This is a genomic window from Mesorhizobium sp. M0136 (assembly GCF_040322515.1).
In the GTDB taxonomy this organism is placed as follows: domain Bacteria; phylum Pseudomonadota; class Alphaproteobacteria; order Rhizobiales; family Rhizobiaceae; genus Mesorhizobium.
The window spans coordinates 1-57671 of sequence record NZ_JAMYTP010000018.1; the positions used below are offsets into that span (position 1 = coordinate 1).

Below are 57671 nucleotides of genomic sequence, written 5' to 3' on the forward strand. Positions count from 1 at the left end.
TACTCCGCGTCGCATCCACGACGACAACCAAGAATCGCTGTTTTCCGCCATTTGAAAAGGAGGTGCATAATGAATCGGTCTTCGCTCTCGGAAGAAAGTCCTGGCTGTTCTGCGGTTCTGATCGCGGCGGTCAGCGCGCTGCCGTCCTCTACAGCCTGATCGCCAGCGCCAAGTTGAATGACATTGACCCTCAGGCCTGGCTCGCCGATATCCTGGCGCGCATCGCGGCTCACCCAGCACAGCGGATCGATGATTTGCTGCCGTGGAATTGGAGATCCGCAAAATTGCGGACCCAACCAGCGGCGGCCTGATCATGCAGCGCAATAAGGTGCATCACGTCTACACCGTCGATCGTGTCGCCAGGGACCTCGGCGTCAGCGAAGCGCTCATCCAGGACCTGACCCTCGGTCTCGAGCCCGAGGACGGCGTCATCTGGGTCTACGGCGCCAACGATGACGACGGGATCTTGGCCTTCACCGATGAAGGGATCGAGGAGGTCAAACTCCTCCTCGAAGAATATCATCGCGTCTCCCCAAAGAAAGCTTGCCCCAGCACTCCGGTGCTCAGGTTCTCCTGGCCGCCGGATGCGCACGTCTGCGGTCTTCACCGGATGCGTACCTTCGAAAACGGTTTTGTCCGCGTACGGCGGGAGCATCGCTTTGGGATTCGCGCTGTCGCTGCCGCATTCGATGCTTTTAGCGATGGCCTTACGTATCCCGCAGGTGAGGGCAAGCACACAAGACGGAAGCTAACACAGGGAGTATCTTTTGCCGGAGAGAACGAGCTGCCATCGTGCGGTGCCCGGTTAGTAGTGAAGCGCCGTAAAATCTCGACATAGGCGTTGGTGAACTGGACCGAACGACGAGGACAGCCTATCCAGTGTGTTGTCGGCAGTTAGTTCGAAAGTCCTGCTACACCCGATCCGATGCCTCTCAACGCCGAGGCCGCACCTCCGTGCCGAAGCCGGCCTTCCCAATGGTGGGTCGAGCCGTCGCTTACCCCGTGCTTGCCTCACCGATCCGCGACCGAGAACCCAGCCTCATGCTCCCGCCCTGCCGGGCCTAGGTCCATCTAGCATGAAAGGAACACGTCGGAACCTGGGATATCGCTTGCCCGGCCGGGCGGCGATAGCCTTGTCGGGGCAGCGAGGAGCCGTAGCCGATGATGAACGCACAGGAGAAGTCTGGCGTGAATGGGGCGATGATTGTCAAGCTTTGCTCTCGAGTCATTTCGTCAACCATCTTGCGTGACCGATTGGCGACCATCTCCTCGTCCCGACCTTATATTACCCGTCGCCTATCGCCGCCAGCGCGCAGTGACTTGTCAAGGATGGAGGCCCGCAGACCCCATCGCGGGGCGACTTGTCCTTGATGGTAACGAGCACGGCGGCAGGTTTGCCGTGGTCAGGGAGCCCTTCCTTGGGCGGAAGCCGACGACAGTGTTCGAGGGGAACTCGCCATGAGCCGGGTGCGCAGAGATCGTCCGACGCTCTTGTATTTGCTGGATCCCAGCCGGCTCCGCCTCCGACTGCCTAGGTAGCTCGGTATCCTGAGCGCGTCGGCGGCATCATGCCATTATCATCCTACGAATTGCATGCTCCATCGTCCTGGACGAGACCGGTTTGGCTAGCCAAAGGACGAAGGTCTGATTACCAGATGTGATCGGCATGGGGTCGCTTCCACCAACGACGATGATGGGCACCGTCATCAGGGTGGTACGTACGGCTTCGGGCTGTCCTGGCCCGAGGAAAGTCGCTTTATCGAAAATTAGGAGGTCGGCTGCCTTCCCGCTCTCGATCCAGTCGCAAAGACTCTCGAAGGTCGCGAAGCCGACCGGCTTATAACCCAGCGCGGCGATCTTATCCTTGTAGATCTCCAACGCTGCTGGATCGGGGTCAACGACTGCAATGATTTCTCCGTTGCCAAGTGATCCATCGCATGGGCCGAAAGCGCTATCAGCTCTGACCTGCTCCTCAGCGCAGGCCGGTAAGTAGAGATCGAAGCGTGTACCTCGGCCAACAGCCGAGGTGACGTCAAGGCATCCTGCGAGCGCGCTCACATGGCGGTCCACTGCAGCAAGACCCAGTCCGGTCCCGCCGACGCGAGAGCGCGTGGTAAAAAAGGGCTCAAAGATATGCGGAAGCACCGAACTTGCGATTCCTTGGCCATCGTCGCTGATGGAGAGGAGAACGTAATCTCCCGGTTTCAAGGTGCCCTTAGCCACGGGCTTCGTTTGACAGACGTGAGCGCGAGAAACGCTAATCTCGACACGGCCCTCATTCAAGAGAGCCTCCGACGCGTTCTTGCATAGATTCATAAGGATCTGCTGTATCTCGGTCGGGCTGCCCTCGATCACCGTTTGCCACTCGTTGATCTTGAAGTTCAACTGAACATCCACACGAAGTGCAACCCGCAGCAATGGCGCGAGATCCATTACACTCTCCGAGACGTCGAAAGGCATCGCCACGCGCTTCCGATTTCGGCTTAGTGACAAAATTTGGTCAATAATCAGTTTGGCTCGGTTGCTGGCCAAGATAATTTGGCCGATGTGGCCCCGAATTCTCGAGGGGCGACGCACAAGACCTTTAGCCATCTCTGCGTAGCCGACTATTGCTCCTAGAACATTATTGAATTCATGTGTAACGCCGCTTGCGATTGTGCCGACAGCCGTCAGCCTTTCCGCATGCTCCCATCGACTCTCAAAAAGGTTACGTTCCGTGTGTACACGTTGCATTTCAAGATGGTTGCCTAAACGCACAGTAGCGCTCGCCAGAACCAGGAGGTCGTCTGTGGAGGGTGGTGAGCGATCTCCTTCAAAAACAAGGATACAAACCGCAGCCTGCTGATCGGAGGCCCTGCAACCAACAATTTGACAAACACCGGTAGTGCCTACGGCAGTCCGAACCACTTCCGACGCGGGAACGACGCGAAACACTGGCTGTTCCGGGTGTACAAGTGAGACGACTTCATTGATTAGCGTGGCGTTCCAGACGCGCATGCGCTTGTTCGCGACAAAGTACTCGGTATTCCTGCTGATACTCGGATCCACCAGAGCAAGCGCGCATTGATCCGCATTGAAAACGCATTGAATGAGTCTAAGCGCTGCTTCGGTGGAGAAGCGCCGCGAAGCCTTCGTTGCTTGACTGTCGATGAAACAAGCTTCGATCTCACTCATCGCCGCTTCAAGCTCTAACCGCCTTTCCAACCGGTTCGTCCGCACATGCAGCGTGGAGGCTCGAATGGTCGCAAACAAGCAGAGGCATATGGACACCAAGCCAAAGAAAAGTCGTGTACGCTGCGCTTGCGCGCTGGCGAAGCTGTAGGCTTTCAGATGTTCTCGCTCCAATTCGGCAGCCTTGGCGAACGTGTCGAAGGATGGGATCCGATTGACAGCGCGGTCCAACCTCAACATTGAGGACAGGATAGCGCGGCCCTCGCGGGCAACATCCTCCGTGACTTGGTCCTGGCTAGGAGGAAGTCGGCGGAGAGACTGATCGATTTGTAATGCGAGGCTGAATCCCGGTCTGGCCGAAAATTGAAGGATCAGATTGGAAAATTCAGGCCTGTTCGACACTCCCCCCCGAAGGCGATTAGCCGAGCGAGCAAAGCGTACGAGAGAGCTTTGCAGAAGCTCATTTTGCGCGGCCGAGGCCGAGATGGCAGCTTCTGTGTTTTCGAGGGACTTTTTGAGCTGTGCAACCAACCTGGAGTGCACCCCGGAGCTCTCATTGGGCGAAATCTCAACAAGGCGTTGGTAGTTTTGAAGGTTCCTTTTTAATGCTTGCCCGGTAAAAGCAACGGAACGGAAGTCCAATACCATGTCGGCGCGGGCGACGTCTCGCTGGAGCAATGCGTAGTTGATCTGAATCGTCCGCAGTTCGCTTAGGACCGCCTCGTTGATCTGGGGGTCTTGCCACTGTATCGCGACCAAGAGCGCAACCGAGGCCACTAGGGCCATTACAGAAGCTTTGTCGGTACTGAGCCATTTTTCCCAAACGAACGGCGTTTGATCCGCGGTGCGTGCCTTGCGAAGGTCCGATTTGAATTCTAGCTCCCCATCGCGTCGGTGTGCGGCCGGATGCTGCTGGAACAGGAAAGCCAAGTGTACCTCTCCCCTCAAATAGGCGGTGTAGACACCGTTGCACTCTGCCCCCATGGCCCGCTGACCTTCCATTGATTCGCGGGCGTTTCGACCTCGACGGCGAGGCGGCAGCACAAGGCGGGCAACTGATCGCAGTTTTCGGAACTGGTCTTCCGAGAGATCATCGAAGGGGCATACAAGCGCACGCCTGCAGCAGCCGAGGATGATACCGGCCGGTCAAACGCAACTGGCGAGGGCCGGATCTGCTGTTGGCTGGCAGCTAACACTGGCGGGGCGGCGGCCTCAACTCCGGCGTGCCTAGAGCCGGCTGCTGCGAAAGCGTCCGACACGCTTCCCTTGGGGGCATCCCGTCCAGCGGGCATCCTTGGATCGCTGAAAAAAGACGAGGCGGCTTGATGATCCTGCCCTCGCTGAAGCACCTCGCGAAACCCCTGTTCCAGTCGCAGAAGCTCCTCTGGACCGGTAGGCGGCTCGTCAGCTCGACCATCGAACAGCGGCCGGAGCGCCTCGGACACGTGCTGCTCAAAGCCCACTCGCCGGGCCTGGACCGCTTGCCCGTCTTCCAAGCCGGCGTCCTGCACCTGCGACAAAGCTGTTACACGGGATGGATTACTATTTCGCGGGTTCATACTAGCCTCACATCAAACTGTATCGTCAAAGTCCTGCGCCAATCCACGCAGCGGCTCATCGAGTTTTTCTGTGGAGAGCCCCCCGTCTGCTTTCGTCAAGGGCGTCGGCTCCGGGAGGGCGCCTGTCTGGCTTTCAAAGATGCGTTTCAGAATGCGATCCGAAAAATATCGCACCTTCCTCAATTTTAATGGTGGCAGACCTTGATGAGAACGATTTCGTACTCGTCATTGAGCAGCCGCACCTGTTCGGGACGCAACAGCGGTGCACCTTGATGTGAATTCTGAACGTTCCTTCGCGCTTGGCTGTAGGAAATCGATTGGGCTTGAAATGTGAATCCACCGATAGCTTTGGAAATGTAGTTCGGAGTCTCGTCATCTACCTCGATGTTCCTAGAAGCGCGCCGGCAGCCCGGGCGGGGGGCTTGGGGTTAGACTGCCGGCCCACGCCACTCAGAAAGAGCGGCCTCTTTTCGCGGTTCGGACACCCATAGTCAACCCGGCAACGTCTGGATGCCCGCTGTGCTTTTTGCAGAGCGGCGATGCCGGGCATATCGGCCGATCCTGTCTAGGATGGTGTGGCCACTCTCGTCGGCCGAGTTGATGCTCCAGCCAGTATCGCCTTGCCGACCAGCATGAGTTCGCCGTTAGCAATCCATCGTTGCGAGCCGAGACCGAGGTAAAAAGCGCGTGTTATCGACTATGTAGCTGACGCTCCCGCTGACGCCTTCGAGTGCGCACGCTATGCCCCGTTCGCACCCTCTTGTGAATAGTACTGCGCCATGCACCTGAAACCGCCTCCTGGGGCCAGGCTTGCTGATTCAACACGATTGATCCGACGCCAAGGGAAGCGGTTTCGAGGTGCCGCAACGCGTACATGATGATGGCCGCCGCGGGGGCCTCGCGGACTTCGAGAACCTTTTCACCGGTTGAGATGTGTTCGAGCCCGGTTGCTGACATACTGGCTCTTGCGGCTGCTGATCGACTTCAGTGCTCGTCGCGATGCCGCAAGCGATTTTTTGCGGCAAATGACCTTTCCGAAAAGTTTGCGACAGAACCCGCCGACGCCGCTCTCATCGAAGCGGATGAGGCTCAGCGGCCTCCCCTGTCCGACAATTTGCGTCGGTTTGGCGATTTGACCCCAGCCATGGAGCTCAACGCCCCGCGTCGGAGCGCTCCCTGCTTCTGAAGGAAGCCATTAGGTCCGCTCGGGCTTCATCGGAGGCTTGGCTGATGGACGTCGTGGTTGCTTCGCTCAGTTGCCGCCCCATGGCGCGGCTTTGCGGATTATCAGTCCTCTGCCTCTTCGCCGGTCTCAACAGCGCTGTGTAATGTTCATTGTTTATGATGACGCCCCCGCTGTTCACGAGGTTGCTCCTGTCAAGTGTACTCGTCAGTCCGTCCTGGGCCTCGCGCTTCTTGCCCAAGTGCCGTTCAAACGGCGCTGGCGCGACTTGTTGAGCTCGAGAGATGGGTCCCTGCTCTCCTGCGTGGCCATGAGCTTGTGCCGCGGTCTGCGCAGCGGCGTCCCCAATGGCACGAGCCTCCATGCCGACTGCGTCTTCCCGACGAGCAGCAAGGGCAATTTTGCGCCCGGGTGCGAACTTCCGGAGATGAGCTAGTGCACTGATCCCAGCGGAGTTCATATAGCGCTTGGCATCTTCATCCAGCGACCCCTCGTGAAGCCGATCCGCAATCCGCGGCTTTTTGTTTTCAACCAGGCATTGACTGAAACGTCTAAGAGCAGACCCATAGACCTGAATGGTACCGGGATTCGGCCCGGTCGCAGGCGCTCCCTTGTACTCTTTGATGTGAGCCGCTGTGTACTCTCTGATGAGCGCGGCGTCGGCAGGGTCGGGATTCAGGACAGCGCGGCCCAGCACTGGCGCTCCGCCCGCCCACGTCTTGAGACGACCTAGTGACCCAGCCACGTCCGAGGAGCCACTCTTGCGCTGGTACTCCTTGAGATCCGGATCCAGCGACGAATCGTTAAGCCGAGCGGCAAATCCCGGCTTGTTGTTTTTAAAGAGCCAATGACCAAAGCCGAGAAGAGAATCTACATGGCGCTTGACCGTGCTCTCCTGGACCTTACCGGCATAGAGTGCTGACCTCAGCCCTTCGACAACGGTCGCATCGTTGGAATAAAGAGGACGCTGGTCGTGACCGGAGACCACTATTGGAGGATCTGGCTGCACCGCCGCCGGCACAGAACGAGCATGGTCATGCAACTCGAACGGTGCGGGGGGATTCAGATCAACCACTGACGAATCCGGCGCATGATGATGGCGCGCCGTTGAGTGACCCGGCTGCAGCACCGAGGCACCCAGCATCGACCCACTGCCTCCGGTATGCGGTGCCAGGTGCTCGCCACTGCCTCCGGCGTACGGCGCCGCGGCGTGTTCTTGTCCGCTCCCTTGCATCATGGGCCGCGCCTCCCATGGCAATGCACCCACTTGATGGGTGGGGGCCTGCATCAGCACGCGAGCGCCTGAATTGCCGATCTCGCTCAGCTGCGGCTCAGTGGCAACGTCCTGCAGACGACTGTTCGGGGTCCTTTGCCTCTTCGCTGGTCTCAACTCCGCTGTATCATGCTCACGGTTGATGAGGACCTCCTCGCTTGGTAGCTGGTTGCTCCTGTCCTGTGCAGCGATCCGCTCGTCCGGCGCGCCCTGGTCGCCGTAGATCAGGGGACGAAAGGACTCTGCGGGATCCGAGGCTTGGTGATGGTGCCCAGTTGGCACGAAAGACGATGTCACAACAGCGTCGTCTTTCCCAGGGAGGAGATTCTCTGGCCAACTGAATGCCTCCTGCGGCCCGCTGCGCTGCGCAGCGGCGTCCCCCTTGCTCTCAAGACTTTGAAATTTAAATGGGTCCCCGGGAGCAACGTCTGGCGCTGACTGGCCGAGCCGCTTGATCTGCTGGGGAAACGTCCCAACGGGGCTTTCCTTAACCGCGTCTCGGGCCTGTCGGTCCATGAGTTCAAAGTTCGTGAGATTATTTGCCGTTCCGAATGTATCGTCACCCCTGAGGCGGGTTTGTAGTGCCTGCCGATTGACGACGAGGTTGTTGAGGTTCACGTCTGGCAGGTCTGGCTGCGATCTTTGCAATCGCCCAACCAGCGCCCGCGTGCCGTCCACCACGTAGACTCCGCAATCCACCTCGTTTCTCTGCTGGGCGATGCGGGGTGAGTCCACGCGGGTCTCCAGGCTGACGCCCAGATTTTTTGCGAGCTTTTTTGCAAGCGGGTCATGCCATCCGCTGACGGAGTCATAATGATAGGCAACCGGCCGTTCCCGGTCGCTGCGATCAACGAACAGCAGCGACCAATGGGTGCCGCGCTCCGCAAGAGTCTTACCGCCATCGCTCACTGGCACGAACAGGAAGTCGGCTGTGTCGTTACCGTTCTGATTATGGACGATGCGCTGGAATGCGCTTAGCCTGTCGCTCTTGGAGCCCAAGCGCAGATGATAATTGGCTACGAGGGGATCCACGAACCGCGTCCGGGCGGCGAGATCTGGATTGTTCCCCTGCAACTCCTGCTCCAGGAGCTGGTAATCCCTCTGGATATGTTCGTCGCCTAGCAATTCCAATGCGCCGAGCACCCGCCCGTCTTTAGCTTTCCCAGGGGGCTTCTCTGGCCGACCCAATGCCTCCTGCGGCCCGCTATGCTGCGCAGCGGCGTCCCCAATGGCACGAGCCTCCATGCCGACTGCGTCTTCCGGACGAGCAGCAAGGGCAATTTCGCGCCCGAGTTCGGGCTTCCGGAGATGAGCTAGTGCACTGATCCCACCGGAGTTCACATAGCGCTTGGCATCTTCATCCAGCGACCCCTCGTGAAGCCGATCCGCAATCCCCGGCTTGTTGTTTTCATGCAGGTATTCACTGAAACGTCTAGGAGCAGATCCATAGGTCTGAATGGTACCGGGATTCGGCCCGGTCGGCGCTGCCTTGTACTCTCTGATGGGAGCCGCTGTGTAATCTCTGATGAGCGCGGCGTCGGCAGGGTCGGGATTCCGGACAGCGGCGCGGTCCAGCACTGGCGCTCCGCCCGCCCACGTCTTGAGATGACCCACTGCTCTAGCCACGTCCGAGGAGCCACTCTTGCTCTCGTACTCCTTGAGATCCGGATCCAGCGACTCCTCGTGAAGCCGAGCAGCAAATCCCGGCCTGTTATTATCAAAGAGCCAACGACCAAAGCCGAGAAGAGAATTTACATGGCGCTTGACCGTGCTCTCCAATGCTGACCTCAGCCCTTCGACAACGGTCGCATCGTTGGAATAAAGAGGACGCTTGTCGGGACCGGAGACCCCTATTGGAGGATCTGGCTGCACCGCCGCCGGCACAGAACGAGCAGGGTCACGCAACTCGGACGGTGCGGGGGGATTCAGATCAACCACTGACGAATCCGGCGCATGATGATGGCGCGCCGTTGAGTGACCCGGCTGCAGCACCGAGGCACCCAGCATCGATCCACTGCCTCCGGCGTAGGGCGCCGCGGCGTGTTCTTGTCCGCTCCCTTGCACCATGAGTTGCGCCTCCCATGGCGATGTATCCACTTGAGGGCCGGGATCATGCACTGGTTCGTCCATTTGCTTTTGCAACCGAGCCCACCTTTCGGCCACCGCGGCCTCGCCAACCGCGGAGGGCGTCTCCTCAGCCCTGGCGAACGCTGGCCCGGCAGGCGCCGCCGGCACAGAACGAGCATGGTCACGCAACTCGAACGGTGCGAGGGGATTCAGATCAACCACTGACGAATCCGGCGCATCATGATGGCGCGCCCTTGAGTGACCCGGCTGCAGCACCGAGGCACCCAGCATCGACCCACTGCCTCCGGCGTAGGGCGCCGCGGCGTGTTCTTGTCCGCTCCCTTGCGTCATGAGTTGCGCCTCCCATGGCGATCGTAGAAGGTCCGCGTGCGGAATCGAGTCGAAATATCCCGACAAATCAGCGTCGACCGTCTGCTTTTGCAACCGAGCCAGCCTTTCGGCCACCGCGGCCTCGCCAACCGCGGAGGGCGTCTCCTCAGCCCTGGCGAACGCTGGCCCGGCAGGCGCCGCCGGCACAGAACGAGCAGGGTCACGCAACTCGGACGGTGAGGGGGGATTCAGATCAACCACTGACGAATCCGGCGCATGAAGATGGCGCGCCGTTGAGTGACCCGGCTGCAGCACCGAGGCACCCAGCATCGACCCACTGCCTCCGGCGTAGGGCGCCGCGGCGTGTTCTTGTCCGCTCCCTTGCGTCATGAGTTGCGCCTCCCATGGCGATCGTAGAAGGTCCGCGTGCGGAATCGAGTCGAAATATCCCGACAAATCAGCGTCGACCGTCTGCTTTTGCAACCGAGCCAGCCTTTCGGCCACCGCGGCCTCGCCAACCGCGGAAGGCGTCTCCTCAGCCCTGGCGAACGCTGGCCCGGCAGGCGCCGCCGGCACAGAACGAGCATGGTCACGCAACTCGAACGGTGCGGGGGGATTCAGATCAACCACTGACGAATCCGGCGCATGATGATGGCGCGCCGTTGAGTGACCCGGCTGCAGCACCGAGGCACCCAGCATCGACCCACTGCCTCCGGTATGCGGTGCCAGGTGCTCGCCACTGCCTCCGGCGTACGGCGCCGCGGCGTGTTCTTGTCCGCTCCCTTGCATCATGGGCTGCGCCTCCCATGGCAATGCACCCACTTGATGGGTGGGGGCCTGCATCAGCACGCGAGCGCCTGAATTGCCGGTCTCGCTCAGCTGCGGCTCAGTGGCAACGTCCTGCAGACGACTGTTCAGGGTCCTTTGCCTCTTCGCTGGTCTCAACTCCGCTGTATCATGCTCACGGTTGATGAGGACCTCCTCGCTTGGTAGCTGGTTGCTCCTGTCCTGTGCAGCGATCCGCTCGTCCAGCGCGCGCTGGTCGCCGTCGCGCCAGCTCAGGGGACGAAAGGACCCTGCGGGATCCGAGGCTTGGTGATGGTGCCCAGGCACGAAAGACGATGCCACAACAGCGTCGTCTTCATTAGCTTCCCCAAGGGGGAGATTCTCCGGCCAACTGAATGTCTCCTGCGGCCCGCTGCGCTGCGCAGCGGCGTCCCCCGTCCCAACGGGGCTTTCCTTAACCGCTTCTCGGGCGTGTCGGTCCATGAGTTCAAAGTTCGTGAGATAATTTGCCGTTCCAGATGTATCGTCACCCATGAGTCGGGCTTGTAGTGCCTGCCGATTGACGACGAGGTTGTTGAGGTTCAGGTCATCTGGCTGCCATCTTTGCAATCGCCCAACCAGCGCCCGCGTGCCGTCCACCACGTAGACTCCGCAATCCCACCTGTTGCTCTGCTGGGCCATGCGGGGTGAGTCCAGGCGGGCGCCCAGCCTTTTTGCGAACTCTTTTGCAAGCTCTTTATTGTATTCCCCGGCGGAGTCATAATGATGGGCAACCGGCCGTGCCCGGTCGCGGCGATCAACGAATAGCAGCGACCAATGGGTGCCGCGCTCCTCACGAGTCGTACCGGCATCGCTCACTGGCACGAACAGGAAGTCGGCTGTGTCGTTACCGTTCTGATTATGGACGATGCGCTGGAATGCGCTTAGCCTGTCGCTCTCGGAGCCGAAGCGCAGATGAGAATGGGCTACGAGGGGATCCACGAACCGCGTCCGGGCGGCGAGTTCTGGATTGTTCCCCTGCAACTCCTGCTCCAGGAGCTGGTAATCCCTCTGGATATGTTGGTCGCCTAGCAATTGCAATGCGCCGAGCACCCGCCCGTCTTCATTAGCTTTCCCAGGGAGCTTCTCTGGCCGACCCAATGCCTTCTGCGGCCCGCTATGCTGCGCAGCGGCGTCCCCAATGGCACGAGCCTCCATGCCGACTGCGTCTTCCGGACGAGCAGCAAGGGCAATTTCGCGCCTGAGTTCGGACTTCCGGAGATGAGCTAGTGCACTGATCCCACCGGAGTTCATATAGCGCTTGGCATCTTCATCCAGCGACCCCTCGTGAAGCCGAGCCGCAATCCCCGGCTTGTTGTTTTCAACCAGGTATTGACTAAAACGTCTAAGAGCAGATCCATAGGTCTGAATGGTAGCGGGATTCGGCTCGGTCGCAGACGCTGCCTTGTACTCTTTGATGAGAGCCGCTGTGTATTTTCTGATGAGCGCGGCGTCGGCAGGGTCGGGAGTCAGGACAGCGCGGCCCAGCACTGGCGCTCCGCCCGCCCACGTCTTGAGACGACCCACTGCTCTAGCCACGTCCGAGGGGCCACGCCTGCTCTCGTACTCCGAGGGGCCGACCCTGCTCTCGTACTCCTTGAGATCCTGATCCAGCGCGTCAAGCCGAGCAGCAAATCCCGGCCTGTTATTATCAAAGAGCCAACGACCGAAGCCGAGAAGAGAATTTACATGGCGCTTGACCGAGCGCTCCCCGACCTTACCGGCATAGAGTGCTGACCTCAGCCCTTCGACAACAGTCGCATCGTTGGAATAAAGAGGACGCTTGTCGTGACCGGAGACCACTATTGAAGGATCTGGCTGCACCGCCGCCGGCACAGAACGAGCATGGTCACGCAACTCGACCGGTGCGGGATTCAGATCAACCACTGACGAATCCGGCGCATGAAGATGGCGCGCCGTTGAGTGACCCGGCTGCAGCACCGAGGCACCTAGCATCGACCCACTGCCTCCGGCGTACGGCGCCGCGGCGTGTTCTTGTCCGCTCCCTTGCATCATGGGCTGCGCTTCCCATGGGGCCGCGGCTTCGATGAGGCTCAGGTCTCCCTGAGACGGATGAGGATGGAACGGGTCTGGCAGAGCCGGAACGCCGGGGGCCGGAATTTGGGCAGCGGCTCGGCGCGCCTCGCCCAAGCGCTGCTCAAAGCCCGCTTGCCCGGCCTGTGCCGCTTGCTCTTGAGATGCCGGGGGCTGCACCTGCCGCCAAGCTGTTACATTGGATAGGTCAAATTTGTGCCGGTTCACGCTAGCCTCACGTCCACAGATCAGCTGAGCAACCTACTCGGGCATACTTACGAGAAGCTGACGAGGTCCGCGGTCCCGAAGCGGGTAGGCCTAATTTTCTGCGCGCCGATTGCGCTGGCGCGACGTAGCCCGGCCTTTTGCCAGCTCGGCAGCTACGGCTCGCAAAGAGCGTCGTAAGGCTTGCGGAGCCGCCCCTCAGCTCCCGTCGAGGAGCAATCCACAATTCACATATTGGAGATGGCTCGCTGGTTTACCGGTGTCGCTTTTACTTCCCGATTTCAAACAGGGAAAAGTTAGGTGTTGTTTAGGTTTTAGCGCTACGACAGCCCCGATTTTCCGCTAACGATTTCATTGGTCATTTGCCGAACCGATTACACAACCGAAAAGCAACTCCTTCCCCATCTCTCTCCGATGAAGCATGGTCCGCGGCACGTCGTGTAGCCCGCGAGCTGGATAAGATCCTCGATGGTGCGGGGCCCCGTCAGGCGCCGATCGAGCGGGCCGCCGCGGAGCTGCGCCCGCCAGATCTACAATCTGCTGGCGCGCTACCGCATCGACCGGACCGTGACGTCGCTGCTGCGCGACGGGGAGGGGACTCGGAAAAAGCGCCTTGACCAGGGTATCGAGGAGATCATCGTGAAGACGCAGTGGCTCGTGCTGGAGGCTCCGCCGCTCGCTCCCGTCGTGGCCGAGGTCCGGGCTCGCTGCGAGGAGGCCGGCCTGGCCACTCCATCTATCTCACCGTCGCGCGTCGCATACCCTCGCTGTTCAGCCCCGAGTAGATCGCGAGGAAAAGATCAGCGAACCCGAAGCATCTTCAACGGCTCAAGGCGCGGCCGGGTTACATCCATGCCACGCACCCGCTGGATGTCTGCCAGATCGATCACACACCCACCGACATCAACTTCGTTGAGGTCGTCGACGGTGGTGGAACCTTCATCGGCCGCGCATATCTTACGATCGTTAGCGACGTGGCCACGCGCTGCATTCTCGGCTTCTGCCTCACCCTTGAGAAGCCATCGGCGCTGTCGGTCGCGCTCTGCCTCGCGCAGGCCATGTGTCCAAAGGAGGCATGGTTGGCCACGCATCCTGGTCGACGGCGCGCCACAACCAAAGCTTTTTGCCGGGCGATGGTGACGACCACTTCGTTCAGGTACCAGACATCATTCCGGCACGGCGGCTTGCGGCGCAAGCAGCGAGCGCAGTCCGGCCCGAACTTGATGCCCCAACGGCGACTTGTCTCATACGAAACCACGATGCCGCGTTCCAGCAGCATTTCCTCAACCAGGCGCAGGCTCAGCGGAAACCGGAAATAAAGCCAGACCGCGTGGGCGATAATAGGCGGCGGAAATCGGGGGGCGTGTAGCTGACGGCGGGCGTATTCATGCCCCCCGGCGTCCATGTCGCAAATCTTGACGATTGCTTTGTGTGTCAAGCCGCCGCAGGTCCCAACGCGTTCATATGCAGACATTGTGAAAATCGCCCTATTCCGCCTTTTTTTTACCGCCCCTTAAGTCCCCCGCTCGCATGCTTGTCGATGCCATTGAACTCATAGCCATCGGGCAAGGATTTTGGAAAATATGTTTCCGCTCGCAGCAGAAAACGTGAGAGTCGCTGTAGGCCTAACGTTAAGGGGAGAGAGCGGTTTGAATTGGACGAAATGTGTACCGGAGTACCGAGTCATGAAGCCCCGAGGTAGTCTGGTCCGACTGAAGCAATTTCAGGTGAATGAGAAGCGGCGACAGTTGCACCAGCTAGACATGATGATTGCCGATTTCGAACGCATGGCGCGAGAACTGGACTTCCAGATAAACGCCGAGGAAACGAAGGCCGGCATCTCCGATGTCAATCATTTCGCTTATCCGACGTTCGCCAAGGCCGCTCGCCTACGTCGTGACAACGTCAAGAATTCGCAATCGGACCTTCTGCGGCAGAGAACCGCAGCCGAGCCATGCCTCGCCGAGGCTGAAGCAGAGCTCTCCAAGGCGCAAATGCTAGAATCGCGCAGCGGCAGAGGCCACGACCTCGAACCCGGCAACCGAAGCGCCATGATCGGCTGAGCCGGACGGCTTCAGCGCGCCTCAATTCGCGACACCGACTGGCCGTTGGCGCGCGAGAGGCGTGCGGGCAGTGTAAAGATATCAGCGTCTTAATGCAGCGATAGCTGGCCGGGACGGCTGTCATGCTGCGGCGACATACGCGATTTTGTTCCAGATTTGCATAGCGGCGTTACGCAGGTATTGGGAGATAGTGGAACTGGTTGGCAATCGGATCATCGGTGGAGACGAACCGCTGCCGGCGGATCGGCGCCTGGCGGCAACGCCTGGCGCTTTCGGCGGCGGCGGTAACGGCAAAGCAGGCTGGCCGCGTCGAGGATGAAGCGCCTGCGCGATGCCGTTCTGCTCACGGCCGGGAGACGGGGTCGGCCCCGCCGGCCGGATGCTGCTCGCTTGGCGCGGCACCGTAAAGTCAACCGACAGCTTATGAAGATGTGCGTACATTGGGCCATGTCAGAAGTTGCTCGTGGTCCGCTCTATGGTCGCCACGGCTTTCCCCCGAGATCATTGCGCACGCGGTATGGCTCTACTTTCGCTTTCCGCTCAGCCTGCGCATGGTTGAGGGCATGCTGGCGGCCCGCGGCATCATCGTCACGCATCAGACCGAATTCGGACGGAATTTCGCCCGAGAGATCAAGCGACGGTCAGCCGGCTGCATGGGCGACAAATGGCATCTCGACGAATGTGTCGTGGCTATCAGTGGCAAGAAGCAGTGGCTCTGGCGTGCCGTCGATCAGGACGGCTTCGTCCTCGAAGTGCTGGTACAAAGCCGCCGAAATTCCAAGGCGGCAAAGCGTCTGATGCACAGGTTGAAGGCTCAAGGGCAGACACCACGGATCATGATCACCGACAAGCTCCGATCCTATGATGCCGCCATGCGCGACCTCATGCCCGGCGTCGAACACCGGTCGCACACAGGCCTGAATAATCGAGCGGAAAATTCGCACCAGCCCACCCGACGACGCGAAAGGATCATGAAACGCTTCAAGTCGGCACGCCAGCTTCAGCGGTTCGTTTCCATCCATGATCCGATTGCCGACCTGCTCCACTTTCCCTGCAATGCGCTGTCATCGGCTCAACATCGAGACCTGCGTAACGCCGCCATGCATTGTGTCGCTACAGCGTCACAGCCGTCCCGGCCAGCTATCGCTGCATCAAGCCGATGAAACTTACAGTGCCGGGCGCGCTGCTACCTGATTTTCCTTACCGCTCAATCAATGTGACAGCACCGATTCTTCTCAACCGCAGCATGCCCTAAATCGTCAGTTGCGTTCCGATCTCGACGACGCGTCCGGTCGGGATCTGGAAATATTCGGTCGCATCGGCGGCCGTGCGTGCCAGGCCAATGAACAGCTTGTCCTGCCACACCGGCATGCCCGAATTGGGCGAGGCTTTGAGCGAGCGCCTCGACAGGAAGAAGGATGTCGTCATGATGTCAAACTTCCAGCCTTGCTTGCGGCAGGTCGCCAGCGCGCGCGGAATGTTGGGCTGCTCCATATAGCCGAAGGTCAGCGTCACCCGCATGAACAACTCGTTGACCGTCTCCATCTTGACCCGCTCGCTGTCGGGCACAACCGGCTGCGGTGCCGTCACCACCGAAAGGATGACGTTCTGCTCGTGCAGCACCTTGTAGTGCTTCAGGCTGTGCATCAGCGCGGTCGGCGCGCTCAGCGGATCGCTGGTCAGGAACACCGCGGTGCCCGACACCAGCTGCGGCTTCTTCTTCAACAGATTGCCGGCGAGGAAATCGAGCGGGATTTCGTTGCGGCGGGTCTTGTCGAAGAGATAGCGGCTGCCGCGCACCCAGGTCCACATTGCCAGAACGATGGTGAAGGCCACCGCCAGCGAGGCCCAGCCGCCCTCGAACACCTTGACGATGTTGGAGGCAAAGAAGCCGATGTCGATGAACGCGAACAGCGCCGTCATGGCGACCGCCACCCACAGGCGCCATTTCCAAATGCGCGTCATGACGACGAACAGCAGCACCGTCGTCACCAGCATGTTGCCGGTCACCGAGATGCCATAGGCGGAGGCGAGCTTGCTCGATTCGCCGAAACCGACCACCAGCAGCATCACCGCCAGCGCCAGCAACAGATTGATACGTGGCATGTAAATCTGGCCCGACTGCCGTTCCGAGGTGTGCAGGATTTCGAGACGCGGCAGCATATTGAGCTGCACCGCCTGCCGGGTCAGCGAGAAGGCGCCGGAGATCACCGCCTGGCTGGCGATAACCGTCGCGGCGGTTGCCAGCACCACCATCGGGATCAGCGTCCAGCCTTCGTTCATCTCGAAGAATGGGTGGCCGACGTGACCGTTCTTCGCCAGCACGAAAGCGCCCTGCCCGGCATAGTTGAGCAGCAGGCAGGGAAACACGATCCACAGCCAGGCGACCACGATGGGCCTGCATCCGAAATGGCCGAGATCGGCATAGAGCGCTTCTGCGCCGGTGACGGCAAGGAAGATGGCGCCGATGGTGACGAAAGCGACGTCGGGCGAATTGATCAGGAAGGCGACAATGTAATGCGGGCTGATCGCCCACAGGATTTCCGGGTCGGCGATGATCTGGTTGAGACCGGAAAGGCCGATCGCCAGGAACCATACAGCGGTCACCGGACCGAAGACTAATCCCACCCCACCCGTGCCAAAGCGCTGCACCGCGAACACCATGGCGAGGATGACCAGGGTCAGCGGCACCACATAAGGCTGGAAAGCAGGCGTGACGACGTTCATGCCTTCGACGGCCGAAAGCACCGAAATCGCGGGCGTGATGACCGCGTCGCCGAAAAACAGCGAGGCGCCGACGATGCCGATGCCCAGGATCACCGCCGACCGCTTGGGGAAACTGCCGCGCGCTAGCGCCATTAGCGACAGCACGCCGCCCTCGCCGCCGTTATCGGCGCGCAGCACGAACATGATGTACTTGATGGTGACGATAATAGTCAGCGACCAGATGATCAGCGACAGCACGCCGAGGATATCGCCGCGCTCGGCGACATTGCCGCCCGACGACGCCACCAGCGCCTCACGGAACGCGTAGATCGGGCTGGTGCCAATATCGCCATAGACAACGCCGAGCGCGCCTAGCATCAGCACCTTGGGGCTTTGCTGTTCGATTGCCGGATGGCTCGACTGTTCGACGGGTTCTGCCTCGCTACCAGTATTGGTAAGGACCATGGACGACACTCCGATAAGGGGCGGCCCTCTACCTTTGCTGCACTGCAATATCAAGTGCCGCAACGTAATGGCTCCGTATGCGGACCGCATTTGTTGCCGCACCGGCGGATTGTCTCATACGAAACCACCATCCCGCTCCCGGGCCATTTCCTCGACGAGACACAGGCTCAAGGGGAACCTGATGGAGGGCCAGACCGGATCAGCGATGATCTGCGGCAGGAAACGATGGCGCTGCTTGTAGCTGACGGCATATCTTTCTCCTGTGTGTGTCTGCCAGACGAGCGGGCGGGCACGGAAGTGGTCGCGCTCTACTGCCAGACATACTCGTCGAACCTGATGAAAACCTGACTTGTACACCCAGCCCAAACAGGTGCGAGGGGTCGGTCTATTACCAAAGGCTCTGAGGGCTGATTCTCTAGGGTTCCCGCCTCGATTGATCCGTGACCCTTCTTGTGTACCGCCCCGGGTTGATCGGAGGCTCCAACTCCTGAGAAGGTGGAACCATGACAAGGAAGGCGACCAACAAGTTCTCTCCCGAGGTCCGGACCCCCGCGGTGCGGCTGGTTCTGGATCACGAACGCGAGCATACGTCGGTGGGCGGCGGTTTCATCGATCGCCGCCAAGATCGGCTGCACGGCGCAGACGCTGCATGAGGGGTGAAGAAGGCCGAGCGCGACAGTGGCGTGCAAGTCGGTGTGCCTACGGATGTGGCGACGAAACTCAAGGCTCTGGAACGCGAGAGCCGTGAGCTTCGCCAGGCCAACGAGATCCTTCGCAAGGCTTCCGCGTATTTTGCCCAGGCGAAGCTCGACCGCCGGTTCAGGCCACGATCGCGTTCATCGACGATCACCGCAAGGCGCATGGGGTCGAGCCGATCTGCAAGGTGCTGCCGATCGCCCCGTCGACCTACCACGACCATGTCGCCAAGCGCGTCGACCCCTGCCGGCTGTCGGCTCGGGCAAGATGGGATACAGCCTCGAAGGATGAGGTCCGACGGTTTGAGGCGAACTTCCGCGTCTACGGCGTTCGCAAGGTCTGGCGGCGGTTGCGTCGCGAGGGCTTCGACGTCGCCCGCTGCACGGTTGCCCGCTTGATGAAGGCCATGGACCTCGAAGGCATCGTCCGCGGCAAGCCGATCCGCACTACGGTGAGCGACAAGGCCGCACCTTGCCCTCTCGACCACGTCAACCGCCAGTTCCATGCTCCGGCGCCGAACATGCTGCGGGTCTCCGACTTCACCTGCGTCGCGACCTGGACGGGCTTCGTCTATGTGGCCTTTGTCATCGACACCTATGCCCGTCGGATCGTCGGCTGGCGGGTGAGCCGGACGGCGCATGCAGCCTTCGTTCTCGATGCCCTGGAACAGGCTCCATGATCGGCGGCCCGTGCAGGGAGGCGGGCTCATCCATCACAGGGATAGAGGCAGCCAAGGCGGATTCAACCGGTCGTCGCAACACCGGCATCATACTGTCCCCCAAGGAGCTGGTCGAGGACTTCGGCAGGTGTTTTACAGCCGAGCGTTTTGCGCGGTCTTGTGTTGATAGCATGGGCGACTGCGTCCAGTTCCCGGGCTGTGTGCCGACTGAGATCCGTGCCCTTTGGAAAGTACTGTCTCAGCAAGCCGTTGGTGTTTTCGTTGGAGTCTCGCTGCCACGGGCTTGGGGATCGCAGAAGTAAATCTCGAGCCCGGTGTCGATGCGCAGGTCGGCTGCTGCGCCATTTCCGCTCCATGGTCCCAAGTCAGCGACTGACGCAGTTGCTCGGGAAGTTTGCCCATGGATCGGGCTATGGCTCTGCGGACTGCTTCAGCGCCGTGGCCGGCAAGTGGTGGACCGTTCTTGATGCGCAGGCTCTGCTGATAGCCATGCATGCGCGGCAGGTGAAGCAGCATTGTGAAGCGTGAACTTCGTTCCACGAGCGTGCCGATCGCCGAGCTTCCGAAAGGATGAGGTCGCCTTCCCAATGTTCGGGGACAGCCCGATCGGCAATTTCGGCCGGACGGTCGCTTATGATAACGGCGTCTCCAATGAAGGGCTTGTTGCGCACTCGGGCCCGTTCGCGCGGTACGCGCAACGCTCGGCCTGAACGCAGACATGCGGTCAGTTCTCGGCGCAATGCTCCGCGTCCTTGAATGTACAAGGACTGATAGATCGTCTCGTGGCTGATCCGCATGGTTTGATCCTCTGGATAATCGATCTGAAGACCGATTTAGCGATCTGCTCGGGGCTCCAGGGCTGCCGACCACCTCCGGCTCTGCCGGTGAACAGCCCTCCGCATTTTCCATACCCACCTTGGGGCCCTCGAATGAGGCGCCATGCGGGTTGGTGACTTTGCTAGCCAAGCGCTCCTCAACATATTCACGCAGAGCCGGATTGACCGCCAGCTTGCCAGGAGGCCGCCGGGACGCACGATCGGCGTGCCATCAGGCGGCACTGGTCCGGTAATCCAGATTGCCGCTGCGCGTCGCGGCATTGCGCCTGACCTCCCGCGAGATTGTGCTCGGCGGCCGACCTAGCTTACGCGCAATGGCCCGGATGCCGATTCCCCGGCAAGCTCAAGCGCAATATCCTCGCGCTCCCGAAAGAAGGATATCGCCCCGAAGGCGGCTTTGCCCACGGCGCCAAATGCGTTGGCGGCATCCCTCCTGCACTCCGAAACCAGCGCGGACCAAGAGGCGTTGATATACCGGCATCCAGTGCGGCCTCCTCGCTCGAACGTCCCAAGGCAATAGCTTGCCAGAACCGGAAGCGATTCTCACGCTGTCAGGCAGGCGGACGCCCGGGCGAATCTAGCTTCTTTCGAGTGCACCGATCTGAAGCGCGTTGGTGAACCGTCATTGCAACCTCCAATCCCTTGGTGTTGCGACGACCGGTTGAATCCGCCCAATAGTCAGCATTCGATACACCGAGCGCTTGGCGGAGGCCGGCGTCGAACCCTCGGTGGGCAGTGTCGGCGACTCTTTCGATAATGCTCTCGCCGAAACGATGAACGGTCTTTACAAGGCCGAGGTGATCCATCGACGCGGACCCTGGCGCTCATTCGAGGCCGTCGAGTTCGCCACGCTCGAATGGGTCGACTGCTTCAACAATCGCCGGCTGCTGGAGCCCATCGGCAACATCCCGCCGGCCGAAGCCGAGGAACGCTACTACGCCATGTTGGATGAACCAGCCATAGCCGCGTGACTCAAACGAAACGGCCTCCGAAAAGCCCGGGGCGGTTCACATCGCATTTGATGCCAACTTCATCGTATTTTCTTCGTCTTAGACGGGCTTTTGGCAGACCCACAGAGCTGGGAACCCTTTGCCATACTACAACTGTAACATCATATCGGTTTAGCAGGTCAAGCTTCGGTGGTACCCTCATTGGGTAGAATAACTACTTTGGAGGCGAGCAATGGATCGCGATAACAAACGGGCACGCGCAGCTGCAAGATCATCTCAAGGCGTGGGGAGCAGTAGCCTCCGTGACGTTCCAGAGGGGCCATTGAGCGATGTTGCAGAACGGCTGGTAACCGCTAACCCGCGCGATACAGCGCGAAATCTTGGGGGCTTCAAAGGCCTCGGGACGCACGAGCGAACAGCCGTTCGGGGCACTCAAGCCGGGCCAGAAACTGACCTCGCGAGATTTGAAAGGCGGGCCAATCAGCTTGGACGATCAGCCATCGATCTGGCCGAGAAATTAACAGCCGGATTGGGGTACACCCCGGATGACGTAGCGTTGCAGCAAGTCAGAGCGGTCAGTAATGTATGCCATTACCTAACGCCAGGGATGCAAGATGCTATTGTTAATCGCATTGGCAACATGGAGCCGTCGTCGCAAGCTCTCGGAGCTCTTTACGTTGCGCCACACTTCAGTAAGTTTAATGACGAAAATAAATCTCGCATTCTTGATCAGGCCATTGGATTGGCTTCTGATCCGGATGTCAATGTCAAGTTGACAGCATCCAATGCTATTCTCAACGCGTATCACCAGTTCGACGCAAATCAACAGGCCCAAGCTCACTCAGTTCCCGGCATGCAACACATCTTGCCGCACATGCCGCCGCCGCAGCATGCAGCAGAGGAACGGAGTGCGAATCTGGACGGCCACATAGCAGGTATTGAGGCTGCAGTCCGTGATACAGTAAGCCCGCAAACCTCCTATGAACAGCTGCAGCGGGGTGCTCAAGTCGGGCAGTCCATAAGCCACACCTACAATCACGCCCGAGAGGACCTAATGGAGGCCACCAGAAGCAGAGATCGCTCCGGCCGTTGAGGTCTCGGCCATGGTACAGTGACGCTTTCTCTCCCGAATTCCGTTTACGGCCTTGCCGTTTCCAATTCGCTGGCCGTTGAGGTACCTGCTTAGTGTAACTTTCAAAAACCACGTCTGCCGGGTGATGCGCTGCAAGCATCGCACCACCCGCTGCGGCATCGATCTGTCGAGCGGCGACATCGCGCGACGTCGGTTCGGTCTCTGAAGCACGCGCAGCATTAGCTACGGCTAATCCGGCAATGGAACAATGCTTTCAACAAAAACGACGCCCCCCAACATAGCCATTAGCATCGCGTGCTCACTCGCCGTGGGCTTCTGTGCGGCAAGTCTTTACGCAACCTTCCGCCACGGCGGTAGCGGCGAGGCTCTGATGGCGTTTGATGTCCGTGCCTTTTGGTTTGAGACGCCCTTCTATTTGGGTTTCGCAACCCCCGTTTTCTATCGGGGCGCGGCTATCGTGCTCTCGACGTCCGCGGTCGTCTTGCTGATTCAGCAGATCGTATTGCGCCGCAAGCTCGAACACCACGGGACGGCTCGTTGGGCTCGAGTGGATGAAATGCGACGCACGGGATATCTGCGACGATACCGTGGCGTGACAGGGCCGGTGTTTGGGAAGACAAGTGGCCCTTTCTGGCCTGGCTACTACCTGACCAATGGCGAGCAGCCTCACAGCCTCATCGTTGCACCGACCCGCGCTGGCAAGGGCGTCGGCATAGTCATTCCAACGCTACTTACATTCAAAGGCTCGGTGATAGCTCTGGACGTCAAGGGGGAGCTCTTTGAGCTCACCTCGAGGGCGCGCAAAGCGGCAGGTGACGACGTGTTTAAATTCGCGCCGCTGGATTCGGAGCGGCGCACAAACTGCTACAATCCGCTGTTGGATCTTATAGCGCTGCCTCCACAGCAGCAATTCACCGAAGCCCGCCGCTTGGCCGCAAACTTGATTACGGCCAAGGGGGAGGGCGCGGAAGGTTTCGTCAGCGGCGCTCGAGATATCTTTGTCGCGGGAATCCTTGCCTGCATCGAGCGGGGCACGCCAACAATCGGCGCCGTCTATGACCTCTTCGCCCAGCCGGGGGAGAAGTTTAAGCTCTTCGCGCGACTCGCCATGGAGACCCAGAACAAAGAGGCACAACGCATCTTCGACGACATGGCGGGGAACGATACCAAAATCCTAACCTCCTACACTTCCGTGCTCGGCGATGGCGGGCTCAACCTGTGGGCGGATCCCGCTGTAAAGGCGGCTACAAGTCGCTCGGACTTTTCGGTATATGATCTTCGCCGTCGCAGAACGTGCATCTATCTTTGCGTTGGTCCGAACGACCTTGAGGTGATCGCGCCTTTGATACGCTTGTTTTTTCAGCAAATCGTTTCAATTCTGCAGCGGTCGCTGGCCCGCCGGGATGAAAAGCACGAGGTTCTCTTCCTGCTCGATGAGTTCAAGCACTTGGGTAAGCTGGAGGCGATCGAGACCGCAATCACGACTATCGCGGGCTACAAGGGGCGTTTCATGCTCATCATCCAAAGCCTTTCGGCACTGACGGGGGCTTATGGAGAGGCTGGCAAGCAGAATTTTCTCAGCAATACCGGACTGCAAGTGTTCATGGCCACGGCTGATGACGAGACTCCGAACTACATTTCCAAGGCCATCGGTGAATACACGTTTGAAGCCAAATCGATTTCCCACAGCCAGGCGCGAACGTTCGACTGGAACATTCAGAATTCACATCAAGGTGCACCGCTATTGCGTCCCGAACAGGTTCGGCTGCTCGATGACGACTACGAGATTGTTCTCATCAAAGGTCTGCCACCATTAAAATTGAGGAAGGTGCGTTATTTCTCGGATCGCATTCTGAAACGCATCTTTGAAAGCCAGACAGGCGCCCTCCCGGAGCCGGCGCCCTTGATGGGAGCAGAGGAGGCGCTCTCCGCAGAATCTCAACTCGATGACCCGCTGTGTGAATTGGCGCAGGACTTTGACGATACAGTTTGATGTGAGGCTAGTATGGACCCGCGAAATAGTAATCCATCCCGTGTAACAGCTTTGTCGCAGGTGCAGGACGCCGGCTTGGAAGACGGGCAAGCGGTCCAGGCCCGGCGAGTGGGCTTTGAGCAGCACGTGTCCGAGGCGCTCCGGCCGCTGTTCGATGGTCGAGCTGACGAGCCGCCAACCGATCCAGAGGAGCTTCTGCGACTGGAACAGGGGTTTCGCGAGGTGCTTCAGCGAGGGCAGGATCATCAAGCCGCCTCGTCTTTTTTCAGCAACCCAGGGATGCCCGCTGGACGGGATGACCTCAACAGAAGCGTGTCGGAGGCTTTCGCAAGCTCTGGGACGCCGGAGTTCGGGCCGCCGCCCCCAGTCTTGGCTGCCAGCGAACAGCAGATCCGCCCTTCGCCGGATGCGCTTGACCAGGGCAACCACCTGCCACCCGAGTGAGTCGTCCCAACAATGAACATTCCCCAGCGCTGTTGTGGCCAGCGGAGACGCACAGGGCCCTGAACACGCCGCAAGCCGTCGCCATTCAGCAGCAGCTGAGCGAAATCGGCAATTCAGGCGGCCGCGTGCCTATGCAGAGAGGGGCTGATGCGATCTCCGGACCGGTAGCTCTCGCCGTAATTGATCAGGCTGGTACTGTTGGAAGACTTGATCAGCCTCGTCACCCCAATCTCCAGCATAGCTCACTGTCACGCGGCCAACGTGCCTCCGTAGCTAACGTCTACGTCAGCGTTGAAGAAGTACCCTGCGCCACGGGATGTTTTGACCAGGCGAGGGTTGGCCGCATCAGCCTCCAGCTTTCGGCGCAAGCGCATGATTAGGACATCGATACTTCGATCGTACACCTCTTCTCCACGCACACGGCTCGCGAGCAAAAGCCGTTCTCTGGATAGCACGTTGCGGGGGTTCTCCAGAAATGCGATCAAGAGATTGAACTCACATGCGGTAAGCTTGACCTCGCCACGCTCCGCACAGATCAGTCGCCGCTGCTTCACGCTGAGCTTCCAGGCCCCAAAGCGAAATGAGCGCTGCTCTCTGGTTCGTGGACTAGAAATGCGCTGGCGTAGCGCTACTCGAATGCGGGCCAAGAATTCGCGCATCCCGAAAGGCTTGGGAATGAAATCGGTTGCGCCGAGCTCCAGTGCAACCACTTTTTCCGCCTCATCAAGCCGGTCGCCGCTGATCACTATGATAGGAACATCCGATTTTGTCGCCAGATTGCGGACGATCGCAAGTCCATCCTCCCGGCCTAGGTTAAGGTCGACAACCACGAGATCGACTGGCTCACGTGAAAGAACATAGTCAAACTGCTTGCTATCGTGGACTGCGGTTACCTTCAGGGCATGCATCGTGAGATACTCGGCGATGAGGCGCCGCATTGCGGCATCATCGTCAATGACAAGAACATGTTTCAACGGCACACCTTCAATCTTGAATCCCCTTGTCTAAACCTGTTGCCGAGCAACCCTGGGGCACGGACCCAGAACAGCTGCCCCTGATACCACTCGCCGTGGCGTGCGGCCAATGTGAGGCCGTGCTCGTCCTGGTCTTTTCATCCCCAGCGAATTGACCGCACCAAGGCAGCCCGTGGCCACCAGACAGGTTCAAGCGCCGACATGACCCTGCCGTGCGGTCCTTCGCTTTTTCGCTTCGAGCTCCCCCGTTGGTGCAGGCCTGCCAATATCACTCGAGTTTGACCTCATGGATGGCCAGGTTTCCTGCTATGCCCTTGCATCCTGGTCATCCTGGAGTTTGCGGACCTGGATCATCTCGATATCCTCCGGCTCGTGGATCCAGCTCGGACATGGTTGAGCAGCGCGGCGTTTGGCTTGATCGGATAGGCGGTCGGCGGAAGAAGACCGTGATTCGCTGCAGCGGCCTTGTGCCAAATAGTATGTCTCCTGCCAAGCCGGCTTCGTCCAAGGTGGCCGGCGGCCTCAAATGCTGTTCGGGCGACCGGCAGGTCGCCGGTTGCGGTGAACGTCCGGGCTAACATTTCTCAGTTACTGCAACTCCTTCATCTTGAGCGTGTCACTATGCTTGTCCATTGCGCCGTCGGACTCCGTCAATGACGTGCGGATTTCTGCCGATGGGACTGTGCATGATCCACCCTTTGACGGCGGGAACAGCTGAACCAGGCTCGCACCAGGATGGGCTGCGCCGCCACGTCTTCCCAGTTGACCCTCTCCCCCGCGGATTTGCGCCTTCGAGCCAGCTTCGCGGACGAGCTCGCGTCTCAAGCAATGATCTGAGTGTGCAGGGCCGCGCATGGCTGCTCTTTGAGGACCGGCAGCATACCGGCAAAGTTGGGCTGCTTTATCGCCTTCGTCGATTCCCCACGGTGATCCCGAGCCTGAACAAACCCGCCAAGCTCCCCATTTTTGTCCTTGGCTTGGCGCTGACAGAAGTACCATCCATGACGCCGAAGTCGCGGCCCACACTCCAGGAGCAACGGACGGCCGGGACGAGCAATCCTGTACAGGAGTCATTGTACCAAGATGCTCCGGATGTCGCTGGCTGATCGGGCCCGCGCCACCCACGCATGCGCAAGATGCTCACCCACGCTGATACGAACACGGTCTTTGCTTCAGTTGAAACCGAAAAGCTGAACTTGAACATCACACAGTAACAAACCTCCCCGATAAGCGCGTGCCGGACAGGGCCAGAACCCGTCCGGCGGCTTGGAAAGGTAGGTGATAGGGAATGTTTATTGCAGCTTGGCCGCTGGCCATCGTCCTGATGACATCCATGTCACTCCCAGCCGAGCCCGCGCCACTTTCTCCGCGTGAGTTCCGCAGCCTGTCGCGCAAATGCGCCCCCTGGGTTGCGCCGTCCACCCTCGCCGCGATTGCCAAGATTGAAAGTGGCTTTGAAACGCTGGTGGCTCATGACAACACCACAGGTGAGCAGCTTCGCTGGATAGACCACCTGGAAGCCACGCGGGGCATCAAGGAACGCCTCGAAGCACAACATTCTGTCGATGTTGGATTGATGCAGATAAACAGCAAGAACTTTGCCATGCTCAATCTCACGCCGGAAAGGGCTTTCGAGCCCTGCGCCTCGCTTTCGGCTGCCGCCCACTTGCTTGAAAGCCGATATGCCGGCGGCACCACTGCTGTGGCACAGCAACTGGCGCTTCGCCGTGCCATCTCGGCCTATAACACGGGCGACGTCACGCATGGCTTCGCCAACGGTTATGTACGCAAGGTCGAGTCGGCCGCAAAGGACATCTCAAGTCTCCTTGAGAGAACGCTGGAGCCGACTGCTCGAGATGTGCCGCACCTTGAGGCACCCGGTCGGAAAGCCGTGCCGCCTCTGCTCCAGCAGAGCCAACAGGCCAATAGAAAGAAGCAGCCCAACCAAGATTCTTGGGACATCTGGGGCTCGTATCAGCCGGACCGCTCCGGGGCCGATCCCTCCGATCCGACAGGCAGCCAGGCTGCGAAAGCACGGGAACCCGCGAACCCGAACAAACTCGTATTCGATTGAAACATGGAGATGCAATGATGACGCCACTCAAGATACTTCGTGCGCTTAAAACGCGTGTTCCTTCGCCTTTTTCCATGCTGCGCATGGCGGCTGAATATGTACCGGCCGCTGCTGCAGGCGCGGCGTGGACGGTCTTCTACAGCGGGCCAGCCGCGGCTCAGGTGACCGGAGGGACGGATCCTGCCAAGATGGTCCAGAATATCTGCACGTTCATACTTGGCCCCTTTGGACAATCACTGGCCGTGCTCGGGCTCGTAGCCATCGGTATCTCTTGGATGTTCGGTCGTGCTTCACTTGGCCTGGTTGCGGGTGTCGTTGGAGGGATCGTCATCATGTTCGGGGCCAGCTTCCTGGGCAAGGCGCTCATAGGCGGCGGCTGATGAGCGACCGGTTGGAAGTGAGCACCCTCTATGTGGCGGCGACGCGCCCCGCACTGTTTCTGGGGGTGCCGCTGACGCTGGCCGGATTGCTCATGATGTTGGCTGGGCTTGTTATCATTATCCTTCAGAACCCGCTCTACGAAATCGTTCTCGTGCCACTCTGGTTCGGAGCACGGCTGGTTGTTGAGCGTGACTATAACGCGGCAACCGTCGTGCTGCTCTATTTGCAGACGGCCGGCAGAAGCGTGGACGGGCCGGTCTGGGGAGGCGCAAGCGTCAGCGCCAATCCGATCAGAGTGCCGAAACGCGGAAGAGGAATGGTGTAATGTTCGGCGCCAGCGGCCGGACCGAGAGGTCTGGCGAGATCTACCTTCCGTATGTTGGTCACGTAAGCGATCAGGTTGTCCTTCTGGAAGACGGATCGATCATGGCCATGGCACATGTGAACGGTGTGCCCTTTGATTTGGAAGACGCTGAGATGCGCAACTCGCGCTGCCGCGCGTTCAACACTCTCTTGCGCAACATCGCCGATGACAATGTCTCGATATACGCTCATCTTGTGAGACACAACGATGTGCCGGCGCCGGCGCCGCGCCAGTTTCAAAGTGCATTCGCTGGCAGTCTGAGCGAGGCCTACGAGCGTCGTGTGCTGTCGGGAAAGCTCTTTCGCAACGATCACTTCCTCACTTTGATCGTGTCCCCCCGCACCGCAATCGGCAAGATCGGCTTGCGGATTGCCAAGTCCCGCAGACGGAATGAGCACGATCTAGCCACCCAAATGCGGAGCCTGGAAGACCTCTGGCACATCACTGCTGGCGCACTCGGCGGTTACGGTCTGCGCCGGTTGGGCATTCGTGAGAAAGGCAACGTGCTCTTCACGGAAATCGGCGAGGCGCTTCGGCTCATGATGACTTGCCGGTTTCTTCCGGTTCCGATGGTTACCGGCTCACTTGGCGCCTCGATCTACACTGACCAGGTCATCTGCGGGAAGCGGGCGCTTGAGATTCGAAGGCCCGGGGATAGCTCCGTCGGATCATTGTTTTCGTTCCGTGAATATCCGGCGACGACGCGGCCGGGCATGCTAAATTCCTTGCTGTCCGCCAACTTCCCGCTTGTCCTGAGCCAGAGCTTTTCCTTCCTCACTCGCCCACAAGCTCATGCCAAACTAAGCCTTAAGTCCAGCCAGATGACGAGTGCCGGCGACAAGGCTCTCACCCAGATCAATGAACTTGCCGAGGCAGAGGACGCACTGGCAAGCAACGAATTCGTGATGGGTTCGCATCATCTGAGCCTGTGCGTCTATGCCGACAGCCTCAATAGCCTTGCAGATCGCGCAGCAAGTGCCCGCGCACGGCTGGCCGACGCGGGCGCCGTTATCGTCCAAGAGGGCATCGGCATGGAGGCCGCATATTGGTCCCAACTTCCGGGGAACAACAGGTGGCGCACGCGCCCGGGGGCGATCACCTCACACAATTTTGCCGGGCTCGTCTCATTTGAGAACTTCCCAAGCGGTTCCAGTTCCGGCCACTGGGGCAATGCTGTTGCGCGCTTTCGCACAAACGGTGGAACTTCTTTCGACTACATCCCCCATGAGAATGACGTCGGCATGACGGCAATATTCGGGCCCGTTGGCAAAGGCAAGACGACGCTGATGACCTTTGTCCTCGCGATGCTTGAGCAAAGCTTGGTCGATCGCAATGGTGCGATCGTCTTCTTCGACAAGGATCGGGGTGGTGAACTGCTGGTGCGAGCCACGGGAGGGACATATCTTGCGTTGCGCAGAGGCGCTCCGAGCGGCTTGGCCCCTCTGCGTGGACTGGACAACACCTCCGCCTCCCGGGACTTTCTGCGCGAGTGGTTGATGGCCCTGATCGAGAGTGACGGCCGTGGTCCGATCTCGCCGGAGGAAAGCCGTCGGCTGGAACGCGGCATTGTTCGTCAGCTTTCGTTCGAACCCCCTATGCGCTCACTTGCGGGCCTGCGCGAGTTCCTATTGCACAGCCCCTCCGAGGGCGCAGGAGCACGGCTGCAGCGGTGGTGTAGAGGGGGGGCGCTTGGATGGGCCTTTGACGGCGACGTGGACGAAGTAAGGCTGGATGCCTCCATTACGGGCTTCGACATGACGCAGCTCCTGGAATATGAGGAGGTCTGTGCACCGGCCGCCGCATACCTTCTGCATCGAGTGGGCGCTATCGTCGATGGTCGTCGGTTCGTCATGAGCTGCGACGAATTTCGATTCTATCTACTCAACCCCCAATTCTCGGCCGTTATCGACAAGTTCTTGCTCACGGTCCGCAAAAACAACGGCATGTTGATACTCGCAACGCAGCAGCCTGAACACGTTCTGGAATCGCCTCTCGGAGCTAGTCTCGTTGCGCAATGTATGACGAAAATTTTCTACCCATCACCGACGGCGGACCGCTCTGCGTATGTCGATGGCTTGAAGTGCACTGCGCAGGAGTTCGAGGCAATCCGCCAGGGAATGGCAATCGGCAGCCGCAAGTTTTTGCTCAAGCGCGATAGCGGGAGTATTGTCTGCGAATTCGATCTTGGGCAGATGCGCGAGTACGTAGCCGTACTCTCGGGGCGGGCCAACACAGTGCGCTTTGCCGACCAGCTTCGTAACCAGCACGGAGACGCCCCAAGTGGGTGGCTCGACAAGTTCATGGCCCGGTACCACGAAGTTCAAGACTGACGGAGGAATATTCATGAAATTTGCCAAACTTGCAGTAACGACCCTTGCTGCTTCCCTTCTGCTTCACGGACAGGCCCGTTCGCAATTTATCGTCAGCGACCCTGTAACAGAAACACAAGCGACCTTAACAGCGCTTTCCAATGCGGCGATCCTTGAGAGGTCAATCGAGACGCTCGCTACCACGATTGAAATGGTGACAATTCTAACGTCGTCATTCGCTGTCACGGGACTGCTAAGCTCACTGAACCAAGGAAATCACTACCCGTCGAGCAATAAGCTGGAGGAGCAGATGTTTGATGCTCGGGCGCCAGCTTCGATTATGGCCCGTAACATTGCGAAGGACCCAAATCGGATAGTCAACGGCACCGATTCAGAAGCGAAACTGTTACAGGGACAAATCGCCGGAGCCGCCAATGCCGCAGCTATTGCAGCCGACACTTTGGGCATGATGGACAAGCGCCTTAAGGATAACGCCGGCACGCTTGGTCAGCTTTCCCGCTCGGGAAATATTATGCAGGCCACCGTGACCAACGGTCTGGTCCTCAAGCAGATTCACGATGCGATGATCCAAAATGTCCAGGCCACGAGTCTGCTGACAATGGCCACTGCACAAGGGAGCCTTCACGCCGTGGAGGAGGCCGCCACGCAGCGTCGCGAACATCAGGACACCGCTAATATGTTTAGCATCCTCCCGTAAACCACACAGAGTTCATCAGGCTCAGCTGCGCTGATCAGGGACACATCAGGCTCACGCCATGAATTTCAAAATTCCCGCGCCATTCACGACTATACACACGATCTTTCATGGGGCCTTCACGTCCGGGCTGCACAAAGTGCTTGAAAACGTCCAAGCGGCGGTCAGTGCGCCTCTGGTTGCGTGTGTCACGCTCTGGATAATAATCCAAGGCTGTCTGGTCATGCGTGGTCAAGTCGATGCGCGCGGGGGTATCTCGCGCGTAATCATGGTGTCGATTGTCGTCGCCCTTATCTTAGGGCAGGCCAACTATCAGCAGTACATTGAAGCGCTCTTCGACGACACGATTCCGAGGTTGGCTCACGACATCAGTGGCAGCGACTTGCCCTTCATCGGAATCCCCCAGAAGCTCGATCTCATGTTTGCTTCAAGCCAGTATGTCTTTCAGCTGATTGCTTCCGAAATTGGGCCTATGAACGGCCAGGACATACTTGCTTTCGAGGGAGCGCAATGGATTTTCTACGGCGCGCTGTGGACAGCGTTCGAGATCTACGATGCCGTTGGAATTCTGACGAAGGTGCTCTTGACGATCGGCCCCCTGGTCCTTGTAGGCTACCTTTTTGATCACACTCGAGACATAGCCACCAGATGGATCGGCCAACTGCTCTCGTACGGGCTGCTGCTTCTCCTCCTCAACATCGTTGCAACGATAGTAATCGCTGCCGAAGCAGTCTCGCTGGCAGCCATGCTTTTGATGATCAAATTCTCGGGCACGACAGCAGCCAAGATCATCGGGCTTTACGAGCTCGACATGCTTTTCCTAGCTGGTGACGCTCTGATCGTCGCGCTTCCGACGATCGCCAGCAGCATCGCCGGCGGCTCTTGGGGAGGTGCGAACCGACCTCTTAACAGCCTCAATCGCCACTTTGCCAAAACGGCGGGTGGTTAATCAATCGACAAGCTCGGTGCCAAAAACATGAAATATTGCCTACTTCTGTCAATCCTCGCTTTGGCCGCCTGCAAGACGAGCCATGGGCTTGCGACATGCGCGGGTGCCCCATTCCAACTGAACGTGGGACAATGGGAAACCACCCCTGAGGATCTTCAGGTCGAATGCGCGGAAGAGCCAAAGTGAAAGTTCCTGAACATGCCCTTCTGGTGGAGAGAGAAACGCTAGCCGCCCACTATAAGAAGGTGGAAGCGTTTCAAACTTCACGAGCGAAGTCTGCGCGGCGCCTGTCAAAGGCCCTGATAGCCTTTGCCGCAGCGGCGGTCCTAGGAAATGTTGCCCAGGCATTTACCATTGCTGCCATGGTCCCGTTGGCCAAGCTCGTACCTGTGTTCCTCTGGGTCCGGCCGGATGGGACCGTCGACAGCGAAGTGTCAGTCTCTCGACTGCCGGCAACCCAAGACCGAGCCGTCATAAATGCTTCGCTGTGGGAATATGTACGCCTGCGCGAGGGGTACACAGCAGATACAGCCCAATACGCCTATGACCTCGTATCCAGTTTCAGCGCGCCGGCTGTGCGACAGCAATATCAAGATTTCTTCAACTATCCGAATCCCACCTCGCCGCAAGTCACGGTCGGCAAACGCGGCAAGCTCGAGGTCGGGCATATTTCTTCAAACGACATCAGTCCGGACGTTCAACAGATCCGTTACAAACGTACGCTTGTTGTCGATGGGCAGATGCCGATAGTGACCACCTGGACAGCTACCATCCGCTACGAGCGCTTGACGGGTCTGCCTGGGCAATCGAGGCTCACCAATCCGGGAGGTCTACTCGTCACTTCCTATCAAAGCTCGGAAGATAGCGTATCGAACCTGGGCTATGTGCAGCCATGACAAAAAGAGCGTTTCTCGCGCTGGTCTGTTCACTCTTCTTAACGATGGAAGCGTCCGCGGAAGACACACCACTTGCCGGCAAGCATGATGCGCGCATGCGCTACCTGGCTTACCGTCCTGACGAAGTGGTGCGCCTGTCTACCGCAGTGGGGGCAACGCTGGTTGTCACATTCGCGGCCAACGAGACAGTCGCAGCCGTGGCCGTTTCCAATAGCAAAGACCTGGCTGCGCTCCCGCGCGCCAACTATCTCTTTTTTAAGGCTAGCCGGATGCTCCCGCCGCAGCCGGTCATCGTGCTGGCCGAGAGTGAGTCCGGTACACGGAGATACGTCTTCAGTATTTCAACGAGAGCGATGCCAAAACTCGATGAGCAGCAACCTGACCTATACTACAGTGTGCAGTTCACCTATCCTGCTGATGAGGCTGCTGCTCAGAGAAAGGACGCAGAAAGGCGCTCGATTCTTGGTCAGGCCCGGGCGAAAGTGCTGCGCGACGAGAGAGTTCAGGATTTGTTGAATCGGCCCGCCGCAACTACCAGTCCGGACGAAAGCAATTTTCACTACGTCGCAAAGGGCGATCGATCGCTGGCGCCGCTGGAAGTTTTCGATAATGGCTTTACCACCGTATTTGGCTTCGCAAGCAATTCCCGCATACCCTCCCTCTACATTATCAATCCCGACGGCAAGGAAGCCGCTGCCAATTACACGGTCAAAGGAGACTATGTTGAAGTATCCGCAGTCGCCCGGGAATGGCGTCTGAGAGATGGCAATACGGTCTTGTCCATTTTCAACAGGGCTTATGACCCTGTGGGACGAGCGCCAGTGACCGGTACAGTGACACCCGACGTGTGGCGCGTTTTGAAAGGCCCGGCCGATGAATGAAACCGGCCCACAGTCGGGACATGATGTCCATGCCTCAGGATCGATGGTCTCGGAGCCGGCCCGCCGGCATGTTTCGGGATTGCAGAAGTTGGCCGTCGCTGCTCTTGTTCTCATCTCATCTCTATCGCTCATCTGGCTCGGCGGTCGTCCCAGCACACAAGACGAGCCAACTCAGCCAAAACCTCCAATTGTCGCCGACGCCGAGCCATTCCGCCCCGTGCCGATTGAGATTGCTCCCGAAGCTCCAGCACCCGTACAGGCGGCGCAGGCAGGAGATCCTGCGCCATCCACGCCGCCTCCGGCGCCAGCTGATCCGCCGCCGGAGGAAACACCAATTTTCGCCTACAGTGGCAGCGGTCAAATGCCCAACGACGGTCAGCGGAGCGAAGACAACCATAGGGATGCTCCCGCGACCTCGCATGAGATTTCAGACGCTGGCGATCTGACGGGGCGATTGAAGCCAGATATACAGGAGCCAAGCCGGGCCACACTTTTGCCGCACCCTGATCTCGTGATTACCCAAGGAACGATAATTCCCTGCATTTTGCAAACGGCAGTCGACACAAATTTACCGGGTTATGTGAAGTGCGTCTTACCTAAAGACGTCCGCGGCGCCACCAACAACGTGGTGCTTTTGGATCGCGGGACGACCGTGATTGGCGAGATCCAGCGTGGTCTCCAACAGGGGGATGCGCGTGTCTTCGTGCTGTGGACGCGCATCGAAACGCCTGACCATGCCCTCGTTTCGCTAGCGTCGCCGGGCGCTGACGAGCTCGGCCGCTCCGGAATGCCTGGCACGGTGGATAATCACTTCTGGCAGCGCTTTGGCGGAGCAATGCTCATGAGCGTCATTCAAGGCGCGTTTCAGGCCGCCGGTCAATACGCTGGCAGCTCAGGTGGAGGAAGCGGCATCAACAGCTTCCAGAGCAACGCCGGACAAGCCGTTGACACGACCCTTAGAGCAACGATCAACGTTCCGCCAACTCTGAAGAAAAACCAGGGAGATGCTGTATCGATCTTTGTGGCTCGGGACCTCGATTTCTCAGATGTATACGATCTTAGACCGATCGCCGTGGCGCCAGCCCCCCAACATCGCCAACGCCGGAGAGACAACAATGCGACCGGAGGCTGACCCTCAATTGCGTTTGCTTCTCAACCCTGTTTTGAAATGGCTTGAGGAGCCAAGGACCGAAGAGGTCGCTATCAACCGGCCTGGGGAAGCCTTTGTCCGACAGGCCGGCGTTTTCACGAAACATCCGCTACCGCTATCTTATGACGATCTGGAGGACATCGCGATCCTCGCTGGAGCGCTGCGCAAGCAAGATGTCGGACCGCAAAGCCCCCTCTGTGCGACTGAGCTGCCGAACGGAGAGCGGCTGCAGATCTGTTTGCCGCCCGCTGTTCCCTCAGGAACAATAAGCCTGACGATACGGCGTCCCTCAAGTCGTGTGACCGAACTCAAGGAAGTTTCTTCTCGCTACGAATACTCGCGTTGGAATCAATGGCGGTCACGAAAGGAGCGCCAAGAGCGGCAGGACGAAACGATTCTTCAGCACTACGACCATGGTGACTTGGAGCAATTTTTGCGAGCATGCGTTTGCGGGCGGCTCACGATGCTGCTTTGCGGACCTACTGGAAGCGGCAAAACGACAATGAGCAAGACTTTGATCAACGCTATACCCCCGCAAGAGAGGCTGATAAGTATCGAGGACACGCTCGAACTTGCAATCCCGCACGAGAACCATGTCCGGTTACTCTATCCGAAGGACCGAGCAAGCGTAGGTGCGGTGACAGCCGAGCAACTGTTGCAAGCCAGCTTGCGCATGCGCCCTGATCGAATATTGCTTGGCGAGATGCGCGATGATGCTGCTTGGGCCTACCTTAGCGAAGTCGTCTCCGGCCATGCGGGATCAATATCAACGATTCATGGGGCGGATCCGGTCCAAGGCTTTAAAAAGCTCTTTTCACTCGTCAAGAGCAGCCCGCAAGGAGCTGCTGTGGAAGACCACACGCTTCTTGACCTGCTGTCGGCTGCCATTGACGTCATTGTGCCGTTCAGTACCCACGGCGACGTGTATGAGGTGGGGGAGGTGTGGCTCGCCGCCGATGCCCGGCGACGCGGAGAGACAGTAGCCGACCTTCTTAACAAGCACTAAGGCTAGAGCACGTCGGGGATCGGTAAGTCGTTTGTGATACGATGGCGTAATTTGTTCAGATTGAACGTCCACTTTGATTTGAGGGAGGTGGATAATGGGAGGAGGACTGGGCGTAGACCTTCGGTCACAAGTCTGAAGTCTTCGGGCGCCCTGTCGGCGCGGCAAGTTGCGGCACGATTCGACTGGGTGTATCGAGCGCGTCCGCTGAATTGCGCGGGCGACGCTCACCGAGCTGGTGCCGATGCCTGCTTCAAAAGCGGCATCGACACCCGGCAGGTCGTACCCTGATTTACCTAGCCGCGCTCAATGAGTGTCTTCAAAGCCGCCGAACGTGGTTCGGAATGACCGGTGGTAAATCGGGAAGTGCCCTATAGGGAATCCTCCTGGTATTGCCTCCAGGGGGTCCTCTGAATGAACAAAGCCGCAACCTGCCCTTGCGACCTCAGCTGGAGTTTGCGACGCAACCCATAGGAGGATCGATGCGCAGAGAAATCGCAGGCAGAGTCGGTGGCATTGTGGGCTGGCCGACCGACGGTTTCAGCCCGTCAACAGGTCTTCACGTGTTCCATCCCCGACTATTGCAGGCGTGCGGCTTGCATGCTCCCGCGATCACCCATCGGAAAGAGCGTTACGAACACTACGAAGAGTTGCGCGACTTCCGCTGTCGCCCCGGTCTTACAGCGGACGGTGACCTGTCCGACCTTGATAGGACGTGAAATGCGAACGCTGCTCATTGATCATCATGTGGATCTTACGCGCGCTGTGCGAGTTGCGCTCGGGGATAGCGGTTTTGCCGTTGATGTAGTTGGCAACCTGGAACAGGCGTCGAGGGCATTTTGTTGCGCAACCTATGAAATTCTCCTGCTGGAGTTGGCTCTGCCAGATGGCGATGGCTTGGGCTGGCTGAGACAGCTAAGGAGCAACGGGCATTCAGTTCCAACCCTCATTATGAGTAGCATCAACGATCTCGAGAAGCGGATTGCAATTTTCAACGGTGGCGCGGACGACTTTCTGCTCAAGCCCGTCTCTTTCGATGAGCTCATCGCCAGAATGAGAGCCATTCTGCGCCGGTCGACACAGGTGACCGACCCCATCGTTGTATTTGGCAATCTCAATTTCGATCCGATCGGCCGACAGGTTTCCGTCTCGGGTCATCCTCTGAAGATCGCACGCCGCGAACTATGTATTTTAGAGCATCTGCTTATCCGTGCAGGCCGCATCGTGCCTCGTGCGCAGTTGGAAGATCACCTCTATTCGTTCAACGACGAGGTATCTGCCAACGCGCTTGAAGTCGGAATCTATCGCTTACGTGGACACCTGAGTAGGTCAGGTGCAACGCCACGTATCACGACCATGCGCGGCATTGGTTACATTCTTGAATTGACTGAGGCGGCATCCGCATAGTTGGTCTAAATTGAAAGAACAGACTGCCTGCCCGTCGTCAGGTTGAGCTTGTGGCCATAATGGACATCGCGGCCGCCCTTGACGATGGTGTCGGCATGCGGTTCGAACGGCTCTGTCGCAAACCTTTTTGTAAGCGAGCATGGCAAGAAAAACGCCTCAGCTGTGGAGGAGCACGTGATGTTCAAGGGCCGCCATTTCGACCAGTCGGTGATCCTGCTGTGCGTGCGCTGGTACCTGGCCTACACTCTGAGCCTGCGCGATCTGGAAGAGATGATGGCCGAACGCGTTGAAGGTCGACCACTCCACTGTGCATCGCTGGGTTGCCCACTTCTCGCCGCAGCTGCTGGAGCGCTTCAACCGGCGCAAGCGTGTGGTCGGCAGCAAGTGGCATTGGACGAGACGTACATCAAGGTCCGCGGCCATGGATGTATCTCTACCGCGCTATCGACATCCTCGGCGATACGGTCGAGTTCTTCTTTAGCGAAAACCGTAACCTGGTGGCGGCCCAACGCTTCCTCCGCAAGGCGCTGACGCGCCATGGCCGGCCGGAGCGCATCGTCATCGACGGCAGCCAGACCAATTACGAAGCAATCCTTTCCTGCGACGCTGAAAGCCGGCTGCGGCAGCGATCGCGGCGACCGCTGAAGCCGATCCGCTCCGCAATAGCCGGCATCTCAACAATCGGATCGAACAGGATCACCGGCGTATCAAGCCGCATTCGATCCATGCTCGGCTTCAAGTCGCATGCGAACGACGTGGTTATCCTCTCCGGCATCGAGATGATCCACATGATGGGCAAGCGACAGGCGAGGTATGCCTACAAGTCTGTCGATCGCTGTTTCGATCTCCTCGCTGCCTGACGGACAGGCCGAAATGGCCGTTCACAACCCCATTTCCAGGTTTGCGACAGAGCCTTTTGTCGGCGTTGCCGGCTTCGAAGGGCCGGTGCGCGCCGAGCGGATCAAGATCACCCCCGGCCACCTTGCTGCGGCCACTCGCCGAGTACGAAGCGGTGGCCGGAGGGAGCTGGTGATGACGACCCTAGATCATGACCTGCTGATCGCAATCCTGGATCGGCTGAAGTTGACGGCGATCCGCGACCAGCTCGACACGCTCATGTCGAGCAAGATCGCGCAGTTCCCGTTTGTCCGCGAACTCGACGGCTTCGGCTTCGACGCGCAGCCATCGGTCTGCTTCAGCCAAACGTATTCATAGGTATGGGACAGGCTGCTATGTCCGCCACCCACGCCTGCTCCGAGGCCCTCCAGGGCAATGGTCTGAGACCTGGGCTCAAGCCCTTCGGCGAGGAGGATGAGACGCCGCTGGAGCTCGGGTGCAAGCGCTGCCACGCCCGCTCCGAGGCCCCACAAGGCCGAAGCGCAGTCGTCGGGGTCACGAGGCCCCTCGGCCACGACGACGAGACGCTGCTGGAGCGCGGTTGCAAGGGCTGCCACAGATGGCCTGAACCTGAATCCGCCTTTCTTGAGGCGTTGCGATTATCATCGCGGCGACACGCAGCTCTTGATTTGTGTGCGAAATCCTCAGCAGATCCATCGGGCTGAGCCGCTCAGCAATATCAACGAGAATGTCCAGCGGCAGATCAAGGATACTCAGAGGAGGAAACGCTTGATCTTGAGGCTCAGAGCGCGTCTGCTCCACTATAGAACAGGATGATTCACCGGGTCCTTCAACGCCAGCCGCCGGTTCCGATGAGAGAATTGTCCCTGATATCACGCTCGATGGAGTTAAATGCCGAGATGGGCGCCTTGCCACGCTCCTCAATGCCCCTCATGATTCACCGCCTATAGCTACCAACTGAATGAAGCATCGTGATTGTCGCGCAGCGGAATCCTCAAGGATCGGGCAGTTCGTAGGGGGCGCCGGTTTGACCAGGTTGAGCCCGCGAATTGCTCGATCGGACAAGATCCTAATTCTCGACCATGCGGTGAGGCTCGAACGAGATCCTCGGGACGCACTCCAAGGTTTCGATCATGTTCGGCACACAAGGAAAGGGCGGCATTGCTGCCGCCCTGTCCGCTGTAAGTTGATAGGGGCTGGATTAAAAATCCATACCGCCCATGCCGCCCATACCGCCGCCGCCCATGCCGCCAGGCATGCCGCCGCCAGCTGACTCCTTCTTCGGAGCCTCCGCGATCATGGCTTCGGTGGTGACGAGCAGGCCGGCGACCGAGGCCGCGTCCTGGAGGGCAGTGCGCACGACCTTGACCGGATCGACGATACCCATGGCGATCATGTCGCCATATTCGCCGGTCTGGGCGTTGTAGCCGTAGGTCGCGCCCTTGTTGTCGAGGATCTTGCCGGCAACGATCGAAGCTTCCGCACCTGCGTTCGAAGCGATCTGACGGGCCGGAGCCTGCAGTGCACGACGAACGATGTTGATGCCGGCAGCCTGGTCGGCATTGACGCCGGTGACCTTGATGTTGGCCGAAGCGCGCAGCAGTGCGACGCCGCCGCCGGGAACGATGCCTTCTTCGACCGCCGCACGGGTCGCGTTGAGGGCGTCATCGACGCGGTCCTTCTTTTCCTTGACTTCCACTTCGGTCGCACCGCCGACGCGGATCACGGCAACGCCGCCCGCCAGCTTGGCGAGACGTTCCTGCAGCTTCTCCTTGTCGTAGTCCGAGGTGGTCTCCTCGATCTGCTGCTTGATCTGGGCGACGCGGCCCTGGATCTCGGCCTTCTTGCCGGCGCCGTCGACGATGGTGGTGTTCTCCTTGGAGATCGACACCTTTTTGGCGCGGCCGAGCATGTTGAGGCCGACATTCTCGAGCTTGATGCCGAGGTCTTCGGAGATGACCTGGCCACCGGTGAGAATGGCGATGTCTTCCAGCATGGCCTTACGGCGATCACCGAAGCCCGGCGCCTTGACGGCAGCGATCTTCAGGCCGCCACGCAGCTTGTTGACGACCAGCGTGGCCAGGGCCTCACCTTCGACGTCTTCGGAGATGATGACCAGCGGCTTCGAGGTCTGCACGACAGCCTCGAGGATCGGCAGCATGGCCTGCAGGTTGGAGAGCTTCTTCTCGTGGAGAAGGATGTAGGCGTCTTCCAGATCCGCAACCATCTTCTCGGCATTGGTGACGAAGTAGGGCGAGAGATAGCCGCGGTCGAACTGCATGCCTTCGACGACTTCGAGTTCGGTCTCGGCGGTCTTGGCTTCCTCGACGGTGATGACGCCCTCATTGCCGACCTTCTGCATCGCTTCAGCGATCATCGAACCGACCGAAGCATCGCCATTGCCGGCGATGGTGCCGACCTGGGCAACCTCTTCCGAGGTCTTGATCTTCTTGGCAGCGTTGCCGAGAGCCGCGACGACTTCGGTCACGGCCAGGTCGATGCCGCGCTTCAGGTCCATCGGGTTCATGCCGGCGGCAACCGCCTTGTTACCTTCCTGGACGATCGACTGCGCCAGAACGGTCGCGGTCGTGGTGCCATCACCGGCGATGTCGTTGGTCTTCGAAGCAACTTCGCGGATCATCTGCGCGCCCATGTTTTCGAACTTGTCGGAAAGTTCGATTTCCTTGGCGACGGTGACGCCGTCCTTGGTGATGCGCGGTGCGCCGAACGACTTGTCGATGACGACGTTGCGGCCCTTGGGACCGAGGGTCACCTTCACCGCGTCGGCGAGGATGTTGATGCCGTGAAGCATGCGCTCGCGGGCGTCGCGGGAGAATTTTACGTCTTTGGCAGCCATTTTTTAGCTCCTGGCAGGGGCTTGCGATCAAGCCCGAAATTCAGTTGACGGTGAGGCCGATAATCAGCCGATGATGCCCATAATGTCGGATTCCTTCATGATCAGAAGGTCTTCGCCATTGAGCTTGACTTCGGTGCCCGACCACTTGCCGAACAGGATGCGGTCGCCGGCCTTGACGTCCAGCGGGACCAGCTTGCCGGCTTCGTCGCGAGCGCCGGAGCCGACGGCGATGATCTCGCCTTCCTGCGGCTTTTCCTTCGCCGTATCCGGGATGATGATCCCGCCGGCGGTCTTGGATTCGGATTCGACCCGGCGTACGACCACGCGGTCATGCAGCGGCCGGAAATTCGACTTTGCCATTTTTGGATTTCCTTGGTGCGGATGTTGAACGGTGCTCCGTTGCCGGAGCATGCCTAGCACTCAGCCGAAGCGAGTGCTAACGCGGCAATGAGATAAGCCGCAGGCTCCTGCTAGTCAAGACGGAAGAGCAAAGAGCAAAGAGAAAAGAGAAGACAGCAAAGAGCAGCCAGCAAAGAGCGTGTAAGCATCGAGCCTTTTATGTGAACAATGTCGGGTATCCGACATATATGGGGCGGCTCACCCTTTGTAATTGAGCTTTATTCAGATGGTACGATTGGTGCAACGGGTGTTGCATTTGAACTCATCCAGAGGCTCGCACGGGTCGTGCTGCGTCAGCTTGGTCATGTCGAGCTTCAGAAGGCCATTTTGGCATTGGTTCTGTTGCTCCTATTGCCATTCATGACCAATCCTGCGCGCGTGAGCCGGCCGGCTAGATTCCAACCACGAGAGCGCCGCCGCTGAGACCCGCACCCGCCGCCGCCAGAAGGATTTTCTCTCCTGGCTGGAATGGCTTCATCTGGTTGGCGAGCGAGAGCGACAGCGGGACCGTCGCGGCCGAAGAGTTGCCGTATTCGGCAATCGTCTTGACAATTGCTTGGTCCGCAATGCCGAGGTTTCTTCCGACCGCGCCGAAAATGCGAGCATTGGCCTGATGCGGCACGAACCGGTCGACATCCTGTGGTCGCACTCCGGCAGCGGCTAGCGCGCTTATCGAGCAATCGGTCATCATCTCGACGGCCTTTGCGAACACTTCGCGGCCGTCGGTCATCGTCATTCGGGTTTGCGCGAGGTCGAGGTCGCCATGGAACGGCGTGTTGCTTCCTCCTGCGGGAATCTGGATCAGGCCGTAGCGCGAGCCGTCCGAAGCCACCGAGGCACCGAGAATGCCCCGATCAGCATCATCGCACTGACCGATCACCAGGGCGCCGGCGGCATCGGCGAACAAGACTGAGCTCGCGCGCTCGGCTGGATTGATGCGGCGGCTGAGGATGTTGGCGGCGATGACCAGCGCTGGTTTGCCATGCAGGCGGGTGAACCCGTCCGCAAACATGAGCGCATAGATGAAGCCGGCGCAGGCGCCGGTCAGATCGCCCGCGCCTGCGCGGCCAAGGCCAAGCTTGTGTGCGACCAGCGGCGCGCTTGGCGGCAGAAGATGGTCGGGCGTCGAGGTGGCAAGCAACAGCAGACCGATGTCGTGGCGCGCAATACCGGCGTTCGCCAAAGCCATGTCGCCGGCTTGCGTGGCCAAGCCAGACAGCGTGTCTTCGTCCGTTGCCCAGAAGCGCGAACGGATTCCGGTACGCCTTTCGATCCAGCCCGGCTCGAGGCCGAGATTGCTCTCGATCTCGGCATTGGCCACCTTGCGCCCAGGCACGTGATGGCCAAGTCCGAGAATGCGCGACGACTTGCTCATGGCCTGGACCCGAAGCGTTCCCCGGCCTCCTCGATGGCGTCATAGAGTCGTTCGAGCTCGTCGCCTGCGATGCAATAGGGTGGCAGAAGGTAGAGGACATTGCCGAGCGGGCGCACAAGCAGTCCGCGCTCGAGGAAGAAAGCGCGCAGCTTCGGACCAATCTCGGCGAGATAACCTGCGGAACCGGTTCGCAGGTCGAGCGCCGCGATCGTTCCCGTGGCTCGACAGTCGGCAAAATATGGATTGTCCCGAAAGCGTCTAAGCCCGACGGCCTGCATCACGCTCAAGGCCGTGATCCGCCCGGCCACTGGCTCGTCGCGCCAGATCTCGACATTGGCGAGTGCTGCCGCACAGGCAATCGGATTGGCGGTGTAGGAGCTCGAATGGAAAAACGTCTTCTTCCGGTCCTCGGAATAGTGCGCCCGGAAGATGGCATCGGTGACAAGCGTTACGGCCAGCGGGATGGTGCCGCCGGTCAAGCCTTTGGAGGTGCACAGGATATCTGGAGAAATCGATGCCTGCTCGCAGGCGAACATGGTTCCGGTGCGTCCCCAGCCGGTCATCACCTCGTCGGCGATCAGCAGCGAGCCGGAGGCCTCAGTGATCTTCTTCAATTCGGCCAGAACCGATGCTGGATACATCAGCATGCCGCCGGCGCCCAGCACCAGCGGCTCGACGATCAAGGCTGCGGCTCGTCGATCGCGGGTCACAGCCTCGAAACGATCCAGCGTCTCCTGCTCGTGCCCCGCGGCCGGAAAGGGGATGATGTCGACCTCGAACAGCAAGGGTTCGTAGGCGGCGTTGAACACGCCACGCGCACCGACGCTCATCGTTCCAATCGTGTCACCATGATAGCTGTGCTCCATGACGACGATGCGCGAGCGCGGCGCGCCGATGTTGCGGAAATAACCGAGCGCCATCTTCAGCGCGACTTCGACTGAGGTCGAGCCACTGTCGGAATAGAACACCCAGTCGAGTCCAGCGGGAGCGAGGCCGACAAGCGCTTTGGCCAAGCGCTCTGCCGGCTCGTGCGTGAAGCCCGCAAAGATAATCTGGTCGAGGCTCGACGCGGTTGTCTCGATTGCCTTCATGATGCGGGGATGGCGGTGGCCATGTGTGACGACCCACCAGGAGGAGATGGCGTCCAGGATGCGGGCGCCGTCGGCCCTGTGGAGATAGACGCCCTCAGTCAGGACGATTTCTGGGATCGCAGGCTCGAGCGCGTGCTGGGTGAAGGGATGCCACACATGAGACTGCGACATCAGTCACCTCCAGTAATCGAGGCGAAGGCGAAGCCGGCAACCATTGCGTCCCTCAGTGTTTTGCCCGTCAGCACATCGAGGTGCGGCAGCCTGCCGAGCTGCGGCGCACCGCTGAATTCCACGATGGTCCGTTGCGTATCGGCCATCTCATCGCCGATGAAAGCGATGCCCGCCAACGGGATGGAGCGGGCGCGGAGCGCCTCGACCGATAGCAAGGTGTGGTTGATGGTGCCGAGTGTGGTGCGGGCGCACAGAATAACGGGCAGCCGCCATTCAGCGAAGATGTCGATTAACCTTGTGCGCCGGTTGAGCGGCACCATTAGGCCGCCGGAGCCTTCGATGACGAGCGGCGTCGGTAGGACGGGAAAAGCAAGATCGGCAGCCTTGATCGCCACGCCGTCGATCTCGGCCGAACGATGCGGCGACAGCGGGCTCCGCAAGCGGTAGGCTTCCGGCAGCACGCGCTCTGAGGGCAAGCCGGCAAGCCGCGCGACAACCTCGCTGTCGGTCTCGCCGTCGAGGCCCGATTGCACCGGTTTCCAGTAAAAGCCGTCCAGCAAACCGGCGAGCCCAGCCGCAAACACGGTCTTGCCAACTCCGGTATCCGTTCCGGTGATGACGATGCGTTGGGTCATATCGCCTCCGGTGATGTTTGGGCCAACACCTCGACCAGCGCCTCGACCATGGCGGAAATGTCGGCTTCGCCGATATTGAGCGTCAGTGAGATGCGCAGCCGCGACGTGCCCTCGGGCACGGTCGGCGGACGAATGCCGCGTATGTCGAAGCCGCGGGCCTGCAGTGCCGCCGCCACCGCCATTGCGCGGCTGACGTCGCCGATGACAACTGGCTGGATCTGCGAGCCGCTGGGCTTTACGCCGCAGCGCTCGACCAACTGGCGGCTCGCGAAAGCGACCCGCTCATGCAGCTGAATACGGCGCATGGGCTCGTCGGCGAGCATTGCGAGCGCTTCGCGCGCCGCGACCGCCATCAGCGGCGATGGCGCAGTAGCGTAGATGAATGGCCGGCATCGGTTGACGAGATAGTCGCACAGCGTTCGCGGCGCTGTGACCAGCGCGCCGGAAGCGCCGAGCGCCTTGCCGCATGTATGGAGCGCTATGATGTTGTCCCGGCCCTCGAAAGCGGCGGCAAGGCCGCGGCCATCCGGTCCCCAGACACCGGTGGCATGCGCCTCGTCGACGACGAGGAACGTCTCGTGCCGATCGGCAAGCGCGACGAGGCTCTCCATCGGCGCGCGGTCGCCATCCATGCTGTAAAGGCTTTCGACCGCGATCCAGACGCGCCCCATGCCGCCTTCGGCGCGCCAGCGGGTGATGACATCCTCGACAGCGTCGACGTCGTTGTGCCCGGCCAGCCTGGCCTCGGCGCGCCCGGCCTGTGCACCCTCACGCATGCTGGCATGGGCAAGTTCGTCGAGGATCAGCAGGTCACCCTTCTGCGGCAGGGCGGTCAGCAGAGCGAAATTGGCTATGTAGCCGCTGCCGAAGAACAGCGCGCGCTCGGTCCCGAAGAATGCCGCCGCGTCTGCCTCCAATTCCTCATGCTCCGGCGCGTTGCCACGCAACAGCCGCGACCCGGTGGCGCCAACCGACGTGCCCCGCGCGATCGCCGCCGCAACCGCTTCGCCAAGTCTTTTGGAGGCGGCAAGCCCGAGATAGTCGTTCGACGAGAAGTCGAGGCCGGCGCGCGGCTTCAGCGTCCGCAGCCGGTCCTTGCGCGCCAGTCCCTGCAAGGTCGCCTCATAGCGGGCAAGCGGTGCCCCGTTCATTGCGCCTCGAGTTCCATCGGCTCGATGCCGAGGCGCCGGAACAGCAGGGTATCCTTGTCCTCGCCGGGATTGTCCGCCGTCAGCAGCGTGTCCCCGACGAAAATCGAATTGGCACCGGCAAAAAAGCACAGCGCCTGCATCTCGTCGGTCATGGCGGTGCGGCCGGCCGAAAGTCGGATATGCGATTTCGGCATCATGATGCGCGCCAGCGCGATCACGCGCACGAATTCGATCGGCTCGATCGGCTTGGCGTCGGCAAGCGGGGTGCCGGCGATCGGAATCAGCATGTTGATCGGAACGCTTTGCGGATGTTCCGGCAGATTGGCCAGCGTCACCAGCATGTCGATCCGGTCCACCGGCTCCTCGCCCATGCCGACAATGCCGCCGCAGCAGACCTTGATGCCGGATTGGCGAACGTGCTCGAGCGTCTCGAGCCGGTCGGCAAAGCTGCGCGTGCTGATGATCTCGCTATAGTAGCGTTCCGACGTATCGATGTTGTGGTTGTAGTAGTCGAGACCAGCCTGCTTCATTCGAGCGGCCTGCTCAAGATCGAGCATGCCGAGCGTCATACAGGTCTCCATGCCCAGCGCCTTGACGCCTTCGACCATCGCCACGACCGCATCCATGTCGCGCGCCTTGGGGTTTCGCCAGGCCGCGCCCATGCAATAGCGGGTTGCGCCGGCGTCACGCGCTTTCTTCGCCTCGACGATGACGCGCCTGACCTCCATCAGCTTCGACGCCTTCAGGCCGGTCTCGTGATGCGCCGACTGGCTACAATAGCCGCAATCCTCCGGGCATCTGCCCGTCTTGATGCTGAGCAGCCGGCTGAGCTGGACCTTGTTGGGATCGAAATTCTGGCGGTGCACGGTTTGCGCGAGGAAGAGGAGATTGTTGAAGGGGGCATCGTGAAGTGCCCGAGCCTTCTCCAGGGTCCACGCTCCAGGGTCAGGGGATTGAGCCTGTGGCGATGTCTGCGTTGGACTCGCTGTTTGCATGTCCATGCTGTTCCTCCGGTTCTGCCTTGCTTTGCTGTCTGATTGATGACGATCGGAAAGGACAGTTGATTCGATCCTGTTCGTTCCTCAGGCGATCATGAGCCCCAATAGTCGAGGCCGATATCCAGGATCGGCGCGCTGTGGGTCAGTCGGCCGACTGAAATCAGATCAACGCCGGTCGCGGCAATCGCTCGCGCTGTATCGGATGCGATCCCGCCAGAAGCCTCGGTGATAGCACGGCCGCCAACGATTGCGACGGCGCGGCGAAGATCGGCGAGGGACATGTTGTCGAGCAGAACCGCATCGGGAGCGAAGCCAAGTACCTCCTCCAACTGGGCCAGCGTATCGACCTCGACCTCGATCTTGACGAGATGACCGGCCCGTCTTCGTGCTCGCTCGAGCGCCGGGCGAACGCCGCCTGCGATGGCGATGTGGTTGTCCTTGATCAGAATTGCGTCGTCGAGGCCGAAGCGGTGATTGGATCCGCCACCTGCGCGCACCGCATACTTTTCGACTGCCCGCAATCCGGGCGTCGTCTTGCGCGTGCAGACGATCTTCGCGCCATATCCACGAACCGCAGCGACGATCGATGCCGTTGCTGTAGCGATGCCGCTCAGATGGCACAAAAAATTGAGTGCCGTCCGTTCGGCTGTGAGAATGGCCCGGGCAGGGCCAACCACTGATGCAATGACCTCTCCATCCATGACATTGGAGCCGTCTGCCCGCTCCACCGAGATTTCGATATCAGGATCAATCAAGCGGAAAGCGAGCATCGCCAGATCGAGGCCGGCGACAACTCCGGACTGGCGCGCCGCCAGCACGGTTCCCGCTTGGCGTTCCTTCGGGACGATGGCCTCCGTGGTCAAGTCGCCGGCTCTGCCAAGGTCTTCAAGAAGAGCTGCCCTTACAAGCGGCTCAAGCATGACCGTGGGAAGCGGTGAGAGCGTCATCACTTTGCCCCTTCGAGGCTTGGCGAGTGTCCGAGTTCCCGCGCAGCGGCCAAGGCGGCTTCGAGGGTGATTTCGGACCGTCGGGCGACAGTCGCATGATGAGGAAAGTCTGTCCGGTAATGAGCGCCGCGGCTTTCTTCGCGCAACAGTGCGGCAACCGCGATCATCAGCCCGGCAGCCGCCGGATCCGAGGCCGCGTCCTTGCTATCGGCGAGCGGCAATAAGGCACGTGCGGCTGCTTTTAAACCTTCACCATCCCGGACGATGCCGAGTGCGCGCGACAGGAAAACACGCACCGGAATCGGAGCGGGCGATGGGTAAACGTCCGCAAACGCAGGCTTTGTTCTGCGAGCAGGCGTTCCGGCAACACTTTCAGCGACCCAGCGCGCGCACACGACGGCCTCGGTCAAGGAATTGCTGGCGAGCCTGTTGGCGCCATGCAGTCCTGTCGAAGCGACTTCGCCGCAGGCCCACAGCCCCTTGACGGACGTCCTACCGGAGCAGTCCACGGCAACGCCACCCATGTGGTAGTGTTGGGCCGGACGAATGGGGATGAGATCGCGCGCGGGATTGATGCCGGCTCCACGACAGGCTGATGCGATTGTCGGGAAGTGTCGAGCAAATTCCGGGCCAGGCCGTTGCCGCGCGTCGAGAAAAACACGGTGGCCGTTGGCAAGATGGTTCCAGACGGCGCGCGCCAAGACATCACGAGGCGCAAGTTCCGCCCCTGGCACGCTCTGGAGAAAAGCCTGGCCGGTTTCGTCGATCAGGGCAGCACCTTCGCCGCGGACGGCCTCGCTGATCAGCACCATAGGGCGTTCCGGGCCGTCAAGCGCGGTCGGGTGGAACTGGATGAACTCGAGGTCGGCAAGGACAGCTCCAGCGCGGGCCGCAAGCGCCAGGCCCTGTCCGCAACTGCCCCAAGGATTGGTGGTGTCGAGAAACAGTCCCCCGATCCCACCGGTGGCGAGGACGACCCGCCGTGAGCCGAAGAAGACAGGTCCTGTCGAGCCGCTCGCCCAGACGCCTCGGATCGCATTCTCTCGCACCGCCAGCCGGCGCGCTTCCACGCCCTCCACGACAACAATCGACGGAGTGGAACGCACAGCCGCGATCAGGGCACGCATGATCTCACGCCCGGTGCCGTCACCATGCGCATGAACGATGCGACGTCGGCTGTGTGCGGCCTCCAATCCGAGGCACAGTGAACCTTTCGGCGTACGGTCGAAAGGAACCCCAAAGCCCGCAAGCCCCTCTATCGCCTTGGGCGCGGCTTGGAGGATGCGGCTCGCCACGTCTGTGTCGCAGAGACCATCCCCGGCGGCAAGTGTATCGGCCAGGTGCAGTGCTGGATCGTCGTCTTCGCCGAAACTTGCAGCCAGACCACCCTGTGCCCAGGTGCTCGAATTGTCAGCTCCCAGCAGCGTCCTGGACAGAAGAAGCACCGGCTCCGGCGCCAGTTGAAGCGCGGTCATCAGTCCGGCGATGCCGCCGCCGACGATGATGGGCCGCCCGAAGAAGCTGCGGATATCGGCGCTCAAATTGCCAGCATCCGTTCGACCGCAAGCCGCGCGCGCCCGGCGATCCCGGGTTCGATGGTTATGACATGGTGGTTCTGCTCGAGCGCCATGCGGATGTTGGCAAGCGTGATCCGCTTCATGTGCGGGCACAAATTGCAGGGCCGGATGAACTCGACCTCTGGGTGCGCTAACGCGACGTTGTCGCTCATCGAACATTCCGTCATCAGCACGACACGTGCCGGCCTTTGCCTTTCGACATAGTCGGACATGGCAGCGGTCGAGCCGGAAAAATCTGCTTCAGCCACGACGTCGGGCGGGCATTCGGGATGCGCGAGCACGATCACGCCGGGATGGCTTTCGCGCAACTCGCGGATGTCGGCCGGTGTAAAGCGCTCATGCACCTCGCAATGCCCTTTCCAGGCGATGATCTGCACATCCGTCTGGGCGGCGATATTCTGGGCCAGATATTCGTCCGGCAACATGATCACCTGGGGAACGCCAAGGGATTGGACGACCGCCTTGGCGTTGCCGGATGTACAGCAGATATCCGACTCGGCTTTCACTTCGGCCGACGTGTTGACATAAGTGATGATCGGCACGCCGGGATAACGCTGGCGCATCAAGCGCACGTCTTCTGCCGTGATCGATTCCGCCAACGAACAGCCTGCCCGCAGGTCGGGAATGAGCACCGTCTTTTGCGGATTGAGCAGCTTGGCCGTTTCGGCCATGAAATGTACGCCGGCCAGCACGATGACTTGCGCCTCAATCGTCGCAGCCTTGCGGGCCAGTGCCAAACTGTCGCCGACGATGTCGGCCACGCAATGGAAGATCTCGGGCGTCTGATAGTTGTGCGCCAGGATGATGGCGTTGCGCTCGCGCTTCAATGCAAGGATCGCCTCGATATCCTCGACGAAAGCCGGCCATTCGATCGGCGGGATCACTCGTCGGACGCGCTCGTAGAGAAACGCGGCCGTCGGCAGCATGGCGCTCATCGACCCCTCCAGCTTATACTCTAGTTGAAAATAACCAGCATATACTTGCTGTGAGTATAAGGGATGTCAACCCCGCGCCAGCGGCAATTTTGTCCCGGCGATGACCCTCTCGTCGAGAGCGGCGTGGCGGAACCGGTAAAGCTTCGCTGGCCGGCCGCCGGTCTCCGTGGTGGCCTCTCCGGTCTCTTCGACCAGCTCCTGCTGCTCGATCAGGCGGCGAAAGTTCGGCTTGTGGATGAGCCTGCCGGCGAGCGCCTCCACGGTTCGCTGCAGCTGCAAAAGCGTGAAGACCGGCGGCATCAGCTCAAAGACGACCGGCCGGTATTTGATCTTGGAGCGCAGCCGCGCAATGCCGGTCGCCACGATGCGGCGATGATCGGCGACCATAGACTTGCTGGGCACCAGCGGAGGCGGCGTCGCGTCCCGTCCGCTTCCGGCCTCTTGGACCAGGCCTGCTTCGTAGACCAACTCATAGCGTTGAAGCGTGAGTTCCTCGTTCCAAAAGCGGTCGTCGAAGCCGAAGGCTATCGTCGCCCGCTGCCAGCGTTCACGTCGCGCGGCCGCGTCGCTGACGCCGTCTGCCCATTCAATCAGGCGCGGTCGCAGAACGTCCAGCACGACCGGAGGCGTGCCCGAGCGGTGGTCCTCCCATGGAAAATATTCATACCAACTCTGCCAGCCGCACTTGGGCGAGCCAGCTGCCTGTTCCTTGCGGGTCAATGCGAGATAGCTGATGGAGATGACGCGCTGCTGGCGCTCGGCGCCGATGCGATCCCGATCGGCGAAGGTGTAGAGTTGCTCAATATACCCCAGCGGATGGCCGGTCTGCTGCTCGACCCACCCCCTCAAACCGGATTGCAGCGATCGGTGCTCAAGCGCAAATGGTCCGGAGGGCAGGGTGTCCGCCTGGCCGATGGTGAGGACACAGGGTTCACCGTCGTTTACGGCGACGACAAAGGCGATCAGGTCCACTTTGACTTCGTCGGCCTTGACGGCGGCTCTGTCTTTCCTGGGTCCTTTTGCCTGATCGTCCATGTTCGCGAAAGTGGTTGGCCAGCTCGGGGGCGCCCGAATCGATTTAACTGTAAGCGCGCCTGTCAGCACGTCAACACCGCAAAGCTGCACGGCCATTTTTAGCTCTTCGCACTTGCACAAAAATGTGGCAAACGCGACACCCGCGGTTGGTAACGTTGGGGAAGGAGGTTCCATTGAGTGCGTTTGGTGACACCAAGGCGATCACACCGCCGGATATTCGTTCGCGTAAAGGTGGGACGCCGCTCGTCTGCCTTACCGCCTACACGACGCCAGTCGCCCGGCTCGTCGATCCCCATTGCGATGTGGTGCTGGTCGGCGACAGCGTCGGCATGGTTCTCCACGGCCTGCCCTCCACGCTCGGTGTGACGCTGGAGATGATGATCACGCACGGCCAGGCCGTGCGCCGTGGCCTCGAGCAGGCGCTGATGGTCGTCGACTTGCCGTTCGGTTCCTTCGAGGAAAGCCCCGAGCAGGCTTTCCGCAATGCCGCGCGCGTCATGGCCGAGACCGGCTGCGGGGCCGTCAAGCTCGAAGGCGGCGAAACGATGGCAGAGACGATCGGCTTCCTCGCCGCGCGCGGCGTGCCGGTCATGGCCCATGTCGGCTTGACGCCGCAGGCGATCAACACCATCGGTGGCTACCGCGTGCAGGGCAGAGGCGGGGATGCCGAGCGCATCAGGCGCGACGCGCTTGCGGTGAGCGAAGCGGGCGCCTTTGCGGTCGTGCTGGAGAAGGTTCCCGAGGCGCTCGCCCGCCGGATTACCGGGGAGGTGGCGACCCCGACCATTGGCATCGGTGCCTCGGCAGCCTGTGACGGCCAGATTCTCGTCGTCGACGACATGCTGGGCCTCTTCGGCGACTTCCGGCCCAAATTCGTCAAGCGCTACGCTGAACTGGGGGAGGCCGCTGCGGCTGCGATCGCGGCCTATGCGCGGGAAGTGAAGGAGCGCCAGTTTCCGGCCGCCGAGCACGTGTTTGCCGATGCGCCCAAGCCCGCCGACGCGGACGCCACCAAGAGCGGAGAAGCAGCGTGAGCGTGCCGATTGTCAGGAGCGTTGCCCAGCTTCGCCAAATCGTCGCCGCATGGCGCCGCGAGGGCGTGAGGATTGCCGTCGTGCCAACGATGGGCGTCCTGCATGAGGGCCATCTCAGCCTGGTGCGCGCGGCACTCGTGAAGGCCGACCGGGTGATCGTGACGCTCTTCGTCAACCCGAAGCAATTCAACAGCCAGGCCGATCTCGCCGCGTATCCGAGCACTGAGGACGAGGATGCCGCCAAGCTGGCACCGCTTGGCGCGCACCTGCTTTATGCGCCGGATGCAGAGGAGATGTATCCGGCGGCCTTCGCCACGACCGTTTCGGTCTCCGGTGTCAGCGAGGGTCTGTGCGGTGCCTTCCGGCCGGGACATTTCGATGGCGTGGCGACCGTCGTCTCCAAGCTCTTCCTGCAGACCAGCGCTGACTTCGGCTTCTTTGGCGAAAAGGACTTTCAGCAGCTTCAGCTAGTCAGGCGTATGGCCCGGGACCTGGATATTCCAATCACCATTGTTCCTTGTCCGACAATCCGCGAAGCCGACGGTCTTGCACTATCATCGCGCAATGTCCGGCTCTCGCCAGCAGAGCGTGCTGTTGCCCCCGAGCTACCATCGGTCTTGCTCGAGACGGCTGAGCGGCTTGCCCGCGGCTCGCCCGTCCTGCCAACGCTTGCCGAAGCGCGCGCAGCAATTCTGGCTGCAGGCTATCGCGAGGTCGAATACCTAGAACTTCGCGACGAGGCAGATCTGCGACCGATGACAAGCCTTGACCAACCGGCACGCTTGCTTGTCGCGGCCTGGCTCGGCGGCACACGTCTCATAGACAACGTCAGAATATCACGGGTTTCACCAGATTAACGGGGTCCTCGGCACGCCCTGTATCCGTCCGGGATTGTTTAAAACAAGGTCTCTGCCTGGCATCGAGCGATCACGGAGGTTACGCAAAGCTCAAATGCATCGCGTGTTTGAGAACTTCGTCGAGCAACTGTCTGCAAGTGTTGATGCTGCCGATCTCCGTGAGGCAATGGCATCCGCTGCAGCCGGCTTCGATTTTCCGCTATTCGCCTATTTCACTTACCCGTCGGCCTCCGGCGACGCCCCGCAATTGATCTCAAACTATCCATCATCCTGGACATCACGTTATCTGCAACAGCGGTACCACAGTCTTGATCCGGTCATCCTGCGCGGGCTGCAAGGCTGGGATACCTTCGATTGGGGTGTGGATCGCGCTCGGCACTGTCTGCCGAATTCGCAGCAACAAATTCTGGAGAGTGCGGCTGAGTTTGGCATCCGCGGCGGCCTGACGATATCCATGCATGATCATTGCGGCCGGTTTGCTGCCCTGACCTTTGCTTCCGACGAGTCCCGCCCGCCTCTGTTGCGGTCACTGACACGTTACGAAAAAGCATTGCAGCTGGTGGCCATCAACTTTCATATCCATGTCCGGCGCAGGCTCGCCGACGATCGCGTGGTGGATGGTGTAACGCTCACCCCGCGGGAGTTCGAGTGCCTGAAATGGGCGGCGCGCGGCAAGTCGGCTTGGGTTATCAGCCAGCTTCTCGGCGTCTCAAAGCGCACCGTGACCTTTCATCTGGAAAACGCCAAGGCAAAGCTTGGCGTTCGAACGATCAACCAGGCCGTTGCACGACTGGTTGCCTCCGGCCAGGCGAGATCCTGATTCTTCTGCCACGATAGCTGTAAACCTCTACAGGCTGCATCGTTGCCAGCTTTGCCCTTCGATGGCGGGAACACATCCCGCACGGAGGCGACCATGATGCAGCTGATAACACCAGACCTTTACAACGAGTTCGCAAGCGAGCTCAAAGAGATGCACGGGCTCAGGTTTCGGGTGTTCAAGGAAAGGCTCGATTGGGAAGTTGATACCGAAGACCAGATGGAAACAGACCCGTTTGATGGTCTGAAGCCTGTCTATCTGCTCCTCAGGGGATCCGACTGGCGAATTCGCGGTTGCGTGCGTCTTTTGCCCAGCACCGGACCCACAATGTTGCGCGACACGTTCCCGGTGCTGCTGGGTGCTGACGTCATGCCCTCGACTGCCGACATATGGGAGAGCAGTCGTTTCGCGCTCGATCTCCCTCCGTCGGCGCCCAAGGCAGCGGGCGGGCTGGCCCAGGCAACCTACGAGCTCTTCGCGGGCATGATCGAGTTCGGCTTGGCCAAGGATCTGACCCGGATAGTAACGGTGACGGATACGCGCATGGAACGGATCCTTCGCCTCGCGACGTGGCCATTGTCGCGCATCGGACAACCCAAGTCCGTCGGCAAAACGGAGGCGGTGGCCGGGTTTCTCGAGATTTCCCGCGCGAGCCTTTTGCGCATCCGCAGCAGGGGACGTCTGAGCGGACCGGTACTGTGGCAACCGGTTCTAGGCCCGTCGGCATTGTGGACACCTGAGCCGTGAAGGATGCTGGTCTGCCCAAGGAAGCGACGGTCGGTCTTGAATGCTGGCCGGACTGGCGTCGTCACGAAGCTTACCACTACGCCAGACGATTGCCGCGCACTGCCTGGGCCTGGGAGTTTCTTCGGCGCAATCCACAATTCCAGCGCGACCACGCCAAAATGGCACCGTCCGCCTGCATTGTCGGAGCCCAGGCCGACATGAAGATAATCGAGTTGACGACAGGATCATCTTTCCTAAGACAATGGAGCCTCCTTTTTCGCGGACGCGCCACAGTCGGACGCTACGTCGGCAAGGGTTTTTTGGGATCCGCGCGACTGCGCCCGTATCCTACGAGCGGCCGCGGAGCCGGTTGGGCTCGACCGCGATTTTGAACCGCTTGATCTTTCTTCGCTCTCATGCTGCAAGGACATCCTGCTGACACCTGCCGGCGTGCAGCACCTGCTGCTGAGGGAGGACTGCCGGAGTCTGCAGATCGCCCTTTCCGGTGCATCCGTTCTCCGCCCGTTGCGGCTATATGTCGACGCGATCGTGCAGCCGCAGCACCTGAAGTTCCATGTCGCTGCCCTTCAGTTCCTGAACGACATCAATGGTTGCGGCCGCCTGGCAGCTGCTTGCTTTCCGCCGGAGCCCCGCGGAGCGCGTCTGCGTCTCGTGCTCCAGGCTTTGGATGGCTCGCTTGCGGGAGCATCTCATCAGGAGATCGCCATTGCCCTGTTCGGGAGACGCCGTGTCGAAGAAGATTGGTCTCATCCAGGTAGCCATCTTCGCGATCAGGTGCGTCGCGCCATCCAACGTGGCCGCTACCTGATGGGCGGCGGCTATAGACAATTCCTGATGTAATTCCGCTGACAGCTTAGTGATTGTCTTATTCGAAAACGCGCAGGCATCAATCTCCATTTCTCACTGCTATTGTGCCTTATACAAAACGTGACACGCGCCTAGCTAGCTGAACCCTTCTAACCCTATCGGAGAGGGCGCCGCGCGGACTGGCTCGGCCACATAACCACCGACGGGAGTTCCCCAAGGTGGCTCCGCCCCCGGCGCTGTGCCGCACGTTGGTTCGAGACCGCTATGATGGTGAAACCTCTCGCCCGATGGTCCACAAGAAGGGGCCATCTCATGCACGATCTCGGCCATGACCACCGGTGGCTTCTTGCCGGCAGCACTCAGGCGACTATAACGGGCGCAGAGCCGACCCTGCGGCTTCCAGACATTCGTGTACAGCTTCAGACCCTCAAGCCGAGCCCGCAGGGCCTCGCTTACCTTTTACGGGGCGGCGGTACGTCCAAGCCGCTTCAACAGTTAAGAATTTCGCAAAGACGATACCCCCGGATCGTCGAGCTTCCGCTGCCACTTCCCGCATTCGCCGAGGCGGTCAATGACCCGCCCTTCACAATAGTTATCCGGCAAGCATCTGGATGCGAGAGATAATGTTGCCGGAGGCATCTCTCATGGCTTCTACACCTGCCTGAACGCCAGAACCGCGTTCGTGCCGCCAAAGGCGAAGGAGTTGCTCAGTGCCACGCGCACCTTGCGCTCGCGTGCCACATTGGGCGTGACGTCGAGATCGCAATCGGGGTCCAGCTCACGATAATTGGCAGTCGGCGGCACGACGCTCTCGCGGATAGCCATCACGCAGGCGATCAACTCGAGCGCGCCGGACGCGCCGAGGCAATGCGCGTGCATGGACTTGGTAGAAGAAATGGACATTGAGAAGGCGTGCTGACCGAAGACGCGCTTGATCGCCGCCGTCTCGATCTGGTCGTTGGCCTTGGTGCCGGTGCCGTGCGCGTTGAGATAGTCGACATCCTCGGCGTCCAGCCTGGCATCGGCAAGGCAGGCCCGCATTGCTGCCTCCGGCCCCTCGACAGTCGGCGCGACGATGTCGGACGCATCGGCGGAAAGGCCGGCACCGGCAATTTCGGCAAGGATGGTGGCGCCCCGAGCCAGGGCATGCTCGTAGCTTTCCAGCACCGCCATGCCGGCGCCTTCACCAAGCGACAGGCCCTGGCGATCGGCCGAGAATGGCCGGCAAGTATCGGGCGAAAGCACGCGGATCGCTTCCCATGCCTTCAGCACACCCCATATGAGCGGCGCTTCGCTGCCGCCGGCAAGCATCACGTCGGCCCGGCCGAGCCTGATCTGGTCCACCGCGCAGGCAATCGCATGGTTTGCCGAGGAACAGGCGGACGTGACGCCGAAGACCGGCCCGCGCAGGCCGAGACTCATGCTGACCTGGCCGGCAGCGGCACCCGGCATCGCCTTGGGTACAGTCAAGAGAGCGGCACGCTTACCGCCCAGAAGGATGGCGCGGTAGGTTTGCTCGATCGCATCCCACCCGCAGCCGCCAACGCCCACCGTCGCACCGAAGCGATAGCTATTTCCCTCTTTGGAGGAAAGTCCGGCCTGACGCATGGCTTCGCGCGCCGCAAGCACAGCGAGCAGGCTGAAGCGGTCCATGGAGATGAGTTGCTTGCCGTCGATGTCATGCT

Annotated in this window: 41 protein-coding genes, 11 pseudogenes and 1 other annotated feature (1 of these 53 running past the window's edge); of the genes and pseudogenes, 32 read left to right on the plus strand and 20 right to left on the minus strand. The window is 60.2% G+C overall.

The genetic code is table 11. The features are described from left to right. Together NKJ35_RS21170 and NKJ35_RS21175 are read left to right on the plus strand one after the other, a co-directional pair. On the plus strand, window positions 1-311 hold a 311-nt coding region (locus tag NKJ35_RS21170; protein ID WP_352649448.1), incomplete at its 5' end, for a transposase domain-containing protein. Then, window positions 263-838, plus strand: a complete 576-nt coding sequence (locus NKJ35_RS21175; protein WP_352649490.1) for a hypothetical protein — start codon at window positions 263-265, stop codon at window positions 836-838. The genes NKJ35_RS21170 and NKJ35_RS21175, both read left to right, overlap by 49 nt. 728 nt (window positions 839-1566) lie before the next feature. Here NKJ35_RS21175 and NKJ35_RS21180 read toward each other — a convergent pair. From NKJ35_RS21180 to NKJ35_RS21190, 3 genes and pseudogenes are all read right to left on the minus strand, one after another. Beyond that, window positions 1567-4101, minus strand: a complete 2535-nt coding sequence (locus tag NKJ35_RS21180) for a two-component system VirA-like sensor kinase (RefSeq protein WP_352649449.1) — start codon at window positions 4099-4101, stop codon at window positions 1567-1569. A gap of 641 nt (window positions 4102-4742) precedes the next feature. Further along, window positions 4743-5107 (minus strand): annotated as a pseudogene (locus NKJ35_RS21185) (type IV secretory system conjugative DNA transfer family protein); the annotation flags it as partial. Window positions 5108-5881: 774 nt separating this feature from the next. Beyond that, window positions 5882-12670 carry a Ulp1 family isopeptidase gene (locus NKJ35_RS21190; RefSeq protein ID WP_352649450.1) on the minus strand — a complete coding sequence of 2263 codons (6789 nt, stop codon included), beginning with the start codon at window positions 12668-12670 and terminating at the stop codon, window positions 5882-5884. A gap of 359 nt (window positions 12671-13029) precedes the next feature. On the opposite strand from NKJ35_RS21190, the pseudogene NKJ35_RS21195 reads away from it, so the two are divergent. Next, window positions 13030-13752: pseudogene (locus tag NKJ35_RS21195) on the plus strand (TnsB C-terminal domain-containing protein); the annotation flags it as partial. Here the strand turns inward: NKJ35_RS21195 and NKJ35_RS21200 are convergent. Beyond that, a pseudogene (locus tag NKJ35_RS21200) lies at window positions 13751-14056 on the minus strand (IS6 family transposase); the annotation flags it as partial. The pseudogenes NKJ35_RS21195 and NKJ35_RS21200 sit on opposite strands and share 2 nt — an antisense overlap. A 296-nt stretch (window positions 14057-14352) precedes the next feature. On the opposite strand from NKJ35_RS21200, the gene NKJ35_RS21205 reads away from it, so the two are divergent. From NKJ35_RS21205 to NKJ35_RS21215, 3 genes and pseudogenes are all read left to right on the plus strand, one after another. After that, the gene (locus NKJ35_RS21205) at window positions 14353-14730 is read left to right on the plus strand and encodes a flagellar export protein FliJ (protein ID WP_352480573.1); all 378 of its coding nucleotides are present in this window, start codon (window positions 14353-14355) and stop codon (window positions 14728-14730) included. A gap of 236 nt (window positions 14731-14966) precedes the next feature. Next, window positions 14967-15127, plus strand: a pseudogene (locus tag NKJ35_RS21210) (DUF1403 family protein); the annotation flags it as partial. Between the two features lie 50 nt (window positions 15128-15177). After that, a pseudogene (locus NKJ35_RS21215) lies at window positions 15178-15893 on the plus strand (IS6 family transposase). A gap of 88 nt (window positions 15894-15981) precedes the next feature. Here NKJ35_RS21215 and NKJ35_RS21220 read toward each other — a convergent pair. Further along, on the minus strand, window positions 15982-17901 hold the full coding sequence (locus tag NKJ35_RS21220; protein WP_352649451.1) for a potassium transporter Kup: 1920 nt from the start codon (window positions 17899-17901) through the stop codon (window positions 15982-15984). Between the two features lie 83 nt (window positions 17902-17984). Then, window positions 17985-18120, minus strand: a pseudogene (locus tag NKJ35_RS21225) (IS6 family transposase); the annotation flags it as partial. 284 nt (window positions 18121-18404) lie between these two features. Between NKJ35_RS21225 and NKJ35_RS21230 the strand changes: the two are divergent. Continuing rightward, window positions 18405-19331, plus strand: a pseudogene (locus NKJ35_RS21230) (IS3 family transposase); the annotation flags it as partial. Continuing rightward, window positions 18686-18802 (plus strand) — a sequence feature (AL1L pseudoknot). Its footprint overlaps the pseudogene before it by 117 nt. Before the next feature lie 7 nt (window positions 19332-19338). On the opposite strand, the pseudogene NKJ35_RS21235 reads toward NKJ35_RS21230, so the two are convergent. Beyond that, window positions 19339-20630, minus strand: a pseudogene (locus tag NKJ35_RS21235) (IS30 family transposase). 159 nt (window positions 20631-20789) lie between these two features. Here NKJ35_RS21235 and NKJ35_RS21240 point away from each other — a divergent pair. The 4 genes and pseudogenes from NKJ35_RS21240 to NKJ35_RS21255 form a co-directional block, all read left to right on the plus strand. Next, window positions 20790-21083: pseudogene (locus NKJ35_RS21240) on the plus strand (integrase core domain-containing protein); the annotation flags it as partial. Between the two features lie 301 nt (window positions 21084-21384). After that, the gene (locus NKJ35_RS21245) at window positions 21385-22155 is read left to right on the plus strand and encodes a hypothetical protein (protein ID WP_352594796.1); all 771 of its coding nucleotides are present in this window, start codon (window positions 21385-21387) and stop codon (window positions 22153-22155) included. Window positions 22156-22402: 247 nt separating this feature from the next. Continuing rightward, window positions 22403-24148, plus strand: coding sequence for a type IV secretion system ATPase VirD4 (virD4, locus tag NKJ35_RS21250; RefSeq protein ID WP_352480567.1), 1746 nt, complete (start codon window positions 22403-22405; stop codon window positions 24146-24148). 75 nt (window positions 24149-24223) lie between these two features. Continuing rightward, window positions 24224-24592, plus strand: coding sequence for a hypothetical protein (locus NKJ35_RS21255; RefSeq protein WP_352480566.1), 369 nt, complete (start codon window positions 24224-24226; stop codon window positions 24590-24592). 248 nt (window positions 24593-24840) lie between these two features. On the opposite strand, the gene virG is transcribed toward NKJ35_RS21255, so the two are convergent. Beyond that, window positions 24841-25566 (minus strand): two-component system response regulator VirG, encoded by a 726-nt coding sequence (virG, locus tag NKJ35_RS21260; protein ID WP_023685159.1) that lies wholly within the window; start codon window positions 25564-25566, stop codon window positions 24841-24843. A gap of 1288 nt (window positions 25567-26854) precedes the next feature. Between virG and NKJ35_RS21265 the strand changes: the two genes are divergently transcribed. From NKJ35_RS21265 to NKJ35_RS21330, 14 genes and pseudogenes are all read left to right on the plus strand, one after another. Then, entirely contained in the window at window positions 26855-27640 is a 786-nt protein-coding gene (locus tag NKJ35_RS21265; RefSeq protein ID WP_352480565.1) for a type IV secretion system lytic transglycosylase VirB1, read from the plus strand. Between the two features lie 74 nt (window positions 27641-27714). Beyond that, the gene (gene virB2 / locus NKJ35_RS21270) at window positions 27715-28020 is read left to right on the plus strand and encodes a pilin major subunit VirB2 (RefSeq protein ID WP_023673707.1); all 306 of its coding nucleotides are present in this window, start codon (window positions 27715-27717) and stop codon (window positions 28018-28020) included. Next, complete coding sequence (locus NKJ35_RS21275) at window positions 28020-28346, plus strand: type IV secretion system protein VirB3 (protein ID WP_352649452.1); 327 nt, start codon at window positions 28020-28022, stop codon at window positions 28344-28346. Before virB2 ends, NKJ35_RS21275 begins: the two co-directional genes overlap by 1 nt. Further along, a complete protein-coding gene (gene virB4 / locus NKJ35_RS21280; protein WP_023685155.1) occupies window positions 28346-30715 on the plus strand; it encodes a type IV secretion/conjugal transfer ATPase VirB4 in 2370 nt (789 codons plus the stop codon). The genes NKJ35_RS21275 and virB4 overlap by 1 nt, the downstream gene beginning before the upstream one ends. Window positions 30716-30728: 13 nt before the next feature. Then, complete coding sequence (locus NKJ35_RS21285; protein WP_023673704.1) at window positions 30729-31412, plus strand: TrbJ/VirB5 family protein; 684 nt, start codon at window positions 30729-30731, stop codon at window positions 31410-31412. Window positions 31413-31470: 58 nt separating this feature from the next. Beyond that, complete coding sequence (locus NKJ35_RS21290; protein ID WP_023762840.1) at window positions 31471-32358, plus strand: type IV secretion system protein; 888 nt, start codon at window positions 31471-31473, stop codon at window positions 32356-32358. Window positions 32359-32385: 27 nt separating this feature from the next. Further along, window positions 32386-32544, plus strand: a complete 159-nt coding sequence (locus tag NKJ35_RS21295) for a type IV secretion system lipoprotein VirB7 (RefSeq protein ID WP_081731114.1) — start codon at window positions 32386-32388, stop codon at window positions 32542-32544. Then, window positions 32541-33254, plus strand: coding sequence for a type IV secretion system protein VirB8 (locus tag NKJ35_RS21300; protein WP_023679587.1), 714 nt, complete (start codon window positions 32541-32543; stop codon window positions 33252-33254). The genes NKJ35_RS21295 and NKJ35_RS21300 overlap by 4 nt, the downstream gene beginning before the upstream one ends. Further along, a complete protein-coding gene (locus NKJ35_RS21305; protein WP_352480564.1) occupies window positions 33251-34135 on the plus strand; it encodes a TrbG/VirB9 family P-type conjugative transfer protein in 885 nt (294 codons plus the stop codon). Before NKJ35_RS21300 ends, NKJ35_RS21305 begins: the two co-directional genes overlap by 4 nt. Next, the gene (gene virB10, locus NKJ35_RS21310) at window positions 34128-35267 is read left to right on the plus strand and encodes a type IV secretion system protein VirB10 (RefSeq protein ID WP_023679589.1); all 1140 of its coding nucleotides are present in this window, start codon (window positions 34128-34130) and stop codon (window positions 35265-35267) included. Before NKJ35_RS21305 ends, virB10 begins: the two co-directional genes overlap by 8 nt. After that, window positions 35251-36291, plus strand: coding sequence for a P-type DNA transfer ATPase VirB11 (gene virB11, locus NKJ35_RS21315; protein ID WP_023673699.1), 1041 nt, complete (start codon window positions 35251-35253; stop codon window positions 36289-36291). The genes virB10 and virB11 overlap by 17 nt, the downstream gene beginning before the upstream one ends. Before the next feature lie 717 nt (window positions 36292-37008). After that, window positions 37009-37695, plus strand: a complete 687-nt coding sequence (locus NKJ35_RS21320; protein WP_023679590.1) for a response regulator — start codon at window positions 37009-37011, stop codon at window positions 37693-37695. 425 nt (window positions 37696-38120) lie between these two features. Next, window positions 38121-38555: a DDE-type integrase/transposase/recombinase gene (locus NKJ35_RS21325; protein ID WP_352572603.1), complete on the plus strand. Its 435-nt coding sequence runs from the start codon at window positions 38121-38123 to the stop codon at window positions 38553-38555. 172 nt (window positions 38556-38727) lie between these two features. Then, window positions 38728-38886: pseudogene (locus NKJ35_RS21330) on the plus strand (ATP-binding protein); the annotation flags it as partial. 868 nt (window positions 38887-39754) lie between these two features. On the opposite strand, the gene groL reads toward NKJ35_RS21330, so the two are convergent. From groL to NKJ35_RS21390, 11 genes are all read right to left on the minus strand, one after another. After that, window positions 39755-41410 (minus strand): chaperonin GroEL, encoded by a 1656-nt coding sequence (gene groL, locus NKJ35_RS21340; RefSeq protein ID WP_352649453.1) that lies wholly within the window; start codon window positions 41408-41410, stop codon window positions 39755-39757. 63 nt (window positions 41411-41473) lie between these two features. Then, window positions 41474-41770, minus strand: coding sequence for a co-chaperone GroES (groES, locus tag NKJ35_RS21345; RefSeq protein WP_019863563.1), 297 nt, complete (start codon window positions 41768-41770; stop codon window positions 41474-41476). Window positions 41771-42200: 430 nt separating this feature from the next. Continuing rightward, window positions 42201-43184 (minus strand): 3-oxopimeloyl-[acyl-carrier-protein] synthase BioZ, encoded by a 984-nt coding sequence (gene bioZ / locus NKJ35_RS21350; protein ID WP_352649454.1) that lies wholly within the window; start codon window positions 43182-43184, stop codon window positions 42201-42203. Beyond that, window positions 43181-44446 (minus strand): adenosylmethionine--8-amino-7-oxononanoate transaminase, encoded by a 1266-nt coding sequence (locus NKJ35_RS21355; protein WP_352649455.1) that lies wholly within the window; start codon window positions 44444-44446, stop codon window positions 43181-43183. Before NKJ35_RS21355 ends, bioZ begins: the two co-directional genes overlap by 4 nt. Further along, window positions 44446-45081 (minus strand): dethiobiotin synthase, encoded by a 636-nt coding sequence (gene bioD, locus NKJ35_RS21360; protein WP_023673640.1) that lies wholly within the window; start codon window positions 45079-45081, stop codon window positions 44446-44448. The genes NKJ35_RS21355 and bioD overlap by 1 nt, the downstream gene beginning before the upstream one ends. After that, complete coding sequence (locus NKJ35_RS21365) at window positions 45078-46232, minus strand: 8-amino-7-oxononanoate synthase (protein ID WP_352649456.1); 1155 nt, start codon at window positions 46230-46232, stop codon at window positions 45078-45080. Before NKJ35_RS21365 ends, bioD begins: the two co-directional genes overlap by 4 nt. After that, entirely contained in the window at window positions 46229-47227 is a 999-nt protein-coding gene (gene bioB / locus NKJ35_RS21370) for a biotin synthase BioB (RefSeq protein ID WP_352480294.1), read from the minus strand. The genes NKJ35_RS21365 and bioB overlap by 4 nt, the downstream gene beginning before the upstream one ends. A gap of 95 nt (window positions 47228-47322) precedes the next feature. Further along, window positions 47323-48177, minus strand: a complete 855-nt coding sequence (gene nadC / locus NKJ35_RS21375; protein WP_352469119.1) for a carboxylating nicotinate-nucleotide diphosphorylase — start codon at window positions 48175-48177, stop codon at window positions 47323-47325. Next, on the minus strand, window positions 48177-49718 hold the full coding sequence (locus NKJ35_RS21380; RefSeq protein WP_352595626.1) for an L-aspartate oxidase: 1542 nt from the start codon (window positions 49716-49718) through the stop codon (window positions 48177-48179). The genes nadC and NKJ35_RS21380 overlap by 1 nt, the downstream gene beginning before the upstream one ends. Continuing rightward, window positions 49715-50689 carry a quinolinate synthase NadA gene (gene nadA / locus NKJ35_RS21385; RefSeq protein ID WP_352480282.1) on the minus strand — a complete coding sequence of 325 codons (975 nt, stop codon included), beginning with the start codon at window positions 50687-50689 and terminating at the stop codon, window positions 49715-49717. Before nadA ends, NKJ35_RS21380 begins: the two co-directional genes overlap by 4 nt. A gap of 66 nt (window positions 50690-50755) precedes the next feature. After that, entirely contained in the window at window positions 50756-51724 is a 969-nt protein-coding gene (locus NKJ35_RS21390) for an NUDIX hydrolase (RefSeq protein ID WP_352480292.1), read from the minus strand. Between the two features lie 173 nt (window positions 51725-51897). On the opposite strand from NKJ35_RS21390, the gene panB reads away from it, so the two are divergent. From panB to NKJ35_RS21425, 7 genes and pseudogenes are all read left to right on the plus strand, one after another. Further along, on the plus strand, window positions 51898-52758 hold the full coding sequence (panB, locus tag NKJ35_RS21395; protein ID WP_352480281.1) for a 3-methyl-2-oxobutanoate hydroxymethyltransferase: 861 nt from the start codon (window positions 51898-51900) through the stop codon (window positions 52756-52758). Next, window positions 52755-53615, plus strand: coding sequence for a pantoate--beta-alanine ligase (gene panC, locus NKJ35_RS21400; RefSeq protein WP_352480280.1), 861 nt, complete (start codon window positions 52755-52757; stop codon window positions 53613-53615). Before panB ends, panC begins: the two co-directional genes overlap by 4 nt. A 94-nt stretch (window positions 53616-53709) precedes the next feature. Beyond that, window positions 53710-54435, plus strand: a complete 726-nt coding sequence (locus NKJ35_RS21405) for a LuxR family transcriptional regulator (protein WP_352480279.1) — start codon at window positions 53710-53712, stop codon at window positions 54433-54435. 93 nt (window positions 54436-54528) lie between these two features. After that, window positions 54529-55179 (plus strand): acyl-homoserine-lactone synthase, encoded by a 651-nt coding sequence (locus tag NKJ35_RS21410; protein WP_352480278.1) that lies wholly within the window; start codon window positions 54529-54531, stop codon window positions 55177-55179. Beyond that, window positions 55176-55550 carry a transcriptional regulator domain-containing protein gene (locus NKJ35_RS21415; protein ID WP_352480277.1) on the plus strand — a complete coding sequence of 125 codons (375 nt, stop codon included), beginning with the start codon at window positions 55176-55178 and terminating at the stop codon, window positions 55548-55550. The genes NKJ35_RS21410 and NKJ35_RS21415 overlap by 4 nt, the downstream gene beginning before the upstream one ends. Window positions 55551-55707: 157 nt before the next feature. Further along, window positions 55708-56019: a DUF2285 domain-containing protein gene (locus NKJ35_RS21420; protein ID WP_245274808.1), complete on the plus strand. Its 312-nt coding sequence runs from the start codon at window positions 55708-55710 to the stop codon at window positions 56017-56019. A gap of 467 nt (window positions 56020-56486) precedes the next feature. Beyond that, window positions 56487-56651 (plus strand): annotated as a pseudogene (locus NKJ35_RS21425) (LysR family transcriptional regulator); the annotation flags it as partial. Here NKJ35_RS21425 and NKJ35_RS21430 read toward each other — a convergent pair. Beyond that, a protein-coding gene (locus NKJ35_RS21430) for a beta-ketoacyl-[acyl-carrier-protein] synthase family protein (RefSeq protein ID WP_352649457.1) crosses the window boundary here: on the minus strand, window positions 56638-57671 show its 3' portion. It continues 172 nt past the right edge of the window; 1034 of the gene's 1206 nt are visible here — the last part of the coding sequence; its start codon lies off the right edge, out of view; it ends in the stop codon at window positions 56638-56640. The pseudogene NKJ35_RS21425 and the gene NKJ35_RS21430 sit on opposite strands and share 14 nt — an antisense overlap.

Coding starts and splice junctions, on each gene's coding strand:
- bioB (WP_352480294.1), bottom strand. CDS start 47,227: ATGCAAACAGCGAGTCCAACGCAGACATCGCCACAGGCTCAATCCCCT.
- NKJ35_RS21220 (WP_352649451.1), bottom strand. CDS start 17,901: ATGGTCCTTACCAATACTGGTAGCGAGGCAGAACCCGTCGAACAGTCG.
- NKJ35_RS21320 (WP_023679590.1), top strand. CDS start 37,009: ATGCGAACGCTGCTCATTGATCATCATGTGGATCTTACGCGCGCTGTG.
- NKJ35_RS21305 (WP_352480564.1), top strand. CDS start 33,251: ATGACAAAAAGAGCGTTTCTCGCGCTGGTCTGTTCACTCTTCTTAACG.
- groES (WP_019863563.1), bottom strand. CDS start 41,770: ATGGCAAAGTCGAATTTCCGGCCGCTGCATGACCGCGTGGTCGTACGC.
- virB11 (WP_023673699.1), top strand. CDS start 35,251: ATGCGACCGGAGGCTGACCCTCAATTGCGTTTGCTTCTCAACCCTGTT.
- NKJ35_RS21405 (WP_352480279.1), top strand. CDS start 53,710: ATGCATCGCGTGTTTGAGAACTTCGTCGAGCAACTGTCTGCAAGTGTT.
- virB2 (WP_023673707.1), top strand. CDS start 27,715: ATGCTGCGCATGGCGGCTGAATATGTACCGGCCGCTGCTGCAGGCGCG.
- nadC (WP_352469119.1), bottom strand. CDS start 48,177: ATGACGCTCTCACCGCTTCCCACGGTCATGCTTGAGCCGCTTGTAAGG.
- bioD (WP_023673640.1), bottom strand. CDS start 45,081: ATGACCCAACGCATCGTCATCACCGGAACGGATACCGGAGTTGGCAAG.
- nadA (WP_352480282.1), bottom strand. CDS start 50,689: ATGAGCGCCATGCTGCCGACGGCCGCGTTTCTCTACGAGCGCGTCCGA.
- virB4 (WP_023685155.1), top strand. CDS start 28,346: ATGTTCGGCGCCAGCGGCCGGACCGAGAGGTCTGGCGAGATCTACCTT.
- NKJ35_RS21295 (WP_081731114.1), top strand. CDS start 32,386: ATGAAATATTGCCTACTTCTGTCAATCCTCGCTTTGGCCGCCTGCAAG.
- virB10 (WP_023679589.1), top strand. CDS start 34,128: ATGAATGAAACCGGCCCACAGTCGGGACATGATGTCCATGCCTCAGGA.
- NKJ35_RS21365 (WP_352649456.1), bottom strand. CDS start 46,232: ATGAACGGGGCACCGCTTGCCCGCTATGAGGCGACCTTGCAGGGACTG.
- NKJ35_RS21265 (WP_352480565.1), top strand. CDS start 26,855: ATGTTTATTGCAGCTTGGCCGCTGGCCATCGTCCTGATGACATCCATG.
- virD4 (WP_352480567.1), top strand. CDS start 22,403: ATGCTTTCAACAAAAACGACGCCCCCCAACATAGCCATTAGCATCGCG.
- NKJ35_RS21290 (WP_023762840.1), top strand. CDS start 31,471: ATGAATTTCAAAATTCCCGCGCCATTCACGACTATACACACGATCTTT.
- NKJ35_RS21325 (WP_352572603.1), top strand. CDS start 38,121: ATGTATCTCTACCGCGCTATCGACATCCTCGGCGATACGGTCGAGTTC.
- bioZ (WP_352649454.1), bottom strand. CDS start 43,184: ATGAGCAAGTCGTCGCGCATTCTCGGACTTGGCCATCACGTGCCTGGG.
- NKJ35_RS21275 (WP_352649452.1), top strand. CDS start 28,020: ATGAGCGACCGGTTGGAAGTGAGCACCCTCTATGTGGCGGCGACGCGC.
- NKJ35_RS21390 (WP_352480292.1), bottom strand. CDS start 51,724: ATGGACGATCAGGCAAAAGGACCCAGGAAAGACAGAGCCGCCGTCAAG.
- NKJ35_RS21205 (WP_352480573.1), top strand. CDS start 14,353: ATGAAGCCCCGAGGTAGTCTGGTCCGACTGAAGCAATTTCAGGTGAAT.
- NKJ35_RS21355 (WP_352649455.1), bottom strand. CDS start 44,446: ATGTCGCAGTCTCATGTGTGGCATCCCTTCACCCAGCACGCGCTCGAG.
- NKJ35_RS21285 (WP_023673704.1), top strand. CDS start 30,729: ATGAAATTTGCCAAACTTGCAGTAACGACCCTTGCTGCTTCCCTTCTG.
- groL (WP_352649453.1), bottom strand. CDS start 41,410: ATGGCTGCCAAAGACGTAAAATTCTCCCGCGACGCCCGCGAGCGCATG.
- NKJ35_RS21410 (WP_352480278.1), top strand. CDS start 54,529: ATGATGCAGCTGATAACACCAGACCTTTACAACGAGTTCGCAAGCGAG.